Origin of the sequence: Arthrobacter sp. PGP41 (assembly GCF_002953935.1) — a bacterium.
Classification (GTDB): Bacteria; Actinomycetota; Actinomycetes; order Actinomycetales; family Micrococcaceae; genus Arthrobacter.
The window spans coordinates 1879844-1937514 of record NZ_CP026514.1; the positions used below are offsets into that span (position 1 = coordinate 1879844).

Annotated in this window: 49 protein-coding genes (2 of these 49 running past the window's edge); 37 read left to right on the forward strand and 12 right to left on the reverse strand. The window is 61.5% G+C overall.

Annotated features, from left to right (window positions below):
• Positions 1-1682 carry the 3' portion of a glycoside hydrolase family 15 protein gene (locus C3B78_RS08520; protein ID WP_104997682.1) on the forward strand. It extends 112 nt beyond the left edge of the window, so 1682 of the gene's 1794 nt are visible here — the last part of the coding sequence; the start codon falls outside the window, past its left edge; it ends in the stop codon at positions 1680-1682.
• Here C3B78_RS08520 and C3B78_RS08525 read toward each other — a convergent pair.
• Positions 1679-2725, reverse strand: a complete 1047-nt coding sequence (locus tag C3B78_RS08525; RefSeq protein WP_104997683.1) for an AraC family transcriptional regulator — start codon at positions 2723-2725, stop codon at positions 1679-1681. The two genes, C3B78_RS08520 and C3B78_RS08525, sit on opposite strands and share 4 nt — an antisense overlap.
• 261 nt (positions 2726-2986) lie before the next feature.
• Between C3B78_RS08525 and C3B78_RS08530 the strand changes: the two genes are divergently transcribed.
• The 12 genes from C3B78_RS08530 (at position 2987) to C3B78_RS08585 (ending at position 14286) form a co-directional block, all read left to right on the forward strand.
• Positions 2987-3523, forward strand: a complete 537-nt coding sequence (locus C3B78_RS08530; RefSeq protein ID WP_234005555.1) for a flavin reductase family protein — start codon at positions 2987-2989, stop codon at positions 3521-3523.
• 74 nt (positions 3524-3597) lie between these two features.
• The gene (locus C3B78_RS08535; RefSeq protein ID WP_104997684.1) at positions 3598-4800 is read left to right on the forward strand and encodes an LLM class flavin-dependent oxidoreductase; all 1203 of its coding nucleotides are present in this window, start codon (positions 3598-3600) and stop codon (positions 4798-4800) included.
• 36 nt (positions 4801-4836) lie between these two features.
• The gene (locus C3B78_RS08540; RefSeq protein ID WP_104997685.1) at positions 4837-5355 is read left to right on the forward strand and encodes a cupin domain-containing protein; all 519 of its coding nucleotides are present in this window, start codon (positions 4837-4839) and stop codon (positions 5353-5355) included.
• Complete coding sequence (locus tag C3B78_RS08545; protein ID WP_104997686.1) at positions 5352-6302, forward strand: isocitrate lyase/PEP mutase family protein; 951 nt, start codon at positions 5352-5354, stop codon at positions 6300-6302. The genes C3B78_RS08540 and C3B78_RS08545 overlap by 4 nt, the downstream gene beginning before the upstream one ends.
• Positions 6302-7078, forward strand: coding sequence for an SDR family NAD(P)-dependent oxidoreductase (locus C3B78_RS08550; protein WP_104997687.1), 777 nt, complete (start codon positions 6302-6304; stop codon positions 7076-7078). Before C3B78_RS08545 ends, C3B78_RS08550 begins: the two co-directional genes overlap by 1 nt.
• Positions 7079-7120: 42 nt before the next feature.
• Positions 7121-8044, forward strand: a complete 924-nt coding sequence (locus tag C3B78_RS08555) for an SDR family NAD(P)-dependent oxidoreductase (RefSeq protein WP_158677217.1) — start codon at positions 7121-7123, stop codon at positions 8042-8044.
• 76 nt (positions 8045-8120) lie between these two features.
• The gene (locus C3B78_RS08560) at positions 8121-8864 is read left to right on the forward strand and encodes an NADPH-dependent F420 reductase (protein WP_104997689.1); all 744 of its coding nucleotides are present in this window, start codon (positions 8121-8123) and stop codon (positions 8862-8864) included.
• A gap of 42 nt (positions 8865-8906) precedes the next feature.
• On the forward strand, positions 8907-10097 hold the full coding sequence (locus C3B78_RS08565; RefSeq protein WP_104997690.1) for an acetyl-CoA C-acetyltransferase: 1191 nt from the start codon (positions 8907-8909) through the stop codon (positions 10095-10097).
• Between the two features lie 24 nt (positions 10098-10121).
• The gene (locus C3B78_RS08570; RefSeq protein WP_158677218.1) at positions 10122-10730 is read left to right on the forward strand and encodes a nuclear transport factor 2 family protein; all 609 of its coding nucleotides are present in this window, start codon (positions 10122-10124) and stop codon (positions 10728-10730) included.
• A complete protein-coding gene (locus tag C3B78_RS08575; RefSeq protein ID WP_158677219.1) occupies positions 10723-11643 on the forward strand; it encodes an SDR family NAD(P)-dependent oxidoreductase in 921 nt (306 codons plus the stop codon). Before C3B78_RS08570 ends, C3B78_RS08575 begins: the two co-directional genes overlap by 8 nt.
• On the forward strand, positions 11640-13262 hold the full coding sequence (locus C3B78_RS08580) for an FAD-dependent monooxygenase (RefSeq protein WP_157238383.1): 1623 nt from the start codon (positions 11640-11642) through the stop codon (positions 13260-13262). Before C3B78_RS08575 ends, C3B78_RS08580 begins: the two co-directional genes overlap by 4 nt.
• A 208-nt stretch (positions 13263-13470) precedes the next feature.
• Positions 13471-14286 carry an enoyl-CoA hydratase/isomerase family protein gene (locus C3B78_RS08585; RefSeq protein ID WP_104997694.1) on the forward strand — a complete coding sequence of 272 codons (816 nt, stop codon included), beginning with the start codon at positions 13471-13473 and terminating at the stop codon, positions 14284-14286.
• 168 nt (positions 14287-14454) lie between these two features.
• Here C3B78_RS08585 and C3B78_RS08590 read toward each other — a convergent pair whose 3' ends face one another.
• The gene (locus tag C3B78_RS08590; protein ID WP_104187860.1) at positions 14455-15330 is read right to left on the reverse strand and encodes an isocitrate lyase/PEP mutase family protein; all 876 of its coding nucleotides are present in this window, start codon (positions 15328-15330) and stop codon (positions 14455-14457) included.
• A 172-nt stretch (positions 15331-15502) separates the two neighbouring features.
• On the opposite strand from C3B78_RS08590, the gene C3B78_RS08595 reads away from it, so the two are divergent.
• From C3B78_RS08595 to C3B78_RS08605, 3 genes are all read left to right on the forward strand, one after another.
• On the forward strand, positions 15503-16339 hold the full coding sequence (locus tag C3B78_RS08595) for a crotonase/enoyl-CoA hydratase family protein (protein WP_104997695.1): 837 nt from the start codon (positions 15503-15505) through the stop codon (positions 16337-16339).
• 244 nt (positions 16340-16583) lie between these two features.
• The gene (locus C3B78_RS08600; protein ID WP_104997696.1) at positions 16584-17840 is read left to right on the forward strand and encodes a M24 family metallopeptidase; all 1257 of its coding nucleotides are present in this window, start codon (positions 16584-16586) and stop codon (positions 17838-17840) included.
• On the forward strand, positions 17797-19443 hold the full coding sequence (locus C3B78_RS08605) for a CocE/NonD family hydrolase (protein WP_158677220.1): 1647 nt from the start codon (positions 17797-17799) through the stop codon (positions 19441-19443). The genes C3B78_RS08600 and C3B78_RS08605 overlap by 44 nt, the downstream gene beginning before the upstream one ends.
• On the opposite strand, the gene C3B78_RS08610 is transcribed toward C3B78_RS08605, so the two are convergent.
• Positions 19429-20250: an IclR family transcriptional regulator gene (locus tag C3B78_RS08610; protein WP_104997698.1), complete on the reverse strand. Its 822-nt coding sequence runs from the start codon at positions 20248-20250 to the stop codon at positions 19429-19431. The two genes, C3B78_RS08605 and C3B78_RS08610, sit on opposite strands and share 15 nt — an antisense overlap.
• A gap of 119 nt (positions 20251-20369) precedes the next feature.
• On the opposite strand from C3B78_RS08610, the gene C3B78_RS08615 reads away from it, so the two are divergent.
• The 7 genes from C3B78_RS08615 (at position 20370) to C3B78_RS08645 (ending at position 28415) form a co-directional block, all read left to right on the forward strand.
• Positions 20370-20966 carry a VOC family protein gene (locus C3B78_RS08615; RefSeq protein WP_104997699.1) on the forward strand — a complete coding sequence of 199 codons (597 nt, stop codon included), beginning with the start codon at positions 20370-20372 and terminating at the stop codon, positions 20964-20966.
• The gene (locus tag C3B78_RS08620; RefSeq protein WP_104997700.1) at positions 20967-23093 is read left to right on the forward strand and encodes an acetate--CoA ligase family protein; all 2127 of its coding nucleotides are present in this window, start codon (positions 20967-20969) and stop codon (positions 23091-23093) included.
• Positions 23090-24238, forward strand: a complete 1149-nt coding sequence (locus C3B78_RS08625; protein WP_104997701.1) for an FAS1-like dehydratase domain-containing protein — start codon at positions 23090-23092, stop codon at positions 24236-24238. The genes C3B78_RS08620 and C3B78_RS08625 overlap by 4 nt, the downstream gene beginning before the upstream one ends.
• Positions 24239-24485: 247 nt before the next feature.
• Entirely contained in the window at positions 24486-26186 is a 1701-nt protein-coding gene (locus tag C3B78_RS08630; protein ID WP_104997702.1) for a flavin-containing monooxygenase, read from the forward strand.
• A 286-nt stretch (positions 26187-26472) separates the two neighbouring features.
• A complete protein-coding gene (locus tag C3B78_RS08635; protein WP_104997703.1) occupies positions 26473-27222 on the forward strand; it encodes an SDR family NAD(P)-dependent oxidoreductase in 750 nt (249 codons plus the stop codon).
• A gap of 75 nt (positions 27223-27297) precedes the next feature.
• Entirely contained in the window at positions 27298-27837 is a 540-nt protein-coding gene (locus tag C3B78_RS08640) for a flavin reductase family protein (protein ID WP_104997704.1), read from the forward strand.
• A gap of 110 nt (positions 27838-27947) precedes the next feature.
• Positions 27948-28415, forward strand: coding sequence for an NUDIX domain-containing protein (locus C3B78_RS08645; protein ID WP_158677221.1), 468 nt, complete (start codon positions 27948-27950; stop codon positions 28413-28415).
• Here the strand turns inward: C3B78_RS08645 and C3B78_RS08650 are convergent.
• Entirely contained in the window at positions 28403-28753 is a 351-nt protein-coding gene (locus tag C3B78_RS08650) for an ArsR/SmtB family transcription factor (RefSeq protein WP_104997706.1), read from the reverse strand. The genes C3B78_RS08645 and C3B78_RS08650 overlap by 13 nt on opposite strands.
• Positions 28754-28905: 152 nt before the next feature.
• Here C3B78_RS08650 and C3B78_RS08655 point away from each other — a divergent pair, with 152 nt between their 5' ends.
• Together C3B78_RS08655 and C3B78_RS08660 are read left to right on the forward strand one after the other, a co-directional pair.
• Positions 28906-29622: an NADPH-dependent F420 reductase gene (locus C3B78_RS08655; RefSeq protein ID WP_104997707.1), complete on the forward strand. Its 717-nt coding sequence runs from the start codon at positions 28906-28908 to the stop codon at positions 29620-29622.
• A gap of 242 nt (positions 29623-29864) precedes the next feature.
• A complete protein-coding gene (locus C3B78_RS08660; RefSeq protein ID WP_104997708.1) occupies positions 29865-30404 on the forward strand; it encodes a nuclear transport factor 2 family protein in 540 nt (179 codons plus the stop codon).
• A 91-nt stretch (positions 30405-30495) separates the two neighbouring features.
• Here the strand turns inward: C3B78_RS08660 and C3B78_RS08665 are convergent, their stop codons facing one another.
• From C3B78_RS08665 to C3B78_RS08680, 4 genes are all read right to left on the reverse strand, one after another.
• The gene (locus C3B78_RS08665; RefSeq protein ID WP_104997709.1) at positions 30496-31998 is read right to left on the reverse strand and encodes an NAD-dependent succinate-semialdehyde dehydrogenase; all 1503 of its coding nucleotides are present in this window, start codon (positions 31996-31998) and stop codon (positions 30496-30498) included.
• A gap of 101 nt (positions 31999-32099) precedes the next feature.
• Entirely contained in the window at positions 32100-33785 is a 1686-nt protein-coding gene (locus C3B78_RS08670) for a thiamine pyrophosphate-dependent enzyme (protein WP_104997710.1), read from the reverse strand.
• 64 nt (positions 33786-33849) lie between these two features.
• Complete coding sequence (locus C3B78_RS08675) at positions 33850-35163, reverse strand: dihydrolipoamide acetyltransferase family protein (RefSeq protein ID WP_104997711.1); 1314 nt, start codon at positions 35161-35163, stop codon at positions 33850-33852.
• A gap of 26 nt (positions 35164-35189) precedes the next feature.
• Positions 35190-37406, reverse strand: coding sequence for an alpha-ketoacid dehydrogenase subunit alpha/beta (locus C3B78_RS08680; protein ID WP_104997712.1), 2217 nt, complete (start codon positions 37404-37406; stop codon positions 35190-35192).
• 149 nt (positions 37407-37555) lie between these two features.
• Between C3B78_RS08680 and C3B78_RS08685 the strand changes: the two genes are divergently transcribed.
• Complete coding sequence (locus tag C3B78_RS08685) at positions 37556-38227, forward strand: GntR family transcriptional regulator (protein WP_104997713.1); 672 nt, start codon at positions 37556-37558, stop codon at positions 38225-38227.
• A 21-nt stretch (positions 38228-38248) separates the two neighbouring features.
• On the forward strand, positions 38249-38803 hold the full coding sequence (locus tag C3B78_RS08690) for a VOC family protein (protein WP_104997714.1): 555 nt from the start codon (positions 38249-38251) through the stop codon (positions 38801-38803).
• Positions 38804-38974: 171 nt separating this feature from the next.
• Here the strand turns inward: C3B78_RS08690 and C3B78_RS20380 are convergent, their stop codons facing one another.
• The gene (locus tag C3B78_RS20380; RefSeq protein WP_104999707.1) at positions 38975-39055 is read right to left on the reverse strand and encodes a MerR family DNA-binding transcriptional regulator; all 81 of its coding nucleotides are present in this window, start codon (positions 39053-39055) and stop codon (positions 38975-38977) included.
• Between the two features lie 247 nt (positions 39056-39302).
• On the opposite strand from C3B78_RS20380, the gene C3B78_RS08700 reads away from it, so the two are divergent.
• The 3 genes from C3B78_RS08700 to C3B78_RS08710 all read left to right on the forward strand — a co-directional run bounded on the left by C3B78_RS08700 (position 39303) and on the right by C3B78_RS08710 (position 42664).
• Entirely contained in the window at positions 39303-40673 is a 1371-nt protein-coding gene (locus tag C3B78_RS08700) for an MFS transporter (RefSeq protein ID WP_104997715.1), read from the forward strand.
• Positions 40674-40988: 315 nt separating this feature from the next.
• Positions 40989-41201, forward strand: coding sequence for a hypothetical protein (locus tag C3B78_RS08705; protein WP_104997716.1), 213 nt, complete (start codon positions 40989-40991; stop codon positions 41199-41201).
• Positions 41201-42664, forward strand: coding sequence for an MFS transporter (locus C3B78_RS08710; RefSeq protein ID WP_104997717.1), 1464 nt, complete (start codon positions 41201-41203; stop codon positions 42662-42664). The genes C3B78_RS08705 and C3B78_RS08710 overlap by 1 nt, the downstream gene beginning before the upstream one ends.
• Positions 42665-42753: 89 nt before the next feature.
• Here C3B78_RS08710 and C3B78_RS08715 read toward each other — a convergent pair whose 3' ends face one another.
• Positions 42754-43788 carry a DUF4192 domain-containing protein gene (locus C3B78_RS08715; protein ID WP_231754779.1) on the reverse strand — a complete coding sequence of 345 codons (1035 nt, stop codon included), beginning with the start codon at positions 43786-43788 and terminating at the stop codon, positions 42754-42756.
• A gap of 1447 nt (positions 43789-45235) precedes the next feature.
• Entirely contained in the window at positions 45236-45628 is a 393-nt protein-coding gene (locus C3B78_RS08720) for a hypothetical protein (protein WP_158677222.1), read from the reverse strand.
• A gap of 2196 nt (positions 45629-47824) precedes the next feature.
• Here C3B78_RS08720 and C3B78_RS08730 point away from each other — a divergent pair.
• Entirely contained in the window at positions 47825-48028 is a 204-nt protein-coding gene (locus C3B78_RS08730; protein ID WP_104997721.1) for a hypothetical protein, read from the forward strand.
• Positions 48029-48211: 183 nt separating this feature from the next.
• On the opposite strand, the gene C3B78_RS08735 is transcribed toward C3B78_RS08730, so the two are convergent.
• The gene (locus C3B78_RS08735) at positions 48212-48901 is read right to left on the reverse strand and encodes a TetR/AcrR family transcriptional regulator (protein ID WP_104997722.1); all 690 of its coding nucleotides are present in this window, start codon (positions 48899-48901) and stop codon (positions 48212-48214) included.
• Between the two features lie 391 nt (positions 48902-49292).
• Here C3B78_RS08735 and C3B78_RS08745 point away from each other — a divergent pair, with 391 nt between their 5' ends.
• The 6 genes from C3B78_RS08745 to C3B78_RS08770 all read left to right on the forward strand — a co-directional run.
• Complete coding sequence (locus tag C3B78_RS08745; RefSeq protein ID WP_104997724.1) at positions 49293-51089, forward strand: sigma-54-dependent Fis family transcriptional regulator; 1797 nt, start codon at positions 49293-49295, stop codon at positions 51087-51089.
• Positions 51090-51365: 276 nt separating this feature from the next.
• Positions 51366-52259, forward strand: coding sequence for a C-terminal binding protein (locus C3B78_RS08750; protein ID WP_234005556.1), 894 nt, complete (start codon positions 51366-51368; stop codon positions 52257-52259).
• A gap of 19 nt (positions 52260-52278) precedes the next feature.
• On the forward strand, positions 52279-53571 hold the full coding sequence (locus C3B78_RS08755) for an aspartate aminotransferase family protein (RefSeq protein ID WP_199775365.1): 1293 nt from the start codon (positions 52279-52281) through the stop codon (positions 53569-53571).
• 2 nt (positions 53572-53573) lie between these two features.
• Positions 53574-54473: a fumarylacetoacetate hydrolase family protein gene (locus C3B78_RS08760; RefSeq protein ID WP_104997726.1), complete on the forward strand. Its 900-nt coding sequence runs from the start codon at positions 53574-53576 to the stop codon at positions 54471-54473.
• A 31-nt stretch (positions 54474-54504) separates the two neighbouring features.
• Positions 54505-56595 carry a hydantoinase/oxoprolinase family protein gene (locus tag C3B78_RS08765; RefSeq protein ID WP_104997727.1) on the forward strand — a complete coding sequence of 697 codons (2091 nt, stop codon included), beginning with the start codon at positions 54505-54507 and terminating at the stop codon, positions 56593-56595.
• Between the two features lie 2 nt (positions 56596-56597).
• On the forward strand, positions 56598-57671 hold the 5' portion of the coding sequence (locus C3B78_RS08770; RefSeq protein WP_104997728.1) for a hydantoinase B/oxoprolinase family protein. 687 nt of this gene lie beyond the right edge of the window; only the first 1074 of its 1761 coding nucleotides appear in the window; its start codon is at positions 56598-56600; its stop codon lies off the right edge, out of view.

Consider the following 57671-nt stretch of genomic DNA (forward strand, 5'->3'; position numbering starts at 1 on the left):
CTGTCTTTGCCTCCCTGCTCGGGCACGAAGACCATGGCCGGTGGCTGCTAGCCCCGAGTCCGCCGGAGGCCGCTGTCGTGGACCGTCACTATGTGGACTCGACCTTCGTACTCCAAACAACGTGGCAGACCAATTCCGGAAAGGTCTTGGTGACGGACTTCATGCCTGTGGGTGACGCCCAGCCATCACTCGTCCGGCGGGTAACCGGACTCAGCGGGACAGTTCAAATGCGTCAAGAGATAAGGATTCGGCCCCAGTACGCCACCGTACTGCCTTGGGTGAGCAGGATCCGCGACAGCGCGGCCCCCGGCGCCGAAATACTTCTCGCCATGTCCGGTCCGGACGCTCTGTCTTTGCGGGGCACCCCCCTTCCGCAAGCAGAAGACCACCGGCATGCGGGGGAGTTCACGGTCCAGCAGGGACTGAACGTGGACTTCCACCTAACATGGTTCCCTTCCTACCGCGACGTGCCGCCGGCCATCAATATTGACGCAGCCCTGGACGACGCCATCCACTACTGGACCACGTGGGCGGGCAATTGCCGCTACGACGGGCCCTATCAGAGTGTGGTCAAGCGTTCACTTCTGGTTTTACGGGCTCTAACCCACTACGAGACGGGCGGCATTGTCGCCGCTCCTACCACTTCCTTGCCTGAGGAGTTTGGCGGACCACGCAACTGGGACTATCGCTACTGTTGGCTGCGCGATGCATCCTTGACGCTCGAAGCCATGTTAACGCACGGCTACGAATCCGAAGCCCTGAAGTGGCGCAACTGGCTCCTGCGGGCGCTCGCGGGCGATCCAGAGGAACTGCAAATAATGTACGGCGTAGGGGGCGAACGCGACCTGACGGAAAAGGAACTCCCCCACCTGCCTGGCTATCAGGACGCCAGACCCGTTCGAATCGGCAACGCAGCCGTCTTCCAGCATCAGGCCGATGTTGTGGGGGAGGTGATGGTGGTACTGGAGAGGCTTCGCCTTGCCGGAGGTAAGGAGGACCATTTCTCCTGGGCCCTGCAGCGCGCCCTCCTTGGATCAGTGGACAAACACTTCGAAGACAAAGACCTGGGGCTGTGGGAAATGCGGGGCGCTCCGCAGTACTTCACGCACTCCCGCGTCATGATGTGGGCAGCCTATGACAGCGGAGTACGGGCTGTCCGGGACCATGGACTGCCTGGACCGCTGGGGCACTGGGAGCGGCATCGGGATCGACTGGCGGCAGAAATAGCGGACCTCGGATTCAACCGCAACCTTAATTCCTTTACCCAGACATACGGGGGCGAGGAGACGGACGCGGCCCTGCTGGTCTTGCCGCAGGTCGGATTCCTCGGCTACGACGATGAGCGGATGCTGGGAACAGTCGCCCAGTTGGAGAAGGACCTACTTACCGCAGGGGGCCTGATGATGCGCTACCGCACCGAGACCGGCGTCGACGGATTGGCGCCGGGGGAACATCCATTCCTTGCCTGCTCCTTCTGGCTGGTGGAACAGTACGCACGCTCGGGCCGACTGGCAGACGCCAAGCACCTGATGGGCGACCTGGTGGGACTTTCCAATGACCTCGGCCTGCTCAGCGAAGAATACGCCATGAACGAAAAACGGATGGCGGGAAACTTTCCACAAGCCTTCTCCCACCTAGCCCTGATACGGGCCGCAGACGCCATGCGCAGCGCGGGCGTCTAAGCCTTGGACCTTCCGCTGTTCTTGTATCGGGACGCTTCCCTGTAGGCCGTCGGCGGCATCCCATTCCACCGTTTGAAGGCGATGGTGAAGCTCGTTGGGTCCGTGTAACCCAGAGTGCGTGATATCCGTGCGACAGAGTGATCCGTTTTCGAGAGCAGATCGCCGGCCAGGTCACGCAGGGCTTTGTCCCGGAGCTGGGCGAAGTCGTCTCCGGTGAGTTCGAGCTTGCGCTGCAGGGTACGGGGCGAGACCCGCAGTGTTGCGGCCACATTTGCTAGTTTGCGGTTGAGCTCTGGCGCGGCTTTTATGGTCTTCATGACAGTGTCGGGCCAGTCGCCGGTTGCCCTTAGATTGTCAAGAATCTGGTGATCCGCTTTGAGCCATGCTTCGTGTTGAAAGGCGTTACCGAAGGGGAGCTCCTGTACCGATGTTTCCGGAGCCCACCAGAGCCGCAGTGCATCCGATCCGCAGTCGATGACGCACGGGACGAAGGGAAAAATCTCAGGGGAGGCTTCTGCCAGAGGGAAATCGATCCGGGTGAAGGGGAAAGGGCCGCCGTACATCCATGTGAAAGTTCGGGCAATAACGCAGAAATCGCGGTAGACGCTGAACGGGATGAGCTCTGCAGGGGTATCGGGGTAGGTGTACTCCATACCGGTCACAGTGCCATCCAACGTCCGGAGAGGCGTAATTTCCATCAGGCCGGGGGCATAGTCTGTTGAGCTGCCGGCTTCTACCCAGGCCCCAATGGTCGGCGCGGTAGCGAGGGCCAATCCGCGTATGCCGAAGGATCCTAGTGTGTAAGCCTGTGCGGCCTTCACCCAGAGGTCGACACGATCTTTTGTGAGAGCCACGAACTGCAGTTGGAACGCCAACTCCTTCTTCGCAGGAATAGTGCCTCCCGGGCGGTCGATCGCGTCGGGGTCGATTTCCGCGTTTGTGAGCGCAGTTTGCCAATCAAGGTCCGCGTCCTTCAACACCGCGCATAGTCCGTGAACGCTGAAGTTGGGTAGTCGCAGATTCTGATAAGAGCTTAGTTTCACTGCTGCCTCCTTTCACCGTTGAGGAAGAGGCGCTCCAGCAATTCAGGGCCTCAGTGCGACGAGTATCAGCGGCCCAGCATGTGAAGCACGTCACCAGCTTTGCATCCCACGCCATGTATTCACAAGTTGCCCGAGCATGACGCAGTTTCCCATCTGTTTGGCATGTCTTGCCATGCCGCTTACCTCACCTGCGCACCTAACGTTGAAGCCCTGAGCAAGGGCCGGCAGTGAAGCCGGCGCACTGATATCAAAGGAGATCCGGTGAGCTTATCCATCACCCAAAGCCTTGAACCGGCAATAACTGCCGACGAATTCAAGGCGGCATTCCGCAACCATCCCGGCGGTGTCGCTGTTATCACGGCTGATGCGGGGAACGGGCCGGTCGGCCTGACTGCAACGTCTGTCATTTCGGCCAGTGCCGAACCTGCGATTCTCGCATTCTCAGTGTCGGAATTTTCGTCCAGCACTCCGACTATCCTCGGCGCAGACACCGTCATCGTCCATTTACTGGGCGCTGACCAAGTGGACATCGCCAAACTCTGCGCCACCAGCGGAATTGACCGCTTTGCTGACACCTCTCTCTGGTCGCGACTGGAGACCGGCGAGCCCTACTTTGTGGGGGCCCAGGCTTGGATCCGGGGCAGGATCATCAACTCGATGGCCGCCGGTGGGTCGTCCATCGTGGCCGTCGAGGCGCTCCAGGCGTCACCGGCGCTGTCAGCAGACACGGCGCCTGCAGACCCGCTGGTCTACCACAACCGGCGCTGGCACGCCCTTGGGGATGCATCCCAGATCTGAACCGTGACCCCGCCGGTCATAACAAATCCAACCTGTTCCACATCCAATTTCATCTTCCCGAAAGGACGGCGATTATGAGCATCGCATCCAACGAAACTTCCACCGGCCCTTCCGTTGATCGCGACTTCGTTGCGGACTATACAGTCGAGCGTGATAACGGCCCAATGGTCGGAGGCGACAACGCTTTCAAGGTGGCGATCTTCGGCGCGAACGTGTCCACGGGGCAGGGCGGCCTGAACTTCGCCGACAACAGCATCAAGCTTGGCAACTGGGGCGAAGTGCAGCATCTCGCGCAGAAAGCGGACCGGTACGGCGTGGACGGGTTCATCCCCATCGCGCGCTGGCAGGGGCTCGCCGGTCCCGACCGGCCTTGGGGCCGTCAGTTCGAGACGTTCACCTGGGCCGCGGGACTGGCCGCGGTGACCCAGAACATCCAGATCATCGCCACCTGCAACGTGCAGTTCATCAACCCCGTGATGGGCGCGAAAATGGTGACCACCATTGACCACATCAGCGGCGGCCGCATGGGGCTCAACGTCACAGCGGGCTACTTCAAGCCTGAATACGATATCTTCGGCGTGGAGCTCCCCGAGCACGACGTTCGTTACGAACTCGCCGACGAGTGGATTGAGATCGCCGAGCGTCTGTGGGCCAATGAGGAGCAGGAGTTCGACTTCGACGGCAAGTTCTTTAACCTGAAGGGCGCGCAGGCGCACCCGAAGCCCGTGCAGTCCCCCCGCCCGATGGTGATGAGCGCCGGTTCGAGCCCCGCAGGTCAGGAGTTCGCGTTCAAGCACGCAAACGTCTTGTTCGCATCGGTGGCAAGCGTCGAGCACAGCGGCGAGCTCACGCCGAAAATCCGGCAGAAAGCCGACGCGGCCGGTCGCGAGGACCTCGGCCTGTGGGCGGGCGCGCACATCATCGTCAAGGACACCGAGAAGGAAGCACGCGCCTACGCCGACTACGTGACAGAGAGCACCGACTGGGAGAGCGCGCTTCGCTACCGCGAAATCATCCGCAGCGGCACCCAGAGCTTCAACTGGGATGAGTACAAGCAGTCCGAGGACTACAAGCGTGACGAGTCCGTGAGGGCCTTTGGCCGCGCGGCGCTCATGCCGATCACGGGCACCCCCGAGATGGTGGTCGAGGAGCTGCAGAAGTTGCAGGCCTCGGGCATCACCGGCATCTGCACCGGCCTCGTCGACTATGACGAGGGCCTCGACCGGCTGAACGAGCAGGTCTTCCCGCTGATGCGCGAGGCGGGCCTGCGCGCCTGACGACCAAAGCGTCCATCCAGAAAGGAGTGAACACAGATGACTTTTCCTGATCCCAAGAAATTCCAACTCGTCGTCGCGGGACCGAACGAATCCGGCGAAGCAGACTTCCTCGAAGTTGGCCCGGCCGCCGAATTCGACTTCCCCGGCGTGGCAGCGGGCGCTTTCTACTGGGCCGTGGACGGAGGCCACAGCAAAACGAACTTCGGTGCCCCGCCAAGCAAGGTCGCCCTAGCGGGACGCAATGGATCCACCTTCGGTATCAGCAGCTTCCCCGCGCACTCGTCAGGCGAAGTGGACGCGGCGACGCTCGACGAAAGCATGAGCGCCACCGACGACGGCGACGCCGGAATGCACGCGAGCGACACCATCGATTACGAGGTGGTTATCTCAGGCAAGGTGGACCTTGTACTCCCCGGCGGTAAGAAGCGCACGCTCGTTCCGGGAGACCTGCTCGTCATGGCCGGCGTACCCCATGCTTGGAAGAACCCCTACGACGAGGACTGCGTCTACGTCGTGGTCACGGTCGGTTTCAACACCCCTGAGGCCGCATCATGAGCCTGACCTCACCCGGCAAGGCGCTGCGTGCAGTCTTCGACAGTCCCGAAACGGCACTGGTGCCGTTCGGCGCCTTGCCGCTCCACGCACAGATGGCGCAGCACGCCGGCTTCGATGCCTTCCAGCTCTCCGGCGGTATGTCTGCCTGGTGGCAGGGAGTCTCCGACACGGGATGGCTCACCCTCACCGAGGTGGTTGAGCACGCAAAGCGCACTGCCCGCGCCGCTGACATTCCCATTTATTGCGACGCCGATACCGGCTTTGGTGCGCCGATCAACGTTCAGCGCACGGTGTCCGAGTTCATTGACGCGGGCGTCGCCGGAATCCACATTGAGGATCAGCGGGAGCCCAAGAAATCAGGCGGTGTCGCCGGGATCGAACTGGTGTCGGACGCCGAGGCTATCGGACGACTCAACGCAGCCGTGGATGCCCGCGACAAATTGGACAGCGATTTCGTCATCGTTGCCCGTACAGACGGCTACGGAGCCGCCGGCGGTGGCGTGGATGAGGCGATCCGCCGCGCCCAGCTCTACAAAGCCGAGACCGGCGCGGACGTCATCTTCTACGAGGGATTCCATACCTGGGAGCAGGCCGAATTCGCGCTGAAGGAGACGCCCGGGCCAGCCTACGCCGTCGGGGTTCCGCTGATCGGACGTAAGACCGTCGCCGAGATGACAAAGATTGGCCAGGCGATACAGCCCGTGGCCTTCGTGCTTCCCGGGGTCAAAGAGGTTTGGCGCTTGCTGATGCAGGTCAAGAAATCAGGAGAGGCTACGCCCATCGGCGAGTACATCGACCACTTGAACGATGGCCCCGACAGTATCGGCTGGGGCGCAATGTTCGGTCGTCCCTTGACCGACTACGTGCGTGAAACCGAGGACAGGTTCCTCCCCCAGGACTCGCGCCGCAACTATGACAACAACGTCCACGTTGGAGAGAGCTACTAATGAATGAGGAGAAACTGATGATGAAAGACAAAGCCGGACTCGTCACCGGCGCGGGCTCGGGCATTGGCCGGGCTAGTGCCCTGGCGTTCGCAAAGAACGGCGCGCGCGTAGTGGTGTCCGATATTGATGAGGCAGCCGGGCGCGAAACGGTGGAGATCATCGCAGCAGCTGGTGGGAAGGCTGTCTTCTTCCAGTGTGATGTCAGCGACGAGGAGCAGGTCAAGGGCCTTGTCGATGCGACGGTGTCGAACTTCGGGCAGCTGGACTTCGCTTTCAACAATGCCGGGATGAACGGGGTCTTCGCACCTATTGGGGAGACCGACAGCGCGACCTGGGACCGGGTCATGAAGGTGAACCTGTACAGCACCTTCTACTGCCTTAAGCACGAAGTCAACGCGATGCTGAAGACCGGTGGCGGTGCGATCGTCAACACTGCTTCTGCTGCGGGCCTCGTAGGAATCGCCAACAACGCCCCGTACACCGCCTCGAAGTTTGGCGTTGTCGGGATCACGAGGAACGCGGCCATGGACTACGGCCCCCTGGGCATTCGCATCAACGCCCTCACACCCGGATCGACGACGAGTCCCATGATGAAGAACGCTTTCGAGCAGAACCCGCCCGAATTCCGGGAAAGGATTCTGTCGGCGATCCCGATGCGCGACCTGGCCGAACCCGAGGATCAGGCAGATGCCGTTGTGTGGCTCTGCTCTGACCAAGCCCGCATGGTTACCGGAATCTCCCTGGCGGTCGACGGCGGCTGGCTGGCCGGCAAGTAAGTGGCACTGCCATCCGGTTCAAAAAATATGGAGCAACTGAAAATGACTAATCTTGATTTCAACGGCCGGGTGGCAATCGTCACGGGCGCAGGACAGGGAATGGGCCGCGAGCACGCAAAGATGCTCGCCTCCCGCGGGGCGCGGGTCGTCGTCAATGACGTCAACGCGGCGAACGCAGCCGAAGCTGTGGCCGAAATAACCAACGCAGGCGGCACCGCAGTGGTGGACAGTCATAACGTCGTCACCGAGGCGCCTGAGATCGTCCAGACCGCACTCGACTCCTTTGGGCAGCTCGACATCGTCGTGAACAACGCCGGGATTAATGCGTTCGGCCGCTTCTGGGAGATGGAAGCCGACACGTGGTGGCGCATCTTCGACGTGGCCGTCAAGGGCGTCGTCGGAGTCTCACGTGCTGCCATGCCGCACCTCATCGCCTCAGGCACTGGGCGGCTTATCAACATCTCGTCAAACGGGGTCATGGGCGTGCCCACGGACTCGGCCTACAACGCCGCCAAGGCCGCCATCTGGGGTCTCGGCATCACCCTCGCGGCCGAGGCCCGCGAGGTGGGAGTTCAAGTCACCACGCTGATGCCGGTTGCCTTGACGCCGATGACGGAGGACGCCTTCCCTAACCCCGTCATTAAGGACGCGATGCGCACGACCGTTCCGGCAAGCTCGGTGTCTGCCTTCGTAACGTGGTTGGCGCACCAGGACACGGCAGTTTTCGGCGAAACGTTTGAGATCGCCGGAGTTGCTGCCGGTCGCGTCGCGATTGCCGGCATGCCGCGAATGAAGGTCGAAGCGCCCACGCCGGAGAGCTGGGCCGACAGCGGAGAGGTGCTCATGAAGGACGGCGAGCTGCGGGCATTCCGCAACGCGAGCGAGTCGTTCCGCGACCAGATGGTGTACTTGGCGCCGGAGCTGGACGAGGTCCTCCCCGCCAACGCGGCAGACGTCTCGAGGTGACCGCGTCGCTGCATAACCGTCTCTTACCGGCAAGATCACGGCCAACACTGGCTCTCAACTCAAAACAAGGATTCTCATGAAGATCGGCATTCTAGGAGCAGGTTCGATAGGCGCGACACTCGCCCGCAAATTGAGTGGAGCCGGCCATGATGTTAAGGTTGCGAATTCCCGTGGCCCCGAAACCATCAGTTCCGACATTGTGGCATCGGGGGCACGACCAGTAGAAGCAAGCAGCGCTGTCACCGACGTCGATGTCCTCATCACGTCCATGCCGCTCAGCCGGATGCCCGAGGTTAGAACCCTTATCACCGACCTCCCGGCCAACGCCGTCATCATCGACACGTCCAACTACTACCCCCTGCGTGATGGGCGGGTGGAAGCCTTGGAAGACGGGCAGGTCGAAAGCGTCTGGATTACCGAGCAGCTCGGGCGCCCGGTTGCGAAGGCCTGGAACGCCATCACGGCCGAGTCATTCGAGGCCTATGGAAGAAAAGATGGGGATCCCGAACGGATTGCCATCCCTGTGGCCGCGGATCGCGATCGCGACAAGGCGGTAGCAATGGCCCTCGTCGAGGAGACCGGGTTTGACGCGGTCGACGCCGGATCCCTGGCGGACTCCTGGCGCCAGCAGCCCGGAGCGCCCAGCTACTGCACCGACTTCACGCGCGAGACGCTACGGGAGGCCCTTGCTGCCGCTGAGAAGGCCCGGCTGCCGCAGCGACGGGACATCGCGCTTGCAGCCATCATGGAACGGTTCCCGGACTATTCGAAAGTCACTGCGGACTACCTTGTCCGACTGCATCGGGCCATCTACAGCTGAACTCGTGACAAATCACCGTCGGCCGCAGGCCAAGGAGCAGTAGTGAACCTCAAAGAAGATGTAGTCATCGTCGGGGCTGCCCGGACTCCCCAGGGCCGGATGATGGGCCAGCTCGCCACGGTTTCCGCCGTCGAGCTCGGCGGGGTTGCAATCGCTGCCGCTTTGGACAGGGCAGGCATTAGTGCTGATGCTGTTGACGCCGTTGTCATGGGCCATGTGATCCAGGCAGGGGCCGGCCAGAACCCTGCACGGCAGGCAGCGGTAGCCGGGGGGATACCGCTGAGTGCCCACGCCGTCACCGTGAATAAGGTGTGCCTGTCCGGGCTGAGCGCGATCATCGAAGCCAGCCGGCTGCTCCAGCTTGGAGAAGCGGAAGTGGTCATCGCAGGGGGACAGGAATCGATGAGTAATGCCCCGCACCTGCTTCGCGGTTCCCGGGCAGGGCATCTCTACGGGGATGCAGTGCTGACAGACGCCCTTGCCCGCGACGGACTCACCGATGCCTTCGACCAAGAGTCAATGGGCCTCAACACTGATCGTGCCAATGACTTGCTCGGCATCGGACGGGCCGAGCAGGACAAGGCCGCTGCAGACTCCCACCGGCGGGCAGCAGCGGCCCAAGGTTCAGGGTACTTCGATAAGGAAATAGTTCCGGTCAAAGTGCCGCGTCGCCGGGGAGGGCCTGAACTGGCAGGCAGCGACGAGGGCGTCCGGCCGGACAGCAATGAGGAGTCCCTCAGCAAACTTCGCCCGGCGTTCTCCCCCGCGGGTACCGTCACGGCCGGCAACGCCTCACCGCTCACGGATGGCGCTGCCGCCGTCGTCCTGACCACGCGCGGCTATGCGGAAGCCCACGGCTTAGAGGTCGTGGCGGTACTAGGGGCCCACGGTCAGATCGCCGGCCCCGACACATCACTGCCGGACAAACCAGCCCAGGCCATAGCGAAGGCGCTTGGAGCCGCAGGTTGGACTGCGGGGGAGCTGGACCTCGTGGAGATCAACGAAGCGTTCGCTTCCGTGGCGCTCCACTCGGCGGCGCAGCTCGGAATTGGGATGGACAGGGTCAACGTCAACGGCGGTGCCATTGCTCTCGGACACCCCATCGGCGCCTCGGGGGCACGAGTCGTCGTCTCGGCCGTGTACGAACTCCAACGCCGCGGAAGGGGCAAGGCCGTGGTGGCCCTCTGCGGTGGAGGCGGGCAGGGCGAGGCACTGCTCCTGTCCCTGAGCTGATAGATGACTGAAGTATTTGAGCTCATGAAGGAGGCTGCGTCGAAAAACGGCAACACGGCGGACTGGGCCGCCGAACTGCAGCAACTTCGGGTCCTTGTTGCCAAGCAGGAGTTGAACGAGAACATGATCCGCTATTGCCGGGGCATGGACCGCAAGGACCTTGACCTGGTGAAGTCCACCTACTGGCCTGAAGCGACTGAAGATCATGGCATGTTCGTGGGCCTGTCCCATGATTTCTGCGACTGGGCGTATTCCATGCGGCGGGAGTCCGCCCACAAGGCCAGTCACTACGTAACCAACATACTCATTGAATTGAACGGCAACCAGGCCAGGCGTGAAACGGCGTTTATCTACCTGGCCATACCGGCCGACGGCGGCCCTACCGACCTTCTTTTGGGCCGTTACCGGGATCTGTGCGAGCGGCGCCAGGGGGAGTGGAAGGTGCTCGCGAGGACTTGCGTGTGGGACGGGGCGCAAAGACTCGCTCCGGAAGCGGACGTCGCCGAGCTGTTCGGCATTCCGCCCACGTCCAACTTCGGCGACCGCTATCCGCACGACCCGACCTATGCCACGGATTGGGGAAAAGCAGCCCCGGTCCAGACTACGAATGCAAAGGAGCATCTTAATGACTAGCGATCAAATCCTCGCTGGAAAGCACGTCCTCATTACCGGCGCCGGCCGCGGACTCGGCGAGGCGTATGCACGCGCAGCCGCAGCGGAAGGCGCCCGAGTGGTTGTCTCCGACATCAATGCCGCAAGCGCCGAGGCCGTGGCGGAGTCAATCAACCGCGAGGGCGGCGAAGCATTAGCCGTCGCGGCGGACGTCACCGATTGGGACAGTTGCCAGCGGCTGGTCGCTGCTGCGGTGGAGCGCTTCGGGAAGCTGGACGGCCTGGTCAACAACGCCGGCTACCTGGAGACCGTGACTGCCGGGCAGGAGACCCACGAGCACATTCGCCGCCACGTCGACATCAACGTCTGCGGTACTTACTTCATGTCAGTCCACGGTCTCGCAGCCATGGAGGGAAAGGGGTCGATTGTCAACGTGACCTCGGGCGCGGTTGTGGGTCTTCGGATGATGAGCGCCTATGCCGCAGCCAAGGCGGCGATCGCCTCCTTGACCTTCGCTTGGGCCACCGAGTTCGGCGCCGAAGGTGGAGAAATCCGGGTCAACGCCATGGCGCCCCACGCCGACACACCGATGATGACGGCAGGAACCGAGGCGTACACGAAATTCTTTGGCGGAAACCCTGTTGCGCCGCCGCCTTCCACGAACGCTCCAGTGGTTCTCTATCTCCTGTCCGATCTCAGCAAGGGAGTAAACGGCCAGGTAGTCCGCTTTGCGAACGGGCATGACCTGATGCTGCTGTCGCACCCCGCCATCGTCGACTCCGCCCTCACCCGCGAGACATGGACGCCCCTTGATGTCAGCGCGGCGTTCGATGATGTGCTGCGCTCCAGGATGCAGCCGTGCGGCCAACTGACGTACATGGACTCCCGCAGCACAGAGCCCGAACTGACGGAGTTTGCAGGAGTCAGCCAGTGAACCAGCGGAACGAACCCGCGAAGCGCAGCGTCGACGTCGTGATTATTGGAGCCGGTCCGGTCGGGCTTTCGGCGGCGATCCTTCTGGGACGGTTCGGCGTCGACACGCTCGTGGTCGAGCGACGGACCGAGCGGTCGCGCCACCCCAGGTCCCGGGCGGTCAGTTGCCGCACCATGGAGGTATTTCGCGAGCTAGGCCTCACCGAAGAAGTGCGGGCAGCGGCGCTTCCCGGTGGACCACGCCGCCTGCTCGGAAGCGATGCCGTATCACCGTGGCGCTCAGTCGTCACCAGCAACGCGCATGCGAGTGGACCCGCGGACACCAGCCTCGGTCCGGAGACGCTGGACGTAGTTCTGTGCTCCCAGGACGCGCTTGAGCCGATCCTCGTTGACGCGGCGCAGGCCGAGGACAGCGTCACCCTCCAGTTCGGCAAGACTGTGTCGACGGTGAACGACACAGGGGCAGAGGTTCTCGTGTCCATCACCAGTGACAAGGGCCCCGAAGTCGTCGCCGCAAAGTATGTGATCGCAGCCGACGGCGCCGCCAGCCAGGTGCGCACCGCCTTGGGGATCGGGAGCACCGGGGATCAGGACCTGCAGACAGCGGTGAGTGTGCTGTTCCGGTCGCCTGTCATCCAGCGACGCACGGGCGACCCGTCCAGCTTCATCTATCTCGATAATCCGGACACGATCGGGGCTGTGGTGATCGCTCCCGTGGACGCGACCGACCGCGTGGCGATGCTGGGCCGCCCACTGGTCATGGACAGGATGCCCTTCGAAGACATCGACTGGACGACGCAAATACGCGACGCGATCGGGGATCCCGATGAGTCGGTGGAATTGATGGACGCCCGGACCTGGACCGTGGGCGCCTGGGTGGCCGACCGCTACCAGTCCGGCCGGATCCTGCTCGCCGGAGACGCGGTGCACGTCATGCCTCCTTACGGCGGGTTCAACCAGAACACCGGCATCCAGGACGTCCACAACATCGCATGGAAGCTGGCAGCCGTCCTCAAGGGCTGGGCGGATCCCGCCCTCCTGGAGACCTACGAAGTGGAGCGGCGGCCAGTCGCAGTGTTCAACATGGCCGAAGCTGTTCGCAACTTCCGCTCCATTGTTGGCAACGCCGATGAAGGCCCGCGCTCCTTCCGGCCGGAAAACTTCGTACACCCCGGCCTGGACATCGGATTCCGCTATGACCGGGGAGCGGTTGCCGGAGCCACGTCACCCGATGCCGGCTGGCCCGTGGGAACGTTCACCCCCACTGCTGCCGTGGGTGAACGCGCACCGCATGTCTGGCTTAACGCCGAGGCCACTGTCTCCACGCTTGACCTGTTCGGACGTGAACTAACCATTCTTGCGCGCCCCAATTCGGAGCCTGCACGGGAGGCGGCGCGGCGGGCAGAGATCCACGGCATTCCCTACAGCTCGGTGACCTTCGGGCACTTGGGGGACTTCGTTGCTGCCGAGGCTGAGTGGGCGGCCGCTTACCGCGTTAACGGGGACGAAGCCATCCTTGTACGGCCCGACGGTCACGTACTTGCCCGCTTGGACGGCAGCGACCCCGGCGCTGCCGAGCGTGCACTGCTTGCATACGCTGGCCGGACGACCGCTGCATGATCCCGGGAGAGCTCGACCTGCCGCCGCCGGGAGGTTGAGGGCACCGCACGAACACACCGCTATTCCTGGCGCAGTTTTTCCATCTCTACTATTGAGAACTCGCGCTATTTGTATATATGGTTCATATTACGAGAGTACGGTCAGTGGCCGGACAAGTCGTGATGTAGCCGCAACTCATCGCCCAATCACAGAAATAAGGAGATTCACGATGGCGTGGATAACGTTTGATGACTACAAGGACAAGTACCAGCACATCAAACTGGAACGAGATGAAGACGGCATTCTGCTTGTCACGTTCCACACGGATGGCAGCGACGTGGTCTGGGGTGTAGGAGTCCATGACAATGTTTCATCGCTTTGGGATGACATCAGCAGGGACCGGGGCAACCGCGTTGTCATCATCACCGGGGCGGGCGACACCTTCATCGACAAGGAAGCCCCAATTGAAAACAAGAACTGGGTCACGCCCGAAATCTGGCTCGGCCTCCATCACGACGCCAAGCGCCTTGTGCTGGGCCACCTCGACATCGAAGTCCCGATGATCGCCGCAGTGAACGGTCCCGCAAGGTATCACAACGAGCAGGCGCTGCTCTGCGACATCGTCATCGCTTCCGAGGATGCCGTATTCGCCGATCATGCACACTTCTCCCAGGGAAACATTCCCGGCGACGGGATGCAGATTATCTGGCCGCTGGTTATTGGTTTGAACCGCGGTCGGTACTTCCACCTCACCGGACAGGAGATCACTGCGCAGCAGGCCTACGAATGGGGTGCCGTGAACGAAGTGGTGCCCAAGGATCAGGTAGTTGCGAGGGCATACGAACTCGCACGGATGCTGGCTGCGAAGCCTACGCTGACGCTGCGTTCCACCCGGATGCTGATGGTGAACGAGCTCAAGAAGACCATGAATGACGCGGTCAGCCACGGAATGATGACCGAAGGTCTTGTTGCCATGGGCGAAGGCTGGAATCCGACTCCGCTCACCGGACCGGAACTCGCCGCGGGCGTCAAGACTCCCGCCTGACGCAAACGGAAGCGCCGACGACTTGAGATGTCGTCGGCGCTTTCTGCTCTTGTTTAGCTGCGCTGACCAAGGGCGTGGGATGTTCGCCACGCGAATCGCTGTAAACAACGAAACCGTTCCTGGCAGGAACCAAAGCCCGGCCGGGAACGGTTGCGTCTGAAAGATCTGTCAGGAATAACCGAAGTGGCGGGCACGGCGGGCCCACTCTGCCGCATCGATTGCTTCCATGATGGGCAGGTAGGCGCCGCCTTCTGCTTCACCCTCGAGCAACTCACCACGCGCCAGGAGGGACAGGTTCTCGCGGAAGCCTGCCACGGCCCCGTTCACGGTGTTGATGACCAGCAGCATCTTCACGCCGGCGTCTTCGAGTTCCTGGCGCTCCTCTAGGGTTGGATTCTTCACGGTCACCATGACGTACTTGCCAGGGACGACTGCCGAGAGCTTGGGCAAGTCGAGAAGGGGATAGCCGCACGGATAGAGCATGTCTGCGCCGGCGGCAGAATAAGCAGCCATGCGCTCAGCGAGATTGTCGAAGCCAAAGCGGCTGGCATCCGAGCGGGCAACGATCACCGTGTCCGGGGACGTCCGGGCTTCCACGCAGGCACGGATGATGTTGCTCATCTCCTCGACGCTGCGAAGTTTGAGTTGCGGCTTCCAGCGCTCTCCGCCGTCTTTGGGTGTCCAAAAGTGCTTCGTTGCGGGCACCATGTCTTCGACGAGCAGGGCTGCGACGCCGGCTTGCTCGGCAAGCTGGACGCCGCGGAAGGCTTGGAGAGGTGATCCTCCTGCATCATCGAAGTCGAGAATGAGTGGCAGATCGGTGATTGCCGTGATGCGCCTGCCGGCCTCGATGAGTTCGCCCTGGGAAATAAAGCCGTTATCCGGCACCCCGTAGTGGAAGTTGGAGTAGGTGCCGCCGGCGATGAGCACGACGTCGAAGCCGGCTTGCTCAATCATCTTCGCCGAGAGTGCATCGTAGGCTCCCGGCGCGATGATCATTTTGGAGTCCGCAAGCAGTTCCCGGAGTCTTTGTGCGGGTTTCATGGGCTTTTCCCTTCTTTTCGTCGGAGTTTATGGCTACGACGGGAAAGAGTTTTCGCGGAACGTAGCGGTGTTACTATCGTATCACGCTAACTACATTCACTATTTGAAATATGCCAACAAGGGAGTCAGCACCGTGTTGCTCTCTCCTCATCAAACGATCCAAAGGAAGACCATGCAACAGACCAAGCCCCAAGAGGCAGTAAGCAACAACACCAATGAACCGAGCGTTCACGTCAGCAACTCCGGAGGAGTTCGCGTCATAACGATCACCCGTCCGCACAAGCGCAACGCGATTGACCGGCCCACCGCCCTCGCGCTTGCGGCCGCGTTCGATGAATTTGATGCCGATGATTCTGCCAGCATCGCCATCCTCACCGGTGCAGGCGGATATTTCTCGGCCGGCGCCGACCTCGTATCGGTTGCAGCAGGGGATGTCCCGGTCATCGACGGACGCGGCTTCGCCGGCATCACCCGCCGGCCGCCGGTGAAACCTGTCATTGCCGCCGTCGAGGGCTACGCCTACGCGGGAGGATTTGAGCTTGCCCTTGCATGCGACTTGATCGTCGCCAGCTCAACGGCGTCGTTTGCCCTGCCCGAGGTAAAACGGGGACTCATCGCAGCCGGCGGCGGGCTGCTCCGCCTGCCGGACCGTATGCCCTATCACATCGCAATGGAACTGGCGCTGCTGGGGGAGCCCATCACTGCGGCACGCCTCGCCGAGCTCGGCCTCATCAACAGGCTGACGGACCCGGGCAAAGCGCTCGACACCGCGCTCGAACTCGCCGGGAAAATCCAGCTCAACGGCCCCGTGGCAATGAAGACCGCCAAGCGCATCATTACGGAGTCGCGGTATGCGGCGGCGGAGGCGCGCTTCGCTGCCCAGGAAGAAATCGTTGCTCCCTTGCGAAGCGGACCGGAAGCACGTGAGGGCGCCCTGGCTTTCGTGGAACGGCGCGACCCGGCATGGGTTGCCGCTGCACAGGCAACGCGGGCCACTGAAGCACCGTAATCAGTATTCTGGCATGGCTTCCTACGTCATTGGCGTCCTATGCCGTGTCGCTCAAGGTCCGCCGGCTCTTAGCGTTATCTCAGAACAAACGTCGGATGATCACTGACAACGGATATCCGGTGGGCTTCCCGAACTTCTACGGGACGCCCGTGGCTCCCGGAAGGCCCGACCGCATCGCCGCGGACGACGCCTCGATAGCCGCGGGACCACCGTTCAGCACAAAAAATGAAAGGCCAAGGCAACGATGCCCGAAAACCACCAGAAATTGCACTTCGGACCGGCGCGTACAGAACTGCACGTAGGCGTTGATCTCGACCGGATGCGCCGTGAACGCGCTGACCGTATGCGGGCACTGATGCGTTCGAAGGGCATACCGGCGCTGCTGCTCACTGGCGCGGACAATGTGCGTTATCTGACGGGTTTTTGGTGGGGGGAATTCTCGCTCCAGGTCGGCTACGCACTGTTCTTCGCAGACGACGAACCAATCGTGTTCGCGCCGGCGGGATCACTCCAGCAAATGCCCGACCAGGCTCCCTGGATCAAGCACTGGCGCCCAGCCATCTCCTGGCTTGGCGGTGTGGCGCCCAGTTCTGCCATTGCCGAACTGTCAGCTGTTTTCGCGGCACAGATTCGCGATGAGCTCGCCGCACGTTCCCTCGCGGGCGAGCGTCTCGCAGTCAGCGAAATCGATGAGCCAGGCATGAATGCGCTGGCCGATGCCGGAATCGAGACGATCCCCGGGCTCCCGCTGCTGCTCGAATGCTCAACGATCAAGACAGCTGACGAAATTTCCTGTATCTCGATGGCAGCGAGCTTGAGCACTGCAGGCTTCGAGGCGACACGGGCCGCGTTGCGGCCCGGAACCAAGCAGGCCCAGATTGCCTTGATGGCCCGCCGCGCCATCGAAGATGCCGGCGCGGAAGTGGGGGCTGCCCGTCTGCTCTCCGGTCCGCTGTCATTCCCCCGGGGGATCAGCGGCGGAGACCGCATCGTTGAGCATGGCGATCTCGCGTACCTGCTCACCTGCGGAACTTCCTACATGGGGTACACGGCGTGCCTCTACCGCCAGTACGTCGTCGGCCGCGCTCCCACCTCAGCCGAGCGCTCCTCCTACACGAAGCTGACGGACCGCCTGGATCTGGCCATGTCGCTCATGAAACCAGGCGCCAGCACGGCTGACGTGGCCGCCGTACTTGCACCCGCGGAAGACCTCGGCTTTCCGTCCGAGGCGGAATGCTTCAGCATCGAACTCGGACACGGGATCGGCCTCGTCAACGCAGGATCGCGGGCAATCCACTACAACCCGCCGACTATCACGCGCTCGTGGTCACTTGCCCATCCTGAGGAGATCAAAGAAGGCATGGTCATTGCCATCGAAGGGATCGAAGGGGAGCACCGGGTGGGAGGTGTACGTCTCGAGAACCTCGTTGTCGTCACGGCCAACGGTGCGGAACTGCTTGACCACTACCCGCGCCTCGACATGGTCCAAACCGCCGGGTGAGCATCCCAGCCGATGTGGAAGCAACACAGCGAAGGTTGCCATGAAGCTCATAGTTGAAAAGCATGTCCCTATCAAAATGCGCGACGGCGTTACTCTCTCCGCAGATGTGTATCGGCCAAGTGAGGGGGAACCCCGCTCCACAGTGCTGATACGGACGCCTTACTGCAAAGATGACCCAGCACATGCCAACACGTGGATTAACGTTTTGCGCGCCGTGGAGTGCGGATGGGTGGTGGTGGTTCAGGACGTACGGGGACGGTTCCGGAGCGAAGGCCAGTTCGTGCCTTTTGTGAATGAAGCCGACGATGGTGTGGACACTATCCAATGGGTACGTGAACAGTTATGGTCCGACGGCAACGTGGGTATGGTGGGCGGCTCGTACGTAGGTCTCAGCCAATGGTTGGCGGCAGCGACGAACCCTGAAGGCCTCATTGGCATCGTTCCCGCTGTGACCGCTGACGACGTCCATTCCGGCTGGCTTTATGAGGATGACAACGTCGTGTTGGGATTCCTTGCACACTGGGTATCAGTTCTCCTGGCGAGCAGCCGAATCGATGAGGAAAGCCGGCCGCGGATCGCAGCCTTGGAGCGGAACGTCGCAGAGGTGCGCATCCGCACCTTCCACCAACTGCTCGAGGAGGCCGGTGATTTCGCGCCCTATCTGCAGGACTGGCGGGATAGAAGCCGTTCCCTGGTGGATCCCGAGCTGGCCGGGCGGGTTGAAGTGCCAGCTTTCGTCATCGGAGGATGGTTCGACATTTTCCTTCCGGGAACGGTAGCCAGTTTTGTCCGCCGGGAGGCCGCCGGCACGAGGAACGCCCATGATCGACTCCTGATAGGACCTTGGGCGCATGGCCTGATGGGCGGCTGGTTCCCGGCCCACTCGTTCGGGCCGGCATCTTCGTTCGACAGCCTTGACCCGACGTCGCTCCAACTTGGTTGGCTGGAGGAAGTGCGTGATGGGCGCAACCACTCTGAGCATCCTGTGACTGTTTTCTCCATGGGAGCTGATGAATGGCGGTGCTTCTCAAGCTGGCCGCCTGAGGGCGCCGAGCGGGTGCAACTTCGACTGCGCCCCAGCAACACAGAGGATCCCACGGCCATCATGGCTGCCCGGACGGCGTCGTCAGTGGATTCCCCCGTCCCGACGATCGGCGGGCGGACATTTTTCCCCGGCTACAAAGTGGGTGCGAACTCAGGTCCGCGCTTGTTGGAGGCATTGCATGCCCATAAGGACGTGCACGCCTTCGTTTCGGAGCCACTGGATGACGATATCGAAATCATGGGCACTGTTACGTGCCTTATCAAAGTGACCGCTGCTGGCCCGACGCCGGTCGTCGTCAAGCTGGCAACGCTCGACAGTACAGGTGCCCCTGAGTTGCTGTGCGAGGGATCGTCGTACAGCAGGACGGGCGATGGAAACGCGGAGTCAATCAGCGTGAATTTGGGTTCCACTTCGGTTCGCGTGGCGAAAGGCATGCGTTTGTGCGCCTACCTTGCCACGTCGGATTTCCCCCGCTTGGAGGACGGGCCCCGGACATCCTTGAACGTTTGTGCGGAGGAGGGGCCCGTACTGGAACTTGACGTATTAGGGCTGGGGTGAGTCGCCTTCTTCGTCGTCCAGGCGGCGGGCTTCCATCAGGGCATCGAGGCACTGCTGGAAGTGCTCCTCGTTGGTAAAGCGATGAAGCGGGACCGTAATCGACAATGCGGTGCGGGGGCGCTGCGATCCTTCGAAGATTGGAACTGCCATGCCACAGACGCCCAGGACGTATTCCTGGTGGTCCAGTGCGTAACCACGTGACCTGGTCAACTCAAGATCGGCCAGGAATTCAGGAAGGGTGGTGATCGTGTGTTCGGTTCGTCTGGTGAGTTCACCCTCGACGGAGCGGACCCGTTCCATTTGTAAATCCGGACCGAAGGCGAGGAGTGCCTTCCCGGAGGCGCGTGCATGGATGTCGCCGGAAACACCGACCCGCAGGTCGGCCACCCTGACGGCGTGGCTGCCTTCCTCCACGGCAACCACGGTGACGGTGCCTCCCTGCCATGCGGACAAGTAGGCGCTTTCGCCAGTCGCTTCAACCACCATTTTCAGGAGACGGAGTGCCAGCGGAGAGGGACGCCAGTCCTCTTCCACCCGCGAACTTAGATCCAGAATTTTCCCGGCAGCGAGCTTGTAGGTGCGCTCGTTACGTTCCAGGTAACCGGCATGTACAAGTGTCGCCAGCAAATGCGACGTCGTCGCAATGTGCAGGTTGACTGCGCTCGCGATCGACTGAGCCCGCATCGGCTCCTTCGACGCCGCAACGACATCAACGATGTTGAGCGCACGGGCAACCGACTGGACCAAGTCCTTCGGTGCTTCGGTGTCGGTGGACGTTTTAGCGGCTGTCTTAGCTGTACTTGCCATGCGGAAATCATACGCACATGGCGAAAGAAGGGCCACAAGGCCACGACAAGGGTCCCTGCCCGCAGGGGCAGCAGTTTATCCGTTGACAGCAGCCAGAAGGGTAGCGTAGTTATTACATTATGAAAGCAACTATCACAAAGAGAGAGTTCGGGGATGGTGGCAACGGTGCCACGCCCGGCGCCGCGAAGGACCTTGGAGGCCTCCCGGAGGTCCATTCCGCAGGTCCTGTTCCAATCGGAAGCGTGGGACAGGTGGGGATCCTCGTGTCGGACCTCGACGAGGCCATCGACTTGTACGGACGCGCCTTCGGCATCGAAGAGTGGAATTGTTACCACTACGACCAGGAGTTCATGCCCTGGTCGCGCTTTGGCGCCGAGGAAGGTGCTTTCGCGATGCGCCTCGCCATGGGCGGTTCCAATCCGCAGATCGAACTCATCCAGCCCTTGGCCGGCCCAAGCATCTACCACGAGTTCGCCGAGCAGGGCCGCACCGGCCTCCACCACCTGGGTGTATTCGTGGACAACCTGGATGCGGCGATCGCGCTTATGGAGGGAGCCGGCTACCGGGTTACCCAAACAGCGCGCGGTTATGGCCAGGGCGGCGATGGCGGATTCGCCTACTTTGACACCGACCGTGATCTCGGCGTGGTGGTCGAGGCAATAGAAATTCCGGCTACCCGAAGGCCGGCGACCGTGCGACGGACTGGAGGAATGTAAATGTTGGAGAGCAAGACTGTTTTGAGCCCCGTGCGCATCGATAACCCGTTGAAGGCAGAGAGTGTAGCTGTGGTTGGTCCCTCCCGGGACCCCTGGAAGACCTCAGGGCGGACACTCGATTACCTATCCCGCCTCGGATTCGAGGGGCGGTACTACGCGGTCAGCAGCGTGCACAAGGAAGTGCTCGGTGTACCCACGGTGGAGACGCTCTCCGACCTCCCCGAGGTGCCCGACGTCGCCGTCCTCGTGGGGCCCGCCGACAGGGTCATCGAGGATCTGCGCGAATGCGTCGCGCTTGGCGTCCCCTTCGCGGTCGCGTTCGCCGCCGGCTTCGGTGAAACCGGCCGGAATGACCGCGACGAGCTGCTCCGTGCGGAATTGGCTAAGGGCACTACCCGACTCATCGGCCCTAACTGCATCGGCTTCATGCACGTTGGCCGGTCACTGACCGCAACCTTCTCATCTGTCCTGCAACGTGGTGCAATTCCGGCCGGTCACGTGGCGATGTTCAGCCAGAGCGGCGGACTGGGAAACGCGCTCATGCAGTCCCTCGCCGCACGCGGCGCCAGCGGATTGAGCGCCTGGGCCAGCTCCGGGAACGAGATTTCGACGGGCTTTACCGACTGGGCGCAGTGGCTGGGCGCTGATCCGGACACGCATGTCCTCACCTGCATCGTCGAGAGCTTCAGCGCAAACGATGATCTCGAGGCCGCTGCAACCGCTGCGGGGGATCGCGGTATCCCGGTCATCATCCTGAAGCTGGGCCGGTCCACCCGCGGCGCGATGAGCGCCCAGTCCCATACCGGCAAACTCGCAGGCAGCGGCCGCGTCGCTCTAAGCGTCCTCCGCCACCGTTTCGGAATGGTGTGCACCTCGCCGGAGCAGCTCCTTGACCTGACCGAGACCTTCGACGTCTTCCACGGGCGGCTCTCCGGCCGCGACCAGGAGTTGACCGTAGTCACCACCTCCGGCGCCCAGGTAGGGCTTTGGAACGACCTGGCCGACGACCGCGGCCTGGCGTTCCGCGATCTTGAACCGGAAGCGCTCCACTCAATAGGCGAGGCGGTGGGCAGCAATCACCTCGGCAATCCCATCGACGTCGGAGTACAGTCCACAACTGCTGACTACCTGCGCATCGTTGAGCGGGTTCTCGCCACGACGTCCGGCGGATGGGTCATCGTGACGGCGACCCGGCTCGCGCACGACTTCGATGAGCTGGCGGCCGGCATCGCCGCGATGACCATCCCGGCGGAAGTTCGTGTCATGGTAGTCCCGCTGTCCGAGGACGACCGGGTCACCGCGGCCCAGGCCGGCATCCTGCGCAATGCAGGAGTTCTGTCCCTGCCCACAGCCGGACGGGCACTGGATGCCATCGCGGCCGCATCCTCCTGGTCGCAGGTCCAAAGCACCCGTGCCAACCGCGGCGAACTAGTGGGGGCGGCGCTGAAGGCGGTGACAACGGGCGGGATGTGCAACCTGACCTGGCACGAAGTGGCCGGATCCCTGGCTAAGTCCGGTGTTCCTGTACCGGCAAGCCGCGCCGTCCGTGATGTCGACGGCGTCGTCCGGGCTGCCGAGGAAATCGGCTTCCCTGTAGCGATCAAAATCGATGATGCAGAGATCCTTCACAAGGCCGACGCCGGAGGCGTCTTCATCGGCGTCAATGACTCCGACAGCGCCCGCGCGGCAGCCTCCCATCTCACATCCATCCAGGGGGAGGCCGCGACGATCTCCGTCCAGGCAATGGCGCCAGGGAAGACCGAAGTCCTCGTAGGGCTCCGGCGCGATCCCGAGTTCGGTCCAGTCCTCGTCATCGGCGCGGGAGGCGGTATGACTGAGGCGATTGACGATATCAGTGTCCTTCCGCTGCCGGTGTCCCGGCCCGAGGTCCGCCAAGCCATCTCTGACGCGCGAGTGGTGGCCACCAGCCTGCGCGGGGAGGCCGGCGGGAAGACCCTTGACGCGCTCACTACTACTGTGATGGACATTCTTGCCTGGGCGGAACAGCAGGGGAACATCCACGAATTTGAGTTCAATCCGATCCTCGCGGACCCGGCAACAGCAACCGTCACTGTCGTCGACGCCGTTGTGTCGGTCCACACCACCTCGGCAGGACCAACACCATGACCAGCGCCACTACCGGCGTGCCGGCAAAGCAGATCACCGATGAAGACGTGGCCTACATGAAGAGCTTCATTGGTGAGTCAGCCGTCGTTGTGCAATGGAACGAGGAGGCCAGCACCGACTCAATCCGCCACTACGCATGGGGGATCGGTGACGAGAACCCGCTGTGGCTGTCGGATTCGTACGCGCAGACAACGCGTCACGGCACCCGGATCGCACCCCCCACATTCCTCTACTCCGTGTGTGACGCCGAAGTCGCGATGGGGATGTCGGAGGGCATCCAGGCTATCCACCTTGATGCCGACCTCGACTTCCGCCGGCCGATACGCCTGGGCGAGCGGGTCCGCGCCCGCGCCTTCGTCGAAAACGTCCGTGAACGCGTGGGCCGCCGCTCCGGTCGCCTGGTGGAGCAGGTGGGGCGCACCGATTACTTCGTCGGTGAGGAACTTGTCGGGATCGTCCGCAATACGATCGTATGCGTGGCTCGAAGTTCCGAGGGCCAGCGCATGCACGAACCGCGCGACCCCCATGTCTACACGGACGAGGAAAAGGAACAGATCCGGGCCGCGATCCTGGCTGAGGAGATCCGCGGCCAGCGCACGCGCTTCGCGGAGACGGTGTCCGTCGGCGATGTTGTACCGCAGGTCGTCAAGGGTCCACTCGACCTCATCACCATGACCGCGTACTATGCCGGAGCGATCGGTACCGCCGGCTACCGCGGGGTCGAGACCCGCGTGCGCCAACAGGAGCGGGTGAGGAACGGGGACCCAAGCGCGCCGACGAACCTCGGTCCCGAGCACTTCCTCTCCGAGCCCTTCCCAAGCCTGGGGCACCAGGACGCCGCCATGGCGCACGCCATCGGCATGCCGGGAGCGTACGACAACGGCAATCAGCGCGTCTCGTGGATGGCACACTGCGTGACCAACTGGATGGGGGACGACGCGGATCTCGTATCGCTTTCGGTGCGCATCAAACAGCCCGGTGTCTTCGGTGACACCCAGTGGATCGGAGGCGAGGTCACCCGCGTGTTCCGGGACGAGGCCCACGGAGCGTGCGCTGAGGTCACGATGAAGGCCATCAATCAACTGGGTGTGGAGACCACGAGTGCCGTGGCGGTCGTCTCGCTGGCCGAGACCCGGAGCAGTTGACCCACGTCCGGTCGAAGCGTGAATAGCTGACGCATTTTCCCGCCTTATTGGCGTCCATTGCCATGCCGGTCAGGACCCGGCGGCTCTTAGCGTTATTTGTGAACAAAGATCGGCGAAGTAGCCGACGCACTGACATCAAAGGAGATCCGGTGGGCTTTTCAAAAGTACAGAACCAGGATGGGTTGTTCCATCCAACGAGTGGTGACGCCCAGTGACCAGTGAAGACGCGCGTCCAGGGAGCGAAGCCATGTCAAACAACCACCTCCAGAACCCCGCGGGTGAGACTGAGGAATATTCCGTCGTCGTCATCGGCGCGGGCATGGGGGGCATCTACGCCCTCCACCGGTTCGCCGACCTGGGACACGACGTTCACGGCTTCGAAGGAGCAGACGGCGTCGGGGGCGTCTGGTATCACAACGCCTACCCGGGCGCCCGCGTGGACTTGGAGAGCCACAGCTACGCCTTCATGTTTGATCCCGAGTTGTACGCGGGATGGGACTGGAGCGAGCGATATGCCGCACAACCCGAAATCCTGCGGTACTTGAACTACGTGGCGGACCGCCTCGATGTGCGCCGCAACCTCTCACTAAGCACCTGGGTGACGTCCGCCGATTGGCAGCCCCAGGAGAACAAGTACCTCATCAAGACCAATACCGGCCGAACGGTTTGGGCTCGCTATCTGGTGATGGCGACAGGACAGCTCTCCAAGCCGCGGAAGCCGGACTTCCCGGGACTCGACGATTTCGAGGGGGAGTGGTATCAAACCGCACATTGGCCTCAAACCCCCGTTGAGATTGCCGGCAAGCGCGTGGCCCTCATTGGAACGGGGTCTTCGGGTGTGCAGGCTGCTACGGAAATGGCCAAAACAGCCGCGCAACTCTACGTCCTGCAGCGGACCCCGAACTACTCGATCCCCGCACACAATGGACCGGCGGACAGGAGGAAGAAGGCCCGCCTCAACAAGAAGGTTCTGCAACTGCGTGACGAGTCATATAACTCCCCGGTCGGTTATGTTATGCAGGGCTTTGCGGGCAAGGCTTCCGACTTCTCGGAAGAACAGCAGCAGCAGATTCTCGAGTCCAGATGGGCCTTCGGGGGCCAGACCCTGCTCGGAACTTTCTCCGATCAGGGGACGAACATCGATGTCAACAACGTCGTCGCAGAGTTCGTCCGCGGCAAGATCCGCGACATGATCGACGATCCCGAGACCGCCGAGAAGCTCATGCCTACCTCCTACCCGATTGGCATCCGTCGGCTCTGCATTGATACCGGGTATTACCCGATCTTCAATCAAAGCAATGTCAGTCTCGTGGACTTGAGAAGTGATCCGATCGAGCGCATCACCAAGACGGGGATTAAGACCCGGAACAATGGGTACGAGGTTGACCTGATCGTCTTTGCCCTCGGCTTCGAGGCCTTTACGGGCGCCCTCGACCAGGCCAACGTCCGCAACGAGCACGGCCAGCAGCCGAGCGACCGGTGGAAGCATAAGCCGCAGACCCATCTGGGGGTGATGACGCATGGATTCCCGAACCTGTTTATGCTTACCGGTGCGCAAAGCCCGAGTGTGCTCGCAAACTTCTTCGTGGGGAACAACCAACACGTTGATTTGGTGGCCGACATCATTGCGCAGGCCGAAAAGAAGGGCGCAGTCCGCATCGAGGCCAGCCTTGAGGCAGAGCGGGAGTGGGGCGATCACTGCAATGAGATTGCGGCGCCGCTCTTGCGCCGTGCCGTGGACAACTACATGGTCCATGTCAACAAGTACGACGGCTCGCGCTATTTCATTCCGTATGCGGGTGGCTTCGACAAGTACGTCAAAAAGGTTCAAGAAGTTGTCGCCGACGACTACCGCGGCTTTGTGTTCACAAAGGCTTTTGCACCTGGTAATTCAGGACAAAGCACGAACGAAAACCGAAGCCTTGACGCGGTCCTCACGGCAAAGTAGATAGACAGCCATCGGGCTCCCCGGAAGCCGGACTGGTCATCCAGTTCAGGCTTGCGGGGAGCCTTCTTATTCCCGCCCTCTGGTTGCCGACATGCGGCGCAAGGGCTTTTGCCGGCCCCGCGAGAGGACACACTTTTGGCGCGGTTTCATTCCTTGTTGGCGCCGATGGCCATCCCGGTGCAGCCCCACCCGCACTTAGCGTTGATTGTGGGCGAAGTCAGCAAGAAGGCTACGCACTGAGATCAAAGGAGATCCCGTGAGCTTCCCCGGACGTGAAGGAATAGCAATGAGCAACGTACTCGAAGGCAAGACCGCAATAATCACCGGTGCCGGCTCAGGCATGGGTTTGGCAACTGCCCGCCTTTTTCATCAGCAGGGCGCAAACATCGTCTTGGCGGACTTCTCGGGGGCCCAGGAGAAAACGGCTGTGGAGCTCGGAGACCGAACGGTGCCGATCCAAGCTGACATTTCAAAAGCTGGAGACGCGAAAGCAATGGTTGATCTGGCAATTAGCGAGTTCGGTGGCCTCGACATTCTTTGCAATATTGCAGGGGCAAATGCTCCCATGGTGCAGCACCATGAGGCGCTGGAGTCGGACTTCGACAAGATGATTAACGTAAATCTCCGGGGCGCTTTCCTCACAATGAAGTATGCAATTCCCGCCATGCTCGAGCAGGGCGGGGGATCGATCGTCAACGTGGCCTCGGCTGCAGCCTTGATGGGGACGCCTCTCTACGGCGGTTACAGCGCAGCCAAGACCGGCCTCCTCGGGCTGACCCGCACCATCGCCCTCGAATACGCGGAGCGGAATATCCGCGCAAACTCCATCTGCCCTGGCCCCATAAGGACTCCAATGATGGAAGAAGCTCTGGCGGAAAACCCTGCCGCCGCCGACTATCTCATCAATATGGTTCCGGCACGTCGCGTCGGAACCGCAGAAGAAGTAGCCAATGCCGTCCTGTTCCTCGCCAGTGAGCAGTCTTCGTACATCACCGGCGTCGCACTGCCTATCGATGGCGGCCAGACGGCCGCGTAACTGCCCAGACGTATTCGGCCCGGGAATGGTCAAAGAGCGATAGTTCCCACACGGGCACCGAGAGGAAGAAAACCCATGACCCAAAAATTTATGACCCGGCCGAAGGTCAGCGCATTCGGCAACGACCCTTTGCTGGTGAGAAGCACGTTCGCACAGTTTCCGTCAGGAGTGGCGGTGCTCGCGGTCGAATCCGGCGACGAGAAGCATGCACTCGTCGCGTCATCGTTCATGGTTGGCGTGTCGCTCGAACCGTGCCTCGTCGCGGTAGCTGTGCAGAAGTCGTCGGAGACATGGGAGCAGATCAAGGATGCGGCTTCACTTGGGGTTTCGATCTTTGGCAAGGGGCAGGGACATCTGACCCGCAAGCTCGCAGGCAAGGACCGTGCTGCACGTTTTGAGCAGGTGGCTATCGACGTCGGTGAGGACGGGGCAGTGTTCATAGAAGATGCGGCGTTGTGGCTCGAGTGCTCGGTCCACGAAGTTTCAGAGGCCGGCGATCACTGGATGGCGCTGCTTGAGGTGAAGAAGCTCGGAGTGGGCGAAAACGAGCCGCTCATTTGGCACGGCGCCAAGTTCCGCGAGCTCGTCAACGCTCAGTCGATCGACGTCGTGTAGCAGACAGAGCGGTTGCTGTGCGTTGGAATGACAATATGAGCGTCGTTGATGCGGCGTCCGGCGGGAGGTTTCCCTCGCGCGCTGCGCATGACATCCCAGCGGACCGGACCGTGATAGCGGCCGTCATCCAGTGGCGGGACAAGATTGCACTGTTCAGAAGAAGCGGAAATCTTGGCCACGACAGAGGCCTTTGGCACTGCATTACCGGATTTATGGAAGCCGGGGCCACGCCTGAACAGCAGACCCTTGAAGAGTTGTTTGAAGAAGCCGGTCTGCAAACCAAAGACCTCCTGGGACTCCTGCCGGGACCGGACTTGGTGGTGGCTGACGGCTTGGGCAATCCGTGGCTCATCCATACCTTCACTGCCTTGACGTCCCGACGGCGGCTGAAGATCAATTGGGAAAACGATGCCTACCGGTGGACCGCTCCGCACAAGGCCAAGCGTTTCACTAACCGCGTGGACTGGCTGGACAACGTACTCGATGCGACCGGTCATGTCCCGCGTACCGTTCCGGCACCTGAACCCGGGGCATCCCCGGGATGGATCCTGCGTGCCGCTCCAGGTCAGGAGGCCTGACGATCCCCGTGGTTGAAGTGGGCAGCCTCCTGGAGGATCAGTTTCAGCAGGCCGGGGAAGCGCACTTCCAGGTCATCGCTGCGCAGCCGGCTCATGCGGCGGACACCTACGTCATGCTGATGGATCACGCCAGCCTCACGCAACACCCGAAAGTGGCGGGTCCCGGCAGACTTTGTCACTGGCAGGGCAAAGTCGGTGCACGGGATGTCCTCGTTGCTGCCAGCCAGCTTGATGACGATCCCCAGCCGCACCGGGTCAGTCACGGCAGCCATCAGGCGGAACAGGTCCAGTTCACTTACGTCAGGGTGCGTGAGGGGGGTGGAAGTTCGGCTGGCCATGTGCCCAGTCTATCGCCAAAACCGCCTATGTTTACGCTGACGCGAACATAGGATACGTTTAACGCCAGGCCCACCCACCAGTGCGTGCCATCAACGGGCCGTAGCTTTCAGGTTCCCGCCCCATCCACGACTCTCGACTGAGGAAACAAAAAATGCCCACCCTTGGAATCATTGGCACCGGGAACATCGGTGCTGCCATCGCTCGTCTCGCCGTAAGTGCCGGCATCCCCGTAGTGCTGTCCAATTCCCGCGGCCCGGAGACTCTTGCCAGCCTTGTCTCAGAGTTGGGTCCCCTGGCTTCCGCAGGCACCATCGAGCAGTCGGCGGCGGCCGGAGACATAGTTGTGTTGTCCGTGCCGCTGACCGCGCACACTGCTATTCCTGCGTCCCTGCTTGAAGGCAAGGCGGTGCTCGACACCACAAACTACTACCCGTTCCGGGACGGAAGGGTTGCAGAGCTCGACGAGGAAAGGGTGACTACTAGCGAGCTCGTGCTACGGCACTTTCAAGGAGCCGGCCTGACGAAGGCCTTTAACAACATCCTCGCGCACCACATCCCCCAGCTGGCGCGCCCCTCTGGCGCCCCCGATCGTACCGCCCTGCCCGTGGCTGGCGATGACGCTTCCGCCAAGACCAAGGTCATGAGCCTTATCGAGCAACTGGGCTTCGATGCAGTGGACGCCGGTCCGTTGGCTGAGAGCTGGCGTTTCGAGCCGGAAGCCCGTGCCTACACCAAGCTTTACCTGGCGGACCCCGCAACCCCGGACGACCGCATGCTCGAAGCTCCCGCCGCGCCGGTGCCCGCTGAACGGCTGCGTGACGCACTGAAGCGCGCCGAACCGGTTCGGGTTGCCGCGCGCACCTTCTAGGAACCATTCCACGCCTGCTGGCCTGAGTGGCACGCCTTTGACGGCGGCACTAAGGTCAGCGGCGCATGCGCGTTCTTACACGGTGCCGACGGAGGCCGTCCCGGTAGCGGGCGCGCCTGACGCAGTTTCCCAACTGCATGGCGCCCAAGATGCTATCCGTCCAGCAACGCCTGCTTTTAGCGTAGTTTCTCACGAGGGCCGCAAAGAAGCTGCCTGGCGTTTGGAATAGAAAGTCTGGATACATGTCCCTCACAGATGCTCAACTGACTGAGTTGTATGACAAACAAGCCCTCCATGACAACCTCATGTTGTATGCGAGGGGCGCCGACCGGCACGACCGCGAGCTGATGAAATCCACATATTGGCCTGATTCATTCGATAATCACGGCGGCTATGTCGGAAACGGCCAGGAGTGGGCTGATGCAGCCATGACCTGGCACGACAAGATCCACAGCTGCAGCCACCACATCTCCAACGTCCTGTCCGAGATCGACGGCAACCGGGCCAAGCGCGAAAGCACGTTCATCTGCGTGGTCCCGTTCAAGGACCCCGAGGTGACAATGTTCCAGGCCGGCCGCTACCGCGACTTGTGCGAAAAGCGCGACGGCGTGTGGAAAATCCTTCACCGCACCTGCATCTGGGACTGGATCGACGTCCGGCCCGTCAACTCGGACTGGGACATCGTGGGCGTCCCCCGCGTCTCGCACTGGGGAGCCTGGCATCCCGAGGACCCGATCTACAAGGACTGGGTCGACAGCCCGCCGACCGAATTCTCGCGGTAGCCCTGCACCTGCTCAGCTGGCTTTCCATGAACCACCTAAAAGCGCCTGCCGGTCCTCTACTGGGCCGGCAGGCGCTTTGGCGTTTGCGGTTTTAGTTGGCGTAGGGGTCGGCGATGCCGATGTATTGGGTGGTGGTGTATTCGGCGATGCCCTCTGATCCGCCTTCGCGGCCGAGGCCGGATTGCTTGACGCCGCCGAAGGGTGCGGCGGCGTTGGAGATGACGCCGGCGTTGAAACCGACCATGCCGAATTCGATCTGTTCTGCCACGCGCAGGAGCCGGTTGAAGTCGCGGCTGTACAGGTAGGAGGCGAGGCCGTATTCGCTGGCGTTGGCCAGCCGGACGGCGTCCTCTTCCGTTGTGAAGGTGGTGACGGGGGCGACGGGTCCGAAGATTTCCTGGCCCAGGATCGCAGCATCGTTGGGCACGCCTCCGAGGACCGTGGGCTGGTAGAAGTAGCCGGGACCATCCACGGGTGCGCCGCCGGTGACGGCTGTTGCTCCGGCGTCGACGGCGGCACTCACCAGTGCGTGCACGTCGTCCCTGGCGCCGGCGTCGATCAGCGGGCCCACCTGGGTGGCGGGGTCGGTGCCGCGGCCGGTGGCCAGCGCGCCCATCGCCGCGGCGAACTTGGCCGTGAATTCGGTTGCGACGGATTCGTGGACGAGGAAACGGTTGGCGGCGGTGCAGGCTTCACCCATGTTCCGCATCTTGGCAGCCATGGCACCTTCGACAGCTTTGTCGAGGTCGGCGTCTTCGAACACGATGAACGGTGCGTTCCCGCCAAGCTCCATCGAGGTGCGGAGTACGATCTGGGCGGCGTCGGCCATGAGGCGTTTGCCGACGGGGGTGGAGCCGGTGAAGCTCACCTTCCGGAGGCGTGAGTCCTTCAACAGCGGCCCGGAGATCCCGGACGCGGACGAGGAGGCGACGACATTCAGGACCCCGGCGGGCAGGCCGGCGTCGAGCATGGTCTGGGCGAAGTACTGCGCCGTCAAAGGGGTGAGTTTGGCGGGCTTGAGGACCATGGTGCAGCCGGCGGCGACGGCGGGGGCGACCTTGCGGGTGGCCATGGCCAGCGGGAAGTTCCAGGGCGTGATGAGCAGGCACGGTCCGACAGGCTTGTGCTGGACCAGGATCTTGTTCTTGCCCTCCGGGGTGGTGAGATAGCGGCCGTAGTCGCGGACCGTTTCCTCGGAGAACCAGCGCAGGAACTCCGCGCCGTAGGTGACCTCGCCGCGGGCTTCGGCCAGGGGTTTGCCCATTTCCAGGGTCATCAGCAGGGCGAAGTCCTCGGCGCGTTCGGTGACCAGGTCAAAGGCGCGGCGCAGGATCTCGGCCCGCACCCGGGGTGCGGTCCGCGCCCAGGACGACTGGGCGGCGTCGGCCGCGTCCAGCGCGGCGACCGCGTCATCGCTCGTGGCGGAGGCGAGGGTGGCGAGCACCTGCCCGGTAGCAGGATCATGCACGTCAAACGTGCCGCCGTCGGACGCCTCCCGCCACTGGCCCCCAATCAGCAGACCGGTCGGAACGGAAGCGAGCAGGGATGCCTCGCGCTCGGGGGAAATGGCAGGGGATATTGCGGAAACAGTCATAAAACGAAGTCCTTAAGAGTTGTAGGGGTTTCGGCAGGCTCAACTGCCGTTGGCCGGTTTCGACAGGCTCAACCATCAGGCTGAGGGCTGGTGGAGGAGAATCAGTAGGCTTTGACCCTCTGCTCAACCACTAAATGGATGAGTGCAAACATTCGATTTTCATCGATCGCGTGAAGCGCTGCTGCGATTGCACCTGGAATGTCGGCGTCGCGTTCCACCTTTATGCCGAAACCCCCAAAGGCCTGTGCCATGAGCGCGAACTCCGGGTTTTTCAATTGGGTGCCCGAAACACGTTCGGGGTAATGGCGCTCTTGATGCGTGCGGATAGTCCCGTACTCCTGGTTGTCCATCACGATGACCAGGGGAGTGGCGCCATACTGTGCCGCGGTTGCCAGTTCCTGCCCATTCATGAGGAATTCGCCGTCTCCGGCGATCGTCACTACGCGCCTGCCAGGGTATTCCAGTGATGCGGCGATAGCGGACGGTATGGAGTAGCCCATGGAGCCATTGCGGGCGCTGATCATGGAGGCGTAGCGCTGGGTGGGGAAGTATCGGTGCGCCCAGTTGGTGTGTTCGCCGGCGCCGAGGGTGACCATGGCGTCATGGGGGAGGGTTGGGACGAGGTTGGCCATCAGGGTGTCCATCCGAGCCGGACCGGCCGACGACGTCGCCGGGGGAAGCGCGGCGAAGGCTTCCTGCTCCCTGCGCATCTTCGATGTCCAGTTCACCCATTCGTCCTTGACCGGAAGTTCGATCTTGGCCAGGTCCCTTACGAACACGTCGGGTTTGGCCAGGATCTGGTAGGAGACGGGTCCGGAGCGCCCCCGGAGGGAGGGGTCGATGGTGACGAGGAAGTTCTTTTTTGTCCAGTCCTGTCGGCAAAGGAATCCGTCGGTAATAACATCCCCCGGGACCGTGCCCACAAAGACCAGCAGGTCGGTTTCTTCCAGCAAGTCGTACGTGGGGCGGGGCCGGCCGTAGCCGATCGGGCCTACGTAGGAGGGCGAATCGAACGGAATTGTGCCCTCGGTGCGCCACTCGGCCGCGGCAGGAATGTGGTGCTTTTCCAGCCAGCGCGTCAGCTGGTCGGCGCCTTCCTGCGTCCAGTCGTTTCCGCCGGTGACAAACAGCGGTTTGCTGGACGCCGCGAGGGCGTCAGCCAGCGCGGCCGCGTCCACGGTGGTCATGCCACCGGTCGCGACCGGGATGGGTGGATGGAGTTCGGCCGGGATCTGCTGCCGGATGACGTCCTCGGGCAGGCCAATGACAACCGGGCCCGGCCTGCCGCTCATGGCCGCGAAGAGGGCTTCGGCGACGATTTCGGAGGCACGTTCGGCGTGATCGAGGACCATCACGCGTTTGGCGCCGGTGTCGAACCAGGCTTTGATGTCGAATTCCTGAAAGGCCTCGCGGTCCCGGTGGGCGAAGGGGATCAGACCCACAAACAGCACCATGGGGGTGGAGTCCTGCCACGCGGTGTGCAGGCCGACGTGGGCATTGGCGGCGCCGGGCCCGCGGGTAACCATCGCGATTCCCGGCAGCTGGTTCATCTTGCCGTCAGCCTCGGCCATGTAGGTTGCGCCACCTTCATGACGGCACACGATGGTTTCGATGGACGAGTCGTGGAGTCCGTCAAGAACGTCCAGGAAGCTCTCACCCGGCACCACATGGGCCCGCTTGATGCCGTGGGAGGCGAGCGTATCAACAATGACGTGCCCGGCGGACTTACGGGATGCCTGCAGCAGCTCCTCTGGCAATTCATCTTGCTCTGCCGTTACTTGTGTCATGAAATTCAGGCCTTTTCGCTGGATGCCGCGTCTTTGCGCAACAGGATTCAGTTAGTGGATGCGATTACAGGAGAATGCTGAGCGGGTTCTCTATGCGCGTCTTGAAAGCGGACAGCAATTGGGCTGCCACCGCACCGTCGATGACCCGGTGGTCTGCGGAGAGGGTGCAACTCATCACTGTGGCAACTGCCAGCTGGCCGTCGCGCACCACCGGGCGTTGCTCGGCCGCCCCCACGGCCAGGATCCCGGCTTGGGGCGGGTTGAGAATCGCGGAGAACTCCCGCGTCCCGTACATCCCCAGGTTCGTTAAGCTAAAGGACCCGCCCTCGAGTTCCTGTTGCCGGATCCGGCCGGCGCCCGCGCGTGCTTTGTAGTCGCCCATGGTTCTGCCCAAGGAGCTGAGGGAGAGGCTCTCCAGACCGCGAACCACCGGTGTCAGCAGCCCGTCCGCGGTGGCGATGGCCACGGAGACATCCACCGTGGAATAGTGGCGGATGGCGCCACCTTGCCATGACACGTTCGCGGCTGGCACGTCCACAATCGCACCTCCCAGGGCTTTGAGGACAAGATCGTTGACGGTTGCCTTTTGCCCCGCGGGGAGCGAGTCCTGATTAATTTGCTTGCGTAAAGCCAGGAGTGCGTCCATTTCGACGTCGATGGAGACGTAGAAATGGGGAACGGTTGTCTTCGACTCGGTGAGCCGCCGTGCGATGGCCTTCCGCATGCCCGAGAGCGGTACGTCCTGGTAGTTTTGCACCCCTGGCGCCTGCTGCGCTTCCGCTGGGGACAGCAGGACAGTTTCTTCCGGCCTTGGAATTGACTCGGGGGTGGCTGCCTGCTGCCGGCGGGCAGCTTCAACATCTCCTCGCAGGATCCTGCCGTTGGGTCCGGAGCCTGCCAAGGCTGAGAGGTCGACGCCCAGTTCTTTTGCAAGCTTTCGAGCAAGGGGTGACCCGAATACGCGCGAGTCACGTCCCTGAGCATTGCGGGCCGGCTCCTGGGTCGCGTCCGGAGCCGCAGGCCGCGTGTCCCGCCGGGTTGTTGGTGCTTCGGTGTCCTCGGGCACGGGGTGCTCGGCAAGGCTGTGGGAGGCGCCGCCCGCGGAGGCGATTTGCTTGTCTACGGACGCTTCGTCTTCCCCCGCTTCTACGAGCACAGCAATGGGCTCACCGACACCCACGGAAGTTCCCGGCTGTATTAACAGCCTTCCGATAGTGCCGGGAAACTCAGCCTGCAGTTCAACAGTGGCCTTTTCAGTCTCAATTTCGGCGATGGGCTGTCCGGCGGCGATGGTGTCACCTATTTTTACGAGCCAGTCCTGGAGTGCTGCCTCGGTGGCGTCTGCGACGACGGCGGGCATGGTGATGATGGTTGCCATGATGAATGTCCTTCGATGGATCGGGTTCAGGAACGGCCGAGGTTGCGGGCTACTTCGTCGAAGCCGGCAAGGACGTCGTTGAGATCAGCGTTCGCAGCGGCCTCAAGGACCTTCGAGATACTCGGCGCCGCTTCCTTGCCCGTAACCCGCTGGACGGGCTGGTCGAGGTAGTCGAAGAATCTGCGCTGGATCTCGTCCGAGAGCCAGCCGCCATATGAGGTGCCGCGGGCACCTTGCTCGACGATCAGGACGTTGTTGGTTTTCTGGATTGAGGCGCCGACGGTGTCCCAGTCCAGGGAGGCCCGGTCAAGCCAGCGCAGATCAATAACTTCCGGGTCAAGATCCGGGCGTTGCTCAGCCGCCTGCAGCGAAACGTCCACCATGTTCAGGTAGCTCAGTACGGTGACGCCTTCGCCTGCCCGCCGGACGGCAGCTTTGCCGACAGGCAACTGGTAATCAAGATTCCCTTCGGGAATGCTTCCTTTGGTCCCGTAGAGGTCGACGTGTTCAAGAACGAGCACCGGGTCCTGGAGTTCCAAAGCTGTGTTCATCAGCCCGATATAGTCGTGCGGTGTTGACGGCGCTACGATGCGCCACCCCGGGTTGTTGGCAAAGATGCCTGCCGGGTCCATGGAATGCTGGGAGCCATAGCCGGCTCCCATTGCCACCTTGGAGCGAAGCACCACAGGCATGGAGGACTGGCCGCCGAACATGTGCCGGGCCTTGCCAATCTGGTTGAAAATCTGGTCAGCGGCTACCCACAGGAAGTCCGAATACATGAACTCGACGACCGGCTTATAGCGCCCGGTCATGGACAGGCCGCCTGCCAGACCGGCGAATGCGTTCTCGCTGATCGGAGTGCCCAGGACCCGGTCGGGATAAGCATCTTTCAGGCCCCGGGTAGCCCCGTTGGTCCCGCCTTTGAGCCGGTGCACATCTTCGCCGAGGACCAGCACGCCCGGGTCCAGGTCCATTCGGCGGCCGAGTACATCTGCAATTGCATCCACGAAGCGGCGCTCCACGGTGCCCTCTTCGATTTGTTCGCCGGATGCTGCGCCGGTCAATGCCGGTTCGCTCCTGACATCGGTATCCACGGCCGCGGGATCCGGCCAAAGAATGGGGCGGATCCGGCGGGCGCCTTTAGCGCTTTCCGGGTCCTTCTCCGTGATTTCGTCAACTATTCGGGTAATTTGCTCCGTGATGTGCGAGGTGAGATCGCTCAGTTGTTCGTCCGTGAGGAGGCCGCGCCGGGTCATCTCTGCAGCCAGCTTGGCCAAGGGGTCGCGGTCACGCCAATGCTTCTCCTCCTCCTTAGTTCGGTATCCAAAAGCGCTGCCGGGGAAGGGACCGTTCTGGTGGAAATAGCGGTAGGTTTCCGCCTCGATGAGGGTTGCTCCCATGCCGGCGCGCATGTGGTCGACTGCTGCCTTTTGGGCAAGGTAGACAGCGAGGGGATCCATGCCGTCCACACGCCAGGACCTGATTCCGAAGCCCGGGCCACGAGCTGCCAGCCGAGATTCCCCGGTTACGTCGGAAACGTGGGTCGAGACAGCGTACAGATTGTTTTCGATGTAGAAGCACAGCGGCAGGCGCCAGGCAGCGGCCAAGTTCATGGTCTCAAGCGTTGACCCGATGTTCGAGGCGCCGTCACCGAAATAGGTTACGGTGACCCCCATCCCATCTGCCTGCCCGCCGTCGTCCTGGATTTCTGCGTCATGGCGCTGGGCCCAGGCATTGCCCGCAGCAAGCGGCACTCCGCCACCCACGATCGCGTTAGTGCCCAAAGCTCCGGCCTCAAGCCACTGCAGGTGCATTGAGCCGCCCCGGCCACCGCTGAAGCCAGCCTTGAGGCCCAAAATCTCGGACATCGTCCGTCGGATGAACTCCGTGACCTGGTCGTTCTTTATCCCGTCGATGATGGACATGCCGTTCGGGAACAGATAGGCAAGACCTTTTGCCAGGAACTGGTGATGGCCACGATGGGTGCCGTTGACGCCGTCGGCTCCCCGCAGCGCAAGAATGGATCCCACGGCGGCTCCCTCCTGGCCAATGCTGGAGTGGGCGGGGCCGTGTACCAGGCCCTCTGCCGCCAGCTGCAGGACAACTTCCTCAAAAATGCGAATGGTGTGCATCTGAACCAGCATGGATTCGAGCAATTCGGGAGCTGCTGCGTCCCAGTCTTCGCGCGTCGTGCGCAGCTCTGTGCACTCTGTCGAGTAGGTCAAGGGCGTGGTGGTTGACATCTTTGGCTCCCATGGGGCGTACGTGCTTGGGTTAGGCGTTCGTCCAACCATAGGTGGACGAATGGATCCAATGCAAGGAGCAGGGCCCCTAATCTTGCGCCAAAGATCCATGAATGGATCCATTCGTCCTAAGTCCGTATGCTGTAGGTATGTCCACCCAATCTGTTCTGTTGAAGAAATCGGGCGCTGCTAGCCAGCGCATCGCAGACGAACTAAGTCAGAGGATCCTCGACGGGGACCTCGCGCCTGGTACAAGGATCCGACAGGAGCAGATCGCAGAAGAGTTCGGCGTCAGCAGGCTGCCGATCCGTGAAGCCTTGCGAATTCTTGAATCGCACGGACTCGTCACGCTGGTCGCCTCATCTGGGGCCTGGGTCAGTTCCATGAATCTCGCTGAGTGCCAGGAGACGTATCTGATCAGAGAACGGCTTGAGCCGCTCGCGCTGGGCCAGGCCATCGACAGCGTCAGCATTGAAACCTTGGATCGGCTCACTCAGTTGGCCAGCGAGATGGAGAGCTGCCAGGTGGTGGAGGACTTCGTCGAACTGGACCGTGAATTCCACCTGTTGAGCTTTCAGGATGCGGGCATGCCGACCTTGCTGGAGATAGTCGAGCGGCTCTGGAACACCACCCAGCATTACCGGCGCGCGTACGTGCAGTTGATCGGTCCCGAGGGGCTGGACGACACGCATTTGGAGCACAGGCTCCTTGTGGCGGCCATCCGCCGGCGTGACTCCCGCTCTGCGGAGGAATTGCTGGCCATGCATGTCCGCAAAACCCGCATGGCCCTGCTTGATCACCCTGAAATATTCGATCGCTAGAAATAGTTGTTGGAGAACCACATGAACCAGGACGCCGAACAGCAAGACATTGCCCTCAAGGAACGGCGCGGACTGCCGGGTATCCGTGGAACGGACCATATCGGGTTCACAGTGCCCGATATGGAGCAGGCCCACGAATTCTTCGTCAACGTCATAGGGTGCCAGCATGTCTACTCGCTGGGGCCATACCCTCAGGACCCCGAGTTGATGCGGACAAATCTTAACGTCCACCCGGAGGCGACACTGGCGGAGATACGCTTCTACCGCTGCTTCAACGGAGCGAATTTTGAGGTCTTCAACTACTCCTCCCCGGATCAACGGCGGGAACAGCCCCGCAACAGTGACATTGGCGGTCATCACCTCGCCTTCTATGTCGAGGACCTCGACGTAGCTGTCGACTATCTCAGAAACCAGGGGATCCAGGTGCTCGGGGAACCGACCTCAAGTTCAGGAGCCAGCAAGGGCCAGCGTTGGGTCTACTTCTTGGCGCCGTGGGGAATGCAATTCGAACTCGTGTCTTTTCCGCAGGGAAAAGCGTACGAATCACAATCCCCACTGCGGCTCTGGATGCCCTAGAGGGAGCTGACGCTTCGCAATACCGGGTCGATCCCCGGCGCAGGCCAGCTGGTCCTAACCCGCGCAGAGTTTCTGCGAGCGGCCAGCTGCGGTGTCGAGGGCTTCAATGTAGCGAGTGAGCGCATCGCGGTTGTGGATCAGAAGATCGATTTCTGGGACATCCGCGCGCGCTCATGCAGCCACCAAGCCCTGCTCTTCGTAGTACAGCAGCGTGCGTGCCGGAACACCTGACCGCTTTGCCAGTCCTCCGATACGCCTGGCATTCCTTCGCTGGGGAACTGCGCCGGCACTATCACTAGTGGCATTGCTTAAAGGGCCACAAGGTCAGAAGTATCGCATTATGAAAGGTAGATAGGCTATACGAAAGTTTCTCTTGACGCACTGTCTGAATCGAACTAGCTTCGACGTACCGACCCGGCCGCACGAAGAAGAGCGTCTGGCGGGATCCACCTGTAACCCGGTCGCCTTTGGTGCCGGCGGAAAACACCCAGGAGAACACATGCGGACAACGAAGTCGCAGGCCCTGCTGACTACTGGATTAAAGGCGGAACAGGACGTGCCCATCGTCCAACCCGCAGAATCCAAGGAGTTCGGGCCAGACCAGAAGAAGCTGCTGCACCGCACTGTCGCCGGCAGCGTCGTCGGCAACATCATCGAGCAATACGACTTTGTGCTTTACGGATCGGTTGCCGCCCTGGTCTTCGGCAAGCTGTTTTTTCCGACCTTCGATCCGACTGTCGCCCTGCTTGCCGCGTTCGGGACCTATTCCGTCGGTTTCATTGCCCGCCCGCTCGGTAGCCTGGTGGCGGGGCATGTCGGTGACCTCCGCGGTCGTAAGGGCGTCCTGGTTGCCATGCTGCTCATCGCCGGGATTTCAACGACCGCCATGGGACTTCTTCCGACCTATGCTGTTGTTGGGATCTGGGCACCGTTATTTCTCGTCACCCTGCGGTTCGTGCAGGGCTTCTCGTTTGGCGGAGAATACGGTGGCGCCATTCTGATGGTCAGCGAGACGGCTCCCCGGGAAAAGCGGGGCTTTTATACCGGATTCATCCCGGCATCGTCAGCGGTAGGCGGGCTGCTTTCAACAGGGGTGCTCTTCGCTCTGAGTTTCATGCCAGCGGAGACGTTCGAAGCGTGGGGCTGGCGCGTCCCTTTCCTTGCGTCGATCATCCTCGTCGTGACTGGCCTCATCATTCGGCTTCGGCTCAAAGAGACCCCGGTATACAAGAACGCCGAGACGCAGGGAAAGATCACCCGTAAGCCCATCCTCGAAGTGATAAAGGCCAACCCAAAGGAGCTACTCCTCGCGGCGGGAATCAGTTTCGGATTCGGCACGCTCACCTATGGCGTAGTGACCTGGTTATTGAGCTACATCACCAACAACCTCAAGCTTGACGCGGGTGTGGGTCTCATTGCGCTAACCATCGCTTTCGTCTTCTACGGCCTCAGCGACTGGGTGAGCTCAGCTATCTCTGACCGGGTAGGTCGACGGCCGGTCATACTCACAGGTGGAATTGCTTTTGCCGTCTGGTCATTTCCGATGTTCTCGCTGATCGACACAAGGAACTCCATACTCATCACGCTGGCGATGGCAGTTGCACTTATCCTATGCGGAATGATTTACGGCCCGCTTGCCTCGCTGATCAGTGAGCTCTTTGCCACCAAATTTCGTTACAGCGGCGCATCGATGGGCTACCAGCTCGGCCAGACCCTGGGCGGTGGATTCTCGCCCCTGATCGCAACGGCCCTCTACGCAGCAACACGGACTTCCTTTTCGGTCGCGCTCTATCTCGTGATTGCCGGGCTCATCACCGCCGCCTGTGTGTTCTTCCTAACGGAAACCAATGGACGAGACCTCACACAATAACCGTCAGTCAACTGTCACCGGCTCTGCCCTCTCCCGCTGGCAGCGGGCAGAGCCTGGACCAGGAGCGGATCGGTGGCCACAAAATGGCGCATATTCGGGCGTTGTTGGCGTGGATGGCTATGAGCGGCCCGTGCGGGTCGCTTTTAGCCTTATATGAGAATGAGGCTTAAGCGGGACAACCATCGCACTGCCACTAAAGCCGGGCTTTGTTGTGGGATTGACCATGATCCAGTGCTCCACTTTCGTCCGCTCTGCCATAACCCGCCATGCTCGGTTTGAAGAGCAACATCACTTTCGGAAGGTCTTTCGACGGCAATGAATTACAGTTCGGATAATTCCATCACTTTCACGATCCAGCGACGCGCAGAATTGGAGCACCGCCTCGATACTGCGGTGGGCAAACTGCTTAAGAATGCGAAACTGCGGAAGCAGGGCATGCTGGTGACGCGTAGCAGCCCTGAGACCTTTACCGTCAGCCTGAGTGAAAAAGTACCGTACGGCACAACCATGGAGAAAATGAGCTGGTAGTGACGACAGCGACTGCCGACGGAGTCGGGTTTCGGTCCCGGCGGGGCCCCGTCCTTATTGCCCTGATGGTTGCGTCTGGCTTGGTGGCGATTGATTCGACGATTGTTGCGACGGCCATACCTTCAATCGTGCATGACGTGGGCGGCTTCACTTCCTTTCCCTGGCTTTTCTCGGCCTATTTGTTGGCACAGGCTGTCTGCGTGCCCGTCTACGCCAAGCTGTCTGACGTTGTCGGCCGCAAGCCGATCATCCTCTGCGGTATCGGTCTTTTCCTGCTCGGTTCGATCCTCTGCGGAGTTGCGTGGAGCATGCCCGCCCTCATTGCGTTCCGCGTGTTGCAGGGCCTGGGCGCGGGAGCAGTCCTGCCGATGGCAATGACCATCGTCGGCGATATCTACACGCCGACTGAACGGGCTAAGGTGCAAGGCTACCTTGCCAGCGTTTGGGCACTTTCGTCAGTCGCGGGCCCAACCTTAGGCGACTTGTTCGCGTCGCTAGGCATCTGGCGCGGGATCTTCCTGCTGAACATCCCACTCTGCCTCCTGGCTGGGTGGATGCTGATCCGAGCGTTCCACGAACGCATCGAGCGCGGCAAACACCATGTGGACTATTTGGGGGCAATACTGCTAACTCTTTCCCTTAGCCTGCTGATCCTCGGGGCTCTCGAGGGCGGCCTGGCATGGGCGTGGAACTCCGTCACCAGCATCTCCGTGTTTGGAGTCGGGGCGCTCCTGTTCGCGGTGTTCGTTCTCGTCGAGAGGAGGGCAGCCGAGCCGGTGCTACCGCCGTGGGTAGTGTCCAGGCGTCTGCTGGCCACGACGTCGATGATCTCTTTCGGTATTGGTGCAATCATGTTCGGCCTTACTGCCTACGTGCCCACGTTCCTCTTAGGATCCCTCTCGACCTCCCCGGTTCTGGCCGGGCTCGCCCTGGCAGCACTGACTATCGGCTGGCCGATCAGTGCTTCACAGGCTGGCCGGTTCTATTTTCGCATCGGATACCGGAAGACGGCACTGATCGGTGTCATGGTCGCTGTCATCGGTACATCGGTCCTAACACTCACGGCCACTTCCCCCAACGTTCCGGTTGTGGCGGCGTGTTGTTTCGTCGTCGGACTGGGACTGGGGCTGGTAGCCACCCCGATCCTCATTGCCGCCCAGTCAAGTGTCGAATGGAATGAGCGCGGCGTAGTCACGGGTACTAATCTCTTCTCCCGTTCGATTGGAAGCTCCATCGGCGTCGCCGTTTTCGGGGCAGTAGCTAACTCGATATATGCCGGCGTCCCCGGCGGTGATTCTGACCCCCAGACAATTGTGTCTGCGACTACTGCAGTCTTCGTGGCCGTGCTGGTCAGTGCCATACTCACCGTTGTCGCCGTTATCGCTATGCCCGCGGTCGGCGGCACCAAGAGCACCGGCCTCGAGGCACCTACCGAGGCCGGTGCGGCCTCCGCACATGGTTAGAATCCTTGGCGCTATAGATCTGTGAACTTGCCGAATTGGATCGCCGCCGATGTTCCGGCCTTCTACTCAACTCCTACAACAATCCTGCGTTATGGCAGTTCGAAGGGCAGTGTTTTGTAGGCGGTGTCTTTGTTCATGTTCCAGCCGGCGACGATGCCGGAGCCGATCATTTGGTCGCTGAGGCGGGCGAGGCGGTAGGCGGGGTCGGTGTCGAGTGCGAGTTGGAGGAATTGGTGGGCTTTGCTGCCTCTACCTTCCCACCAGTTGATGTAGCCAATGGTCGTGAGGACCGGCGCTGCGTGTTCTGCACTGGTTCGGGTGTAGGCGTGCAAGAGCAGTTGTTGTGCCCATTCGATGCGTGACCACTTCGGGGCCTGGTCGGTTTGGGCGAACAAGATCCGCTGCATTGGCTCGTCCACTCCTGGAATGTCTGCGATTAGCCGGTCGCGGATCGCCGGGAACTGCAGGTTCGCGACCAGGGCGTGGCAGTCGTCGTCGCTCGGGAAGGTCTTGGAGTCGAGCATGTCTGCCCAGAGTTGCCGGCCCTGTTGGAGCGCGGTGTCGGTGGGTTGGGATGCGATAGTGTCCATGTGGTGTTCGACGGCGATCGCTTTGGCTGCTGCCTGGCTGGTGGTTGGCAGGGTGACGCGGTCGGTAGGTTCGACGAAGCTGCCGCGATAGATGAATTCGGCGTTGATCGCGCTGGTCTGGGTGGAGTTGACGGGCAGGGCGAGGCTGGTGCCGGGTTCGCCGTCGTAGGGGGAAAAGGTTTCGTCGCCGACGAAGAGTCCGTCCCGGATGGTGATGCCCTGTTCGGCGAGGACCCCGGTGAGAGCGGCGATGGTGCCGGCGTGGGGTTTGGCCTGTCCGTGCTGGGCGGTTTCGCTGGTGTAGACGGCAAAGAGGATGGACGTGGCGGTGGTGTCGCTGGTCAGGTAATGAGCGACGGTGCGTGCGTAAGGGATTTCCTGACCAGTCTCTCGGGGGAGGTCGATGCGCAGTGTCGCACCGATGCTGTTCTCGTTCAAGGTGATGCAGACCAAGCTTTCCTGTGGCCAGAAGCCCAAGGTGTGCCCGATGAAACTGAGCACATCTGATGGTGTTGTGATCGTTAGCTTTTCCATGATCCCTTTGTTTCCCTTCACCCTTGTGTTGCTGTGCTTTTGCGGTTGTTGGTTGTGGGCGTCGTTCTGGTAGGGGACCACCCGCTGGGCTGAGGGGCCGAAGTGCAACTTGGGGGACCGGCGCCGGGGCCGAAAACTTCAGCTGGAGCCAACGCTCCACCGGTTCGATGACGAAGTTTTCGGTTCGGGGTCGGCGCGGTAGCGCCCTGGTTGCGCGGAGGACCCGCCCAGCGATCATTGGACATATCAGAATGACAAGCAGCGATTGAACTTCTGCCTGTCTATCGATACCGAGTAACCAAGCGGCATGACCTACCAAGATATGGACGGTTCAGAACCCTCGCCGTGACTGTGGCTGGGCATGCGGAGCCTCCACAAAGGTGGGTCGTTATCGGATTCTTGTAGCGCTGAGGTCTGTTGAGGTGTGAGGCGAATCTCTCATGACAAAGAAGAACCGCATCCCGTCGTTGCGGGTTGAGGGTTGCGGGCTGCGGTCTTCGGCTGAACGCTTCGGCGGGCGCGAAATGGGGTGTGGACATTGTCCACAGTCTTGGCCTCGGATCGGGTGATACTGTCCTCGGACTGCTTCGAATTCCGCATGTTTTCGCGGGCTCCCAGTGTTTGCAAGGGCTGGAATGTAGTTCGAGTCCCACCTCGGGCACGACAGATTCCCTCGTCAGGGGCGATTTTGCTTTGGCGTGTTGACAAAGCTTGTGGTCGCAGGCCCTGACGGGTTGGTTCGCGGGCTGTGGCCTAGCCTCCGCGGTGGCTTATTCAGGTGTGTGGCGTGGCGGGTTCAAGTCCCTGGCTGGTGGGCCTTCCGTCTGCTGTGGCTGGGTTTATGCGGTCCTCATTCCGGTTCTGTCGGGTTGGTCGGGAGTGGCCAACACCAGTTCATGGTCCGGGGGAGCGGGGACCACCTGACCCGGCCGATTCTGGCGCAAAGCTTTCTTGGAAGGCTGCTCGCTGGCGTCACGCGAGCTCGGGGTGCTCCATTTGTCCTGCCAAAGGGGGCGTGTACAGTGTCCACACTTAGGTCTGCTTTATTGGCAGGTGTGGAGGGAATCCCGGATCACGGGCGGGTTGTAGCGGCTTTGAGGGCGCAGGGGAGCGGTCCGGACAACGAAGTTCAGAATGACAACTAGCAACAGGCTTTGGCTTCTGGTCGTCGCAAAATCGTGGGTGAGCGCGGCCACCATTGCTATCGAGAGGGTACCTGACCCCTGACTGTGAATTTGGCTGGGCGGAAGTTGCTCGTAGTGCAGCGCCCGGTAACCAGACCCACTTCACCATGCAGCTGCGCTGCCCATAGGCCCCGCCAGAGGTGTGGGGCTGTCGATTGAGGGTTGGGCGGGGTCGATCATCGGCGAGTAATGGTCCGCCGTTCTAACTTTGTCCTGCGGGAGGGTCAAACGCTGCCGGTATGTTTGCAGTCGAGAGCAAGCGACTACCCGCGTTTTTCTAAGCGAAGCAACGTCAGATCGCGGGCAACAGCGTTCTGGGCCTGGGTGCGATTTGCGTAACCATCGCCCATGGACTTCCTTCGATACTTCGCGGCGAGGGGTACCTCGTCACCGTTCCAACTAGAAGACAGCGGGTCGTAAAAGACAACGTCCATGCTCTGCCGGCCGGCGGTCAAGCCGGGAGGTAGAAGTACCAGATCAAGGTGGGTGCCAGCAGCGACAGGCTGTGGGATGACATTTGGATACAGCACCCCAAGGACAACCACTACACTTTCAGACTGACAGGCCTGCGCCGGTCCAACCGTGACGAAGCAGCCTTCCGGCTCTCCCCACTCTCTGAATGGAAGCTCGTCGCCCTTCTTTGAGCTGCGGGGCATGGACTTCCTCGGCTCAAGCTGCTTCATCGTAGTGGTGACCCACAATGGTTCCGTTTCGTCAAAATTGGGTGTGCCCTAATAGGAGGAACACCCGACCAGGCGTGCAAGTATCCGACCTTGATCGTTCTATCCGACGTACCGTGATCGTATGCGTCTGATACTGTCACGCCGCCTTGGGTGAGGTTCAGTGATGAGTGACTTCAATGTTTGACATCGGCCGACTCAAAAGCCCATGCTGCCCGGTGCAGTGCAGTAGCAATGCGCGCTCTCTGATTTCTTGCCCACGGAACTTGGGACTCGTCTTGATCCGAGATAATCGGCGCATCCGGAAGAGCGCTCCGAGCGCCGTCAGCGTCTCGACCCGCGAGAAGAAAAGCGAGCGAGTAATGGCTATCCAACAACTATTCCCTCCTTGATTCCGTTTGCGTAGCGTCGAGTGGTTCGCCCCGCGCTGGAGTAAGCACCAGCAGCATCAACTAAGTATGTTTGCCGCTGATCAAGTCGCTTTGTGCCAAATGGGGACACGGAATGCGTGAATGTGCGGCGCTCGGGTTACCGCTGTCTTCTGGCAGCACACGCCTCGGTATGTAGGTGGAAACCTATGCGCCAATTAGTTCTCTGACTGCGATGCGGCCTGTTCCATTAGGTCACCCACCCACGGTAGGCATCCTCGAAGGAACACCATTCCCTCGGGCGGTCCCTGAATTGATACTGCTGAGCAGAAGATATCGATAATGGTACGGCCGGCCCCCATAGGGGCGTTCGTGATGTGCAGGTCGCCGTAGGTAGGCGGCAGGTATGGGTATCGGCAGCTGTCTCAAAGTGACACGTTTTGTTCCTTGCCCCCGGTCCCATGCTGGAGGAGACCCTTTAGTTCTCAAAGCATGGTGAGTTGATCAGAATGATGAACCGGAAGCTTGCACACGGTCGGCACCTCGAGTGGGGGCTACGTGTGAATGAGCAATGCAACCCTCAGGTGGCCTTCGAGGGCGAGTCGGGACAGTGTAAGCAGCGCTCGGAGTCGATGGAGCCCAATGGGCATTGGCTACCTGCTTCCAACGACTCACTGGTTTCAGTTGTCCGTCATACCATCGATGGCATTTGGCCTGACACCATGGCCACGATGGCCTGACACGGTGCAGCGAGGACGTGGAACAAAGTAATGCTGCGGGGGCATGGCTACTTCACCCGCTATTGAGCTTGACACTCAGATTTTATGAGCAGGCTGCGTAGGGATGACGGCGCGTACCGCCACAAGTTCTTGCCGTCTGGGCAAGTCCGACTAGCCGTTTTCGCGATTCAGGCTATTGACGACGTTGATCCTGCCAAGCTTGCTGCACAAACAATTCCTATTTACAGATCAAGGTGAAAGTAATGAAGGCTCGAGAAGCTTGCAGGAGACAGAGAAACCACGCTGTGCTTTCGGATTGGCGAGAACTGCAACAAGGTGAACGAGTAAACATCATGAGGAATGCGAGGATCGTCGCCCAAGGTCTAGTAGAAGAAATCTCGGAGAGTGGGGGAGTGCTGTGGATTGTGAATGACCAATCCGAAAACCAAGCATTTCTCAAATCGGACGGGGTTCTTGTCCACAGGCATTGACAGCGATCGGAATAATGCGCACCACCGCGCGACGGCTGGAGGACAGCGTTACTCGCCAGGGGGCTGAGATGTTCGAGGACGATGTCATGATGAACGTTGCAAGCGTCGATAGCCCGGCATCGTCGAAGACGCCGGTGCTGTTGCCATTGTGGATAGCTCGCTAAGATGCTCTGCCGCAACACAGTTCGCGGTGTCGCGTCTGTGACTTTGAGGATCTCAGCCCAGGCATCCAGAACCTCGCAGCGCAGCGAGCCCATTGGAAAGTTCGAGCTCGGGTCGAGGGCCGGGACTCGGGCTCCCGACGCTAGACGCCTTTATTCCAGAGGTCCTGAGTAGGCTCCGGTGTGAGCGTTCTCCCAAGTTCCGTTGAGCTCCATGGGCCGCGCTGACTCTGCGGTGCGACAACGTGTCTCAAGCTGACACGGTCGCTTGGTGTATTCACAGACGATGCTCTAAGCAATCCGGACAATCATTGGATACCACGGAACATGACAGCGCAGATCCATCGGTACAAGACTCGCTCAGTGCACAAGTTATTCAGACACGGCGACATGATTCCATCAGGCAGTTTCATAAAAGAATGGTGCAAAATCTATGACGAGAATTTTTAGGACGCGTTGGGACATCGTAGAGCAACGTGACATGGTGGAAGTAAGTTTCAACGGGAAGTTCGTGCAGATGGGAATTGTTGATGAATTTTCTCTCGACGGGGACTTCGTATGGCTCCTGGACCCCCTGGGCGAGCGGAGGCTCATTCATGCGCACGACGGTTACGACCTCGTGAAACTGGATCGGTAGGGGTTCCACTGCCACCCGACGCCTCTGCATACATGTTGGTCTCGCGGGCCTACTCTGACAGTTGTGGAGAAGAGAATCCCAGTACATTCACATCTTGCCTGCCCGCAGTTGGAGCCTACTCGCATACACGGCAACAGCAGCCTCTCGGGAGCTCATAGGTTCCGCTCCAAGGGACAAGACCAGTCAATAGTCCGACCGCGCAGCTGATAGCGGTCGCGCTGGAGTATGGAGATCCAGCTTGAGAATGGCTCGCGAGAGCAGGACCGCCCGGTCGGTCAGGTTATCCAACTCTTCGTCGTCGCAGTCTGGTGATGCCCAGCGCGTCGCACCTTCAAGCAACGTCATGACAACTTTGACTCGATCTTCCGCCTCGGGATACCCCATATCCGTGGCGGCGGCGACGTACATGTTTTGGTGCATCCGAACCCAGTCATCGACCTGGGTGCGGAGTTCGGCTGGAAGTATGTGTGCCGCTCTGTCCGTGGCAACCAGCAGATCCCACAGATTGCTCTCCGGGAGTCGCACCTGACGGGTGAAATGGAGCCTGACCATGGCATCCCAGAAGTCCTCAGCTGATGCGGCCTGCCCAACCGCTTCCAGCAGTGCGACACCGAAGCGATGGAAGTGCCACCTGAGCGACTCTGCGACGATCTCATCCCTGCCATTCGGAAAGTGTGAGTAAAGGCTCGGGGGTTTGATGTTGACGGCATTCGCGATGGTCCGCATCGAGACTGAGTTGAACCCGTTTGCTATGGCCAGCTCAAGGAAAGCTTCCAGAATATGCCGCCGCGAAGCCGACTGCCCAGCCCAGCCCCACTCCTCCAGGCGGTCTGAAAAAGCGTCCCGTGCAGCCACATACGATCTACCACTCATAGCTCGACCCTAACAAGCAATTAACGGGACAAAAACCCTTGGCTAACGATCATTAGTTAGGTATGCTTGAAGTGGCGCGAAGAAGCACCCGCTTTGGCGTTTTCAAAGATGCTATTTTGAGCAGGAAGAGCGGAAATGGTCACCGAAAAAACAAGCCGGGGGACAAGCCAGCACTGCAACCTCTTTGGAAGCGGCCTTTCGGGCATGATTGCCGCGCATATCAGCGCCCAGGCTCTGGAAACTAACGCACAACAGGACGATGCTTGGCAGGCGCAGCAGGCCTTCCGTCCCCGGTCCCGCAGTTGGTTTTCAAGGCGTGCCGCCTCCCACCGCCGCGGGACTGCCGCTGCCTCCTAGTCCGCCTCATTTTCTCCAGAAAGACAGTTCTTCCATGGCCGCTGAAATGCTGTCCCCTTGGCCGCATAACTCATTGCGCGAAACAAATCGCCTTCGAGAACTTTTCCTCATGCAGCCTCATACGGATCTCCGTGGAATCCGGCCGATCGTGGCGCGCTCTTGGTACCGCAGCAGGGCCGCTGGAGTCGACGCCGTAGCCGATCGAGGCTTCTTTGACGAAGGCCGGGTGGACGAATATACAATCCAAGCGGCCGGCCCACATTTGCAGAAGCTGGACGAAGTGGCTGCCGACTTGGGTGGGTATGTCAACCTGACGGCACCTAACGGCGTACTCGTCAAGGCCGATTTCCTTCGCGACGATGGATTCCCGGCCGGATATTCGCTTCTGGAAGAAAGTTGCGGCAGCAACGGTGAAGGCTTGGCGCTGGAGGAAGGCCGCGGCGTCTGGCTGGCCCCGGAGGAACATTTCCGCGAAGACATGCGAGGGAACTGGTGCTTTGCTTCGCTGGTTCGGGACCCGTTCCACAACCGCGTGCGAGCAGTCGTTGGCCTGACACTCCCCGCCAACCGCGTCTCTACCTTGGAACCCTCCTCTACGCTGCTGATGCTTGAGGGCGTAGCCTCGCGGATCGAGCGCGATATAGAAGTTCGGACGTCTTCCAGGGAGCGGGCGCTTCTGAATGAGTACTTGAAAATCTCGCGCCGAAGGGGCAACCGCGCGGTGATAGCACTTGATGGGAAGAACTCCCTCCAGAACACCACTGCAACGACTTCTCTGCAAGACAGCGACTTCTCGATCATATCCGGCTACGCCACGGCGGTAATGTCTTCCGGTCGCGGACTGAACTGTGAGGTGATGCTCCAAGGGCCTGGACTATCCACTCTGGAAGTTTCCCCCGTAACCCTGTCCGCTGCGAATGTCGGCGCAATCGTTGTCGTGCGGCCCCATGCTCCAAACAATGAGCGGGCCGTCACTGCTGCAGTCATACCCCCGCAACGGGAGTCTTCACCGCAGGGAACCGCTGAGCGACTGATGAAGCACCTGGATGGGACCAGCACCGAGTTCAAGCGCACCCTTAACCTGGCCCGCAAGGCGGTGGACGAGGGCAGGTCCGTGATGATGATCGGTGAACTTGGCAGCGGGAAACACCGCTTGGCCAGTGCCATCGCATCGCTGCGCGGAGGGCACATGGCGATTGATGCACGCAGTGGCGCTCTCAAGAACCTTCAATTCAGGGACGTGCTCCACAGGGTGGCTACAGAACTGCCTGCGACGCTCATTATTGAGCACGCCGATGAGCTTTCCCAGAATGAAGCCAGCGAGATCGCCCGCAATCTCAGGGGGAATTCGGCCACCAAATTGATCTTCACCATTGCACGGCCAACAGATGCCACCCTGCTGCTCTCCGAGTCTTTTGACGCCCTTGAGGTCCCAGTAGCGCCGCTGCGGAACAGACGGGAAGACATCCCGCAACTCGCCACTGCCATTGCGGAGGAACTGGGGGAGCGCAGGCTTTCCCGTCGGCTAGTCTCAACGCTCACACAAGCCGACTGGCCGCGGAACATAGACCAGCTCCGGTCCGTCGTCTCCAACGCGGTGGAGCGGTCAGAAGGTGCCGAAGTGAGGGTCGACGACCTGTCGCAGGGCTTCCACCGCGTCTTGACCAAGGGGCGGCTTTCCCGGCTGGAAGACGCCGAACTCAGCGAATTGCGCACCGCCCTGCAAGAGGCGAAAGGCAACCGCAGCCTCGCAGCGGAAACTCTGCAGATCGGCCGCTCCACCCTGTATAGGCGCATGGACTACTTCCGCAGTCGGGGCATCGACCTCTGATTCCACCAGGCAGAAATAACGGACCCGGCCATCCTTGATGGCCGGGTCCTGCGTGCTGCCTACAACTCTGACTCGCGGGACAGGTGTCCCGCGCTTGTGTCTCGATCTGGCACGGATAGAGGCTCTGATATCGCGTTGTACTTGAAATCACCCGACACCGGCACTCGTCCCATGGAGTGTTCGGCAGCGAACGAGGGTACGACACGAACAGGACGACAGACTATGACGCGCGATGCCCGGGGAACCATTCTTGTGGCCCCTCACCATTTCCCAAATTTGGACCGCGAGCATGCCCTCGCGGTGGAGTTCGGTTACGCACTCAACGCCGCGGCTGACGCCGATGCCTTCCGTGAAGGGCTTCCCGAAGCCGACATTGTCATGATCACCCCCTACGCCAAGCTCACTGCTGCGGACTTCCCTGTGATGTCCAAATGCCGGGCAGTCATCAGGTACGGAATCGGCTACGACAACATCGATGTTGCTGCTGCCACCGAGGCCGGCATTCCGGTTTCGATCGTCCCGGGGACAGCTTCGGAGGAAGTGGCTTCACACGCTTTCGCAATGGGCCTGGCCTTGGCACGCAGGCTGCCTGCAGGCGATGCGTCGATCCGAGATCTCGGCTGGGCCGGGACCATCGGATACGACACGCCGGTTCTGTCCGACCTCGAGGTCGGTGTGCTTGGAATGGGGCGTATCGGCCAGCATGTTGCCCGGATGTACCAGGCCGTGGGCGCCCGTGTACGGGCCTACGATCCGTTCGTGACGGACAGCTTCGTGGAGCTGACCGGGCTGGATGACATCCTGGAGAACTCCGACGTCGTCTCGTTGCACCTCCCGCTGACCGCGGAGACGGGAAACCTCCTTTCCGAGGATGTCCTGGCACGGATGCGCAAGGGCGCGGTAGTAGTCAACGTCTCTCGCGGCGGCCTCATCGATGAAGCAGCACTCGCCGAAGCGCTGACCTCGGGACACATTGCCGGTGCCGGTATCGACACCTTTGCTGAAGAGCCGCTGCGTGACGGGCACCCGCTCCGCTCAGCACCCAACACCATCCTGACTCCCCACATCGCATGGCGTTCCAACCGCTCGACGGGCGCACTGCAGGACGGAGCCGTGGAACGGGTCCGGCTGGCCCTGACCGGGCAACCGCTCATCGACCTTGTGAACTGAAAGACTGGAGAAAAACCAATTGGGAACCAAAAACCACCTGGAAAAGGTCGCGGAGGGTCACCCCGCGGAAGATCCACACCTGCGCAGGGGCCCCCGCGGCTTCCCCTTGCTGCCGGGCGGCTACGGCCGATCAACGTATTACACCGGAGCCCCAAGCCCGTATGCCATCCGAGGCGAGGGCTACCGCGTCTGGGATGACCGTGGCCATGAACTGATCGATGCAAACAACAACTTCACCTCGCTGATCCATGGCAACGCACACCCCGAGATCACCGAGGCCGCTACGAAGGCACTCAGTGCCGGCGCCAGCTGGGGAATCCCGAACCTCTATGAGTGGGAACTGGCAGACCTCCTGCTGTCCCGCCTGCCTGATCTTGACCAAGTACGATTTGCTAACTCGGGCACCGAAGCAGTGATGTCCGCAATCCGCATCGCCCGCGCAAGCACTGGGCGCGAACGCGTCATCGTGACAAAGGGCGGTTACCACGGAACGTCCGATGTGGCTCTGGTTCCTGGCGGACCGGCATACCAGCGCGGAGTGACCCGTGGGGTAATCAACGACGTCACCGCGGTGCCGCTCAATGACGTCGACGTCCTGCGTCAGGAAGTTGAAGCCGCACCGGACTCATACGCCGCAATCATCTTGGACCTGCTGCCCAACAGGGCCGGTCTTCTCCGTATTTCCGAGGATTTCGTACACGCTGCCCGTGAGCTCGCAACGCGGTACGGGATTGTCCTGATCATTGACGAGGTCATCAGTCTGCGCCTCGGATTCAATGGCTTCAGTGGCGAGTACGGCGTCTCCCCTGACTTGCTCACCACTGGAAAATTGATCGGCGGCGGCTTCCCCGTCGGCGCCGTGGCCGGCCGGGCTGAACTGATGGCAGAAGTGGATCCGACCCATCCGGGCAGCCTGCCACACGGCGGCACCTTCTCCGGGAATCCGGTCAGCATGGCTGCCGGAGCAGTCGCCTTGCGCCTCTTCACCGAAGAGGAAGTAAAGAGACTGAACCACCTCGGTGACACCACGCGTGACGCAGTGAACCTAAGGATCGCCGACGCCGGATGGGAGGTGCGCGGCCGGGGTTCTCTGCTCCGCGCGGTTCCTGTCGGCGCAGAGAAGGTCGACGAACAGACCCAGCACCGGCTCTGGTGGGCCTCCTACGAGCGGGGATTGCTCGGTTCGCCCGCCAACCTGCTGTCCCTGTCCACCCCAATGGATGAGAAGGTCGCGGGGGACATCGCCGAACGACTGGCTGATGCCGTGCTCGCAATTGCAGGCCGGACCCCGAAAACGGAAGACGGAAAGTAGCCATGAAGATTGTTTCCTACCACCACGAATCCGGCGTCCGAGGCGGGGTGCTGATTGACGATGCGGTCTATGATCTCGAACTGCTCCTCCAAGGCTCCACAGATGCCGTTCATGGCGCAACCACCTCTGTCCGTGAGTTCCTGAAGCTCTACGGCGACCGGATCCCTGCAATCTCGGCCGGGGTGACCAGCCTTGCCGCCCAGGACCCGGTGGCCCGGGTCGGGGCATTGACTGAGGTTCGGTTGACCACACCGGTCACGGATCCGGCCAAGGTGCTCTGCATCGGTCTCAATTACAAGGACCACGTGGCGGAAACCGGCCGGGCCTTTCCCGAATATCCGGACGTGTTCGCAAAATTCGCGTCCACCATGGTTGGCCCGGAGGACGAAATCGGCGGTGCCCGGGTCAGCGATAACCTCGATTTCGAGGGGGAAGTTGCCGTGGTCATTGGCCGCCGGGCGAGCGAGGTCTCCGAGGAGGACGCGCTGAACTACGTCGCGGCTCTTGCCGCACTGAACGATGTCACAGCACGCGATCTCCAGTACCGCGGTACCCAGTGGCTGGCCGGTAAAGCCGTTGACGGTTCAACCCCGTGGGGCCCGGCACTGGTCACCCTCGATGAGGTGGGAGACCCGCAGACGCTTGACCTGGTAACCCGGGTGAATGGCATCGAAGTGCAGCGTTCCAACACGCGGCATCAGATCTTCTCCATCGCCCGCATCGTCTCCTACCTGTCGAGCTTCCTGACGCTCGAACCCGGGGACCTCATAGCCACGGGTACCCCGCACGGCATCGGTGCCAAGCGGAATCCCCCCGTCTGGCTCGAGCCGGGCGACACGGTGGAAATCGAAATCGACAAAGTAGGGCTGCTCCGCAACCGCGTTGGCAAGCCTCAGCTTTAACCCCTGCAAGCTCTACGAAAGTAAGAAGACTATGAGTGAAAAAGTAGCACCATCAAGTGAGGCTAGGTTCCGCATCGCCGTCGACACTGGCGGCACGTTCACCGATGTCGTCGTCGATTCCAGCAACGGTGACATGGCAGTGGGCAAAGCCCTGACCACCTATGACCGCGTCTTCACAGGCTTCGAAGCCTCTGTACGCCGTGCCGCCGAGTCAGTGGGGTGGAGCGGCGACGACGTCCTGCGCAACGCGGACGTCATTGTCTACGGCACCACTCACGCCACCAACGCGGTACTGACGGGCAAGGTGGCCAAGACCGCCTTGCTGACCACTGACGGCTTCGCCGACACCCTGCTGCTCCGGGAAGGAGGCCGCCGCGACGCGTTCGACTCTAAAGCCGCGTACCCGCCGCCCTACATCCCCCGCCACCTGACCTACGAGATCAATGAACGCATTTCCGCTGAAGGCGACATCCTTGTACCGCTCGACGAAGAGCAAGTGCGTAAAGTCCTGCGTTCTTTCAAGGAACAGGGAATTGAAGCGGTAGCTGTCTCCTTCCTCTGGTCGATTATCAACGACATTCACGAGAAGCGCGTCGCGGAACTTATCCAGGAAATCCTGCCGGGTACTCCCTACACGCTCTCCAACGAGGCCAATCCAACCATCCGCGAATATCGCCGGTCCTCCGCGGCCTCGATCGATGCATCCCTGAAGCCGTTGATGGCTGATCACCTGGGCAAGCTGCGCACTGACCTCCAGGAGTACGGCTTCGCCGGTGACTTGCTGGTCGTCACCTCCGAAGGTGCAGTCCTCGACGTCGTGGATGTCCTGGACCGCCCGGTTCTGCTGCTCAACTCGGGCCCGTCCATGGCGCCGCTGGTCGGCGCGGCGGCCGCGCCGGAGCGGGACACAGTGGTGGTCTGCGACATGGGTGGCACCACTTTCGACGTGTCCCTCGTTGAAGAGGGCGTCGTCCGCCACACCAGGGAGGCCTGGCTGGGTGAGCCCTTCGTGGGGCACCTTACCGGTCTGTCCTCCGTGGCAGTCTCCAGCATTGGCGCTGGCGGCGGCAGCATCGCCTGGATCGACGGCGGCGGTTTGCTCCGCGTTGGTCCGCAAAGTGCCCGCAGCACACCCGGCCCCGCTGCCTACGGACGCGGCGGCGAAGAACCTACTGTTACGGACGCCTGTGTAGCGCTCGGCTACCTTGACGCTGATGGCTTCGAAGGTGGATTCACCCTGGACCGCGAGGCCGCGGTGCGGGCCATCGATACCCGAATCGCTGGACCACTGAACATGGACACCCGGCAGGCTGCACAGGCCATCCTCGACGTCTCCGCCAACCACATGGCCACGGCCATCCGCCAGGCTTCGCTGGAACAGGGCGTGGATCCCCGAGGTGCACTGATTGTTGCCGGCGGTGGAGCCGGTGCCATGGTGGCCGCCGCGATCGGTGTCCTCCTTGAGACTGATACCGTCCTGATTCCCGCTACCGCCGGCGTCCTTGCCGCCTACGGAGCACATCGCGCTCCGATCGCCACCGAATTCCTCTCTCCGCTGCACAACGACACCCGCAGCTTCAATTCTGTGTCCGCCACCCGCGCGGTGGAAGACCTTAAGGCCAAGGCCAACGCCTTCGCCGAGCGCTTCCACGGTGTAGGTGATTCGCCCAACGTCACCTACTTCGTCGATGCCCGCTACCCGGGCCAGGCGTGGGACCTGCGTGTTTATTTGGAAGCTGCGCCGGACACGGCCGGCGATGCCGCAGGAGTCATTGAGCGGGCCTTTCACGAAGAGCACGACCGCCGCAACGGCACACACGATCCGGACAGCCGGGTGGAGATCATCACCTGGGGTGTCCGCGTGGAAATCCCGCGGCCCGAGCATGCGAAGGACGAGTCTGACGTCACCCGCATCAGCGAAGTCCACCGCACCGATGACATCATCTTCGGCGGTGAAAGGTTCAGCACCCAACGGTACCGCGGTGTCACCCTTGCACCCCGGGACAAGATCCTGGGACCCGCGGTCATCGACCAGCCCACAACCACCATCGTCGTACCGCCGGAATGGAACGCCACGCTCGACGAACGATTCAACATCTACCTCACCCGTAAGGAGGCCTGACCGTGACGCGCGAATTCGATCCTGTAAAGCTCTCGGTGCTTGCCAATGCATTCGACGGCATCGTCCGTGAAATGACCAGCGGCCTGCTCCGCTCGGCACGCTCATCCGTCATCAATACGGCCCGCGACTTCTCCTGCGCGGTACTGACGGCAGACAACCAACTGCTCGCCGCAGCCGAAGGTGTCCCGGTGCACGTCTTCGGTGCAGGACCGCTCGGCGAGGACATGGTGGAGTTGCACGACGACATCCGTGAAGGCGACGCGTTCCTGCATAATGACCCCTACATGGGTAACTCCCACGCAGCCGACCACGTCATCCTGGTGCCAATCTTCATCCAGGGCCGCCACCTCTTCACAGCGGTCACCAAGGCCCATCAGGCCGACTGCGGCAACTCGCTCCCGACCACATTCTTCGCTACCGCGCGGGACGTTTACGAGGAAGGCGCCCTGATCTTCCCTTGTGTCCGCGTCCAGCGCGACCACAAGGACATCGACGACATCATCCGCATGTGCCGGTCACGCATCCGCGTTCCTGACCAGTGGTACGGCGATTACCTGGCATCCGTCGGTGCATCACGCATCGCCGAACGCCGCATCCACGAACTCGCTGAAAAATTCGGCGTCGATGACTTGGTGGACTTCGTGGACGCCTGGTTCGACTACTCGGAGCGCCTTACCGCCAGCGCCATTGAAACGCTGCCGGAGTACGTCCTCCTCGGCACATCGACCCACGATCCTTTTCCCGGCACGGGCCCGGACGGAGTGCACCTGCAGGCAACCCTCGAGGTAAGGCCCAAGCAGGGCAAGATCGTCATCGATCTGCGCGACAACCCGGACAACCTTCCCAACGGCCTGAACCTAACGAAGGCCACGGCCACCGGTGCCGCGCTGGCAGGCATCCTCTCCGGTATCCCTGAGAACCTGCCAAGTAACGCCGGAACCTTCCGCAGGGTGGAGGTGCTGCTGCGTGACGGCTGTGCTGTTGGCGTCCCGAAGCATCCTTACTCCTGCTCGTCGGGAACCACCAACCTTGCCGACCGCGTGGTGAACATCGTCCAGGCGGCTTTCTCGCAGATC

What these genes read in the sequence shown, in the direction of transcription:
- C3B78_RS08735 (WP_104997722.1), bottom strand. Translation starts at nt 48,901, where the DNA reads ATGAGTGGTAGATCGTATGTGGCTGCACGGGACGCTTTTTCAGACCGC.
- C3B78_RS08720 (WP_158677222.1), bottom strand. Translation starts at nt 45,628, where the DNA reads ATGCCCCGCAGCTCAAAGAAGGGCGACGAGCTTCCATTCAGAGAGTGG.
- C3B78_RS08610 (WP_104997698.1), bottom strand. Translation starts at nt 20,250, where the DNA reads ATGGCAAGTACAGCTAAGACAGCCGCTAAAACGTCCACCGACACCGAA.
- C3B78_RS08660 (WP_104997708.1), top strand. Translation starts at nt 29,865, where the DNA reads ATGTCCCTCACAGATGCTCAACTGACTGAGTTGTATGACAAACAAGCC.
- C3B78_RS08745 (WP_104997724.1), top strand. Translation starts at nt 49,293, where the DNA reads ATGGCCGCTGAAATGCTGTCCCCTTGGCCGCATAACTCATTGCGCGAA.
- C3B78_RS08535 (WP_104997684.1), top strand. Translation starts at nt 3,598, where the DNA reads ATGAGCATCGCATCCAACGAAACTTCCACCGGCCCTTCCGTTGATCGC.
- C3B78_RS08765 (WP_104997727.1), top strand. Translation starts at nt 54,505, where the DNA reads ATGAGTGAAAAAGTAGCACCATCAAGTGAGGCTAGGTTCCGCATCGCC.
- C3B78_RS08630 (WP_104997702.1), top strand. Translation starts at nt 24,486, where the DNA reads ATGTCAAACAACCACCTCCAGAACCCCGCGGGTGAGACTGAGGAATAT.
- C3B78_RS08590 (WP_104187860.1), bottom strand. Translation starts at nt 15,330, where the DNA reads ATGAAACCCGCACAAAGACTCCGGGAACTGCTTGCGGACTCCAAAATG.
- C3B78_RS08595 (WP_104997695.1), top strand. Translation starts at nt 15,503, where the DNA reads ATGCAACAGACCAAGCCCCAAGAGGCAGTAAGCAACAACACCAATGAA.
- C3B78_RS08655 (WP_104997707.1), top strand. Translation starts at nt 28,906, where the DNA reads ATGCCCACCCTTGGAATCATTGGCACCGGGAACATCGGTGCTGCCATC.
- C3B78_RS08730 (WP_104997721.1), top strand. Translation starts at nt 47,825, where the DNA reads ATGACGAGAATTTTTAGGACGCGTTGGGACATCGTAGAGCAACGTGAC.
- C3B78_RS08540 (WP_104997685.1), top strand. Translation starts at nt 4,837, where the DNA reads ATGACTTTTCCTGATCCCAAGAAATTCCAACTCGTCGTCGCGGGACCG.
- C3B78_RS08560 (WP_104997689.1), top strand. Translation starts at nt 8,121, where the DNA reads ATGAAGATCGGCATTCTAGGAGCAGGTTCGATAGGCGCGACACTCGCC.
- C3B78_RS08575 (WP_158677219.1), top strand. Translation starts at nt 10,723, where the DNA reads ATGACTAGCGATCAAATCCTCGCTGGAAAGCACGTCCTCATTACCGGC.
- C3B78_RS08715 (WP_231754779.1), bottom strand. Translation starts at nt 43,788, where the DNA reads ATGGAAAAGCTAACGATCACAACACCATCAGATGTGCTCAGTTTCATC.
- C3B78_RS08650 (WP_104997706.1), bottom strand. Translation starts at nt 28,753, where the DNA reads ATGGCCAGCCGAACTTCCACCCCCCTCACGCACCCTGACGTAAGTGAA.
- C3B78_RS08640 (WP_104997704.1), top strand. Translation starts at nt 27,298, where the DNA reads ATGACCCAAAAATTTATGACCCGGCCGAAGGTCAGCGCATTCGGCAAC.
- C3B78_RS08545 (WP_104997686.1), top strand. Translation starts at nt 5,352, where the DNA reads ATGAGCCTGACCTCACCCGGCAAGGCGCTGCGTGCAGTCTTCGACAGT.
- C3B78_RS08615 (WP_104997699.1), top strand. Translation starts at nt 20,370, where the DNA reads ATGAAAGCAACTATCACAAAGAGAGAGTTCGGGGATGGTGGCAACGGT.
- C3B78_RS08760 (WP_104997726.1), top strand. Translation starts at nt 53,574, where the DNA reads ATGAAGATTGTTTCCTACCACCACGAATCCGGCGTCCGAGGCGGGGTG.
- C3B78_RS08670 (WP_104997710.1), bottom strand. Translation starts at nt 33,785, where the DNA reads ATGACACAAGTAACGGCAGAGCAAGATGAATTGCCAGAGGAGCTGCTG.
- C3B78_RS08625 (WP_104997701.1), top strand. Translation starts at nt 23,090, where the DNA reads ATGACCAGCGCCACTACCGGCGTGCCGGCAAAGCAGATCACCGATGAA.
- C3B78_RS08700 (WP_104997715.1), top strand. Translation starts at nt 39,303, where the DNA reads ATGCGGACAACGAAGTCGCAGGCCCTGCTGACTACTGGATTAAAGGCG.
- C3B78_RS08555 (WP_158677217.1), top strand. Translation starts at nt 7,121, where the DNA reads ATGACTAATCTTGATTTCAACGGCCGGGTGGCAATCGTCACGGGCGCA.
- C3B78_RS08665 (WP_104997709.1), bottom strand. Translation starts at nt 31,998, where the DNA reads ATGACTGTTTCCGCAATATCCCCTGCCATTTCCCCCGAGCGCGAGGCA.
- C3B78_RS08600 (WP_104997696.1), top strand. Translation starts at nt 16,584, where the DNA reads ATGCCCGAAAACCACCAGAAATTGCACTTCGGACCGGCGCGTACAGAA.
- C3B78_RS08620 (WP_104997700.1), top strand. Translation starts at nt 20,967, where the DNA reads ATGTTGGAGAGCAAGACTGTTTTGAGCCCCGTGCGCATCGATAACCCG.
- C3B78_RS08685 (WP_104997713.1), top strand. Translation starts at nt 37,556, where the DNA reads ATGTCCACCCAATCTGTTCTGTTGAAGAAATCGGGCGCTGCTAGCCAG.
- C3B78_RS08675 (WP_104997711.1), bottom strand. Translation starts at nt 35,163, where the DNA reads ATGGCAACCATCATCACCATGCCCGCCGTCGTCGCAGACGCCACCGAG.
- C3B78_RS08635 (WP_104997703.1), top strand. Translation starts at nt 26,473, where the DNA reads ATGAGCAACGTACTCGAAGGCAAGACCGCAATAATCACCGGTGCCGGC.
- C3B78_RS08585 (WP_104997694.1), top strand. Translation starts at nt 13,471, where the DNA reads ATGGCGTGGATAACGTTTGATGACTACAAGGACAAGTACCAGCACATC.
- C3B78_RS08550 (WP_104997687.1), top strand. Translation starts at nt 6,302, where the DNA reads ATGAATGAGGAGAAACTGATGATGAAAGACAAAGCCGGACTCGTCACC.
- C3B78_RS08690 (WP_104997714.1), top strand. Translation starts at nt 38,249, where the DNA reads ATGAACCAGGACGCCGAACAGCAAGACATTGCCCTCAAGGAACGGCGC.
- C3B78_RS08570 (WP_158677218.1), top strand. Translation starts at nt 10,122, where the DNA reads ATGAAGGAGGCTGCGTCGAAAAACGGCAACACGGCGGACTGGGCCGCC.
- C3B78_RS08680 (WP_104997712.1), bottom strand. Translation starts at nt 37,406, where the DNA reads ATGTCAACCACCACGCCCTTGACCTACTCGACAGAGTGCACAGAGCTG.
- C3B78_RS08705 (WP_104997716.1), top strand. Translation starts at nt 40,989, where the DNA reads ATGAATTACAGTTCGGATAATTCCATCACTTTCACGATCCAGCGACGC.